The following is a 57671-nucleotide window of genomic DNA, read 5'->3' on the forward strand; positions in this document are numbered from 1 at the left end:
CGGCCAGCGGCGCCAGCAGGCCACGCACGTAGGCACGGGCCCTGCGTCGAGGTTCCGCCCGATGGAACCGTCCCGCGACCTGCGCAAACAGGTCAACCAAACCCGACACCCAGGCAGCCAGGTCATCATCACTCAGCACAAGATCGACACACTACACCGTCACTATCACGAAGTGCCGCTGGAGTACTAGCTAGGAGACGACCTCGCATGCGCCAAGGCGGGCCGACGTTGACCGGACAGCACCCTCAAGTTTCCCTACGATCACGCCGGCCCGCCGGGGCCTCAAATAGCTAGGAGGCGGATGTCGTTGTTCGGCACGCCGCTCCGGCCAGCGGCCCACGCTGTGCCCCAAGGTCGGGGTACCTCGTCGAGACGCCCCCGATCTCGTGTCATGACAGGCAACGCAGCTGATGATCAGATAGCCGAGCCCGACGCTAGGTCAAACACGAAAAGCGGCCAGAATCAGAACCTGCTGCTGCTCTGCACCGAGGAAGATGAACCCGGTGTTCGACGCCGGGCCCTGGTGATAGGGCTCGACGTGCCTTCGCCGCCGCATGCCGGGTTGACATCGTCGTCGCCATAGGCCACCAGGGTGAGTGGTCATGTGCGGAGCTCCACGAACCAACCGAAAGATCAACTCGGCGCGATCAAGGTTCAGCACTACTCGCTCTCCGGAGCGTCGCCCCGGGCCTGCATGTCCCGCAGCGCCTCGTCGGCCGCAGTGATCTCCAGGTAGTACTGCCGGTGCACCTTGTATGTGCGATCGAGCTCGACCTTGTGGTACATCCCGGTCGGCTCGCCGAAGCGGAAGTCGCGCGGGAGACGCTGGACGCTGTCGCGGCCCACGATCAGGACGGCGCGGTCGGTGGCCACGAACGTCCACACCCGCGCGGTGAAAATCCACGAACCGGTCTGCGCGATGAATCCCGTCTGGATCTGCTCGCCGGGCTCCAGGTGCGGCGCGGCCCGCTTGGCGATCAGTTCGACCCGTCGTTCCTGGTAGCCCATGGTTTCCCTCCGAAGCCAGACGTGTCCACAGCGTAGGGCAGGCTGCCGGCGGGGGACATTCGATGGCAGCTTCAGTCCAACCCGCCACGATAGGCGACTCCGGCGGTCTCACCGGCCAGCGGTGGCACACCGCGCCACGGATCGAACGGGACGGACAGGCTCGTGTAGACGGTCCGGCGGTCGGTGGCCTGGACCTCGAAGCAGTATCGACTCACCGGGGCGGTCGCCGTGTGCGGCCACTGGGCGAGGACGGTCCGGTTCGGTTCCCCTCCGGCACCACGATCATCGCGTAGTCGACGGCGTCCGAGCTGCTGGTCCAGCTGAGCGTGACGCCGGTGGCCGCCGCGGGCGGAGGGCGTCCGCGGCGTCGTCGTGAGATCGTCCTGTCAACCGCTGAGCAGCAGTGCCGCTCCGGCCTCAGCGACGCAAATGGCGACCGCACCACCTCGGGACCGCAGGGCGCCGAGACGTCGTCGGAGGCCCGTCGGATTCCGGGGCCGAGGCGGCCGGACGCGAGATCAGTCCTTGTTCGGCAACAACCGAGCAAACGATTTCCCTCCGGAGACAGTTGTGTCGGACCGGACCTGCGCGGACAGGAGCTCGGCGCACGCACCACCCACACGTGTGGTGTCTACGTCGCTGAACGAAACCATGGTTACCATGCTCGGGTGTCGAACCCGATCGACGAGAACACGGCCGAACTGGAGCACGTGCTGGAGCAGATCGAGCACGCCGCCGAGCAGGCCGCCGGATGGCTGGGTGAGCGGGATCGGCTTGTCGTGCAAGCGAAAACGCTCGGTGGCAGCCACCGCCAAATCGCCTCGCGCGCCGACCTGTCCCACGCCCCCATCGGAAAACTGAAGGCCTACTGGCCGCCCAAGCCAGCCGACGACGCACAGCCTTGACCTGGCGGTACCGCGGAGGACCACCATGACCGACGTCACCGGAGACAACGGCGAACTCATCAACCGCCTGCTCACCTGCTGCCACAGCGGCGCCGAATCATGGACCTCCCGCAACTTCTTCGCCCTGGCCACCTACACCGGACTGCTACGCCGCGAACCCCTCCTACCAGATCAGGGCGCCGACAACCTCCGCCAACACCTCATGAATATCGTCACACTCGGGCTGCGCGAAGACCTGCTCGTTCGAACACTACGCGACGAACTCGACCAATTCTGGAGCACGCAAGCCGACGTCGCGACAGCTCGACAGGGAATCGAGGAACTCCGGGCACAGCTCGAACACATCCGAGACAACCCTGTCGACTACCTCGGCCGAGTCGGCGGCTCGATCGACGAAGTGATCTAGAATGCCGAGACCACCCTCGCCGCTGACGGACTGCAACCGATCGACGCTGACGGCGCTGTCGCTCGCTGGATCAACGCCAGCCAGTGGCGAGAAACCACCGCACAGCTGCTGCCGGATGAGGTCCTGCAGCAGTGGCGGGACAGAAGCAAACGCAAACACCCGTGAGGTGTGTCGCGATCGGGACCGCCGCGTTGGCGTCGGCAGTTGAGCGCGCTAGCTCGTCGGCCACCCTCCGAGTTTCACCGTCGAGGCCCACGGATCCGGGGCATCGAGCAGCTCGTCGAGCTGGAACGGCTCACTGCGGCGGTCCACGGCCGATGCCACGGTCTCCGGCCGACACCACACCGCGCCGTCGCCGATCAGCTGCAGGCACACGTCACACACCGCCAGCAGAACCGGCGCGGCCGCCGGCCCTTTTCCTGACGGTCACGGCCGGGCCTGCAGCAGATGATCGAAGTCGTGCGCCTCCTCCACCGCGCGACTGTGACCGAGAGCCACGGCGAGCATCGCGTCGAAATCCGGATCCGGCGCCGGGACGAGCACCGCGGCGGTGACGTCCTCCAAACCCGACAAGGTGCTCGCCTCGCGGCGAGCGCCCAGCTGGCCATGGCATCGTGATTTGGCCCCGGTTGGGCCCGCTAGCGGGCCCAACCGATCGGGCGAATTCCTGCTCGTGGTGTGCGAGTCGGCGGGTCGAGTTGAGGGTCCTGGGTGGACAGTGCCAGCGAGGGGCCGTCCGCGTGGGAGCCGGAATGGTGTCCAGGGTGGAGTTGTTCGCGCTGATCCGGCGAGATTCCCGGGTGGAAGGCCTGTCTGTCCGGGCGTTGGCTGACCGGCACGGGGCGCACCGCCGGACGGTGCGTCAGGCCTTGGGGTCGGCGGTCCCGCCGGCGCGGAAGGCCCCGGCGCGGTCGTCCCCCGTGACCGGGCCGTTGCGCGAGGCGATGGACGAGATGTTGCGGGCAGATCTGGACGCGCCGCGTAAGCAGCGGCATACCGCGCACCGGATCTGGGAACGGCTGGTCGACGAGCACGACGCCAAGATCGCCTATCGCACGGTGTCGAAGTACGTCGCGAAGCGACGTCCGCAGATCGTGCTGGAAGCACGGAATCGGGCGAATGTGATGGATGGATTCGTGCCACAGACGCATCTTCCAGGGCAGGACGCCGAGGTCGATTTCGCTGAAGTCTAGGTCAACGTCGGCGGGGTCGACACCAAGTGTTTCCTCTTCACACTGCGAATGTCGTTCTCCGGCAAGGCAATTCACCGCGTCTACTCCTCACAGGGCCAGGAGGCGTTCTTCGCCGGGCATGTCGCCGCGTTCACCGAGCTGGGCGGTGTCCCGGCCGGGGAGATCCGTTACGACAACCTCTCCTCGGCGGTCCGGCGGGTCTGCTTTGGACGATCGCGGGTGGAGACCGATCGGTGGGTGCTGTTCAAGTCCGCCTATGACCATGTTCCCGTCAGTTCCTCCGGCCTTGACCGGGCGAGTCAGGCCTGCGTGTTCGCCTGACCTGCGGCCCCGCCGCGCTCACCTGTCGCCCCGTGATCTACGATCAGATTTCGAGATTCCTGAACTTTAGCGTGAGTTCGTGCCGGTCTCGGTGAATCTCTGAAGTGGGGGCGGCGGATGTCGGTAGCGGTCGTGCGGGATCTCCGGCCGCAGCTGAGGTTGGAGACGGCGGAGGAGACGGCTGCTTTCGAGCAGGACTTGCTCGCCGAGTTCGTGCTCGCGCGTTCGTCGGCGGGGATCGCCGACAGCACGATCCGGGCGGACCTGGCCGCGGTGGTCGATCTGCGGGAGTGGTCCGGTCACCCGTTGTGGGAGATGACGCCGCAGCGTCTGGACGGCTATTTCGGGCGGCACCTGCGTGAGGCGATGCCGGGGACCAAGGTCCGCAGGGCTGCGGCGTTCGGCGTCTACTTCGAGTTCCTTGAGCTGCGCCACCAGCCCGACATCCACGCTGCCACCGGGTTCGTTGTCGAGTCGCCGCTGGACGAGGTCAACCGGCCTCGCGGTGGCACGCACGCCAGGTTGCGGATCCCACCCGCGCCGCGCGAGGTCGCCCAGCTGTTCGGCGGCTGGCAGGACGAGCTGGCCGACGCCCGCAAGTACGCGCCGCTGGTCCGCAACTACACGGCCTGCCGGCTGATGAGCCTGATCGGCCCGAGGGTGTCGGAGATGTGCCTGCTGCGGATGGGTGACCTCCGTTGGGAGCTGGGCACCTTCGGCAAAGTGTTGTTGCGGGGCAAGGGAAGCGGTGGTCGCGGGCGGAAGGAGCGGCTGGTCCCGCTGATCAACGGCCCGCGGGAATTGCTCGAGTGGTGGGTGCATGGGCCTCGATGGGAGTTCGACGACCGGCTCAATGATCCGCTGGCACCGGTGTTCCCGTCTGAGCGCCGCAACGCCGACGCCACCAGCAGGTTCGTCACCACCGATGCCCTGCGCGACGGACTGGCGGACGCGGTCACGCTGCACCTGCCGGGCCACAGTGGCCGGTTGTCACCGCACTTGCTGCGGCATTTCGCCGCCTCCGATCTCTACCGCAACGGCATGGATGTTGTTGCCCTGCAAGAAATTCTGGGCCATCAGTGGCTCAACACCACCATGATCTACGTCCATGTCGACAAGACCCACATCGAAGACGCCTGGGCCGATGCCGGCCGCCGGGCCGCTGATCGCTTTGGAGGCCGATCACGATGAAGTGGAATCTACGCCTGGCCGCCGCGCAGCGCGACATCTGGAAGGCATCGCAGCTGCAGGCGATGCTCGCCGACGCTGGCCTGGTCATCAGCGCAGGCAAGATGTCGCACCTGTGGTCCGGCCAACCGGTCACGATCCGACTGGAAGACTTGCAGATCATCTGCTCGGTGCTCGGCTGCATGCCCAACGATCTGCTCGTCCTGGAGCAGGACACGACCACCCGGAGGACGACGACCGAAACCGCGCCGCTGCGAGCCGCCGCCGGCGAGGGACCGATTCAACGGCGTCACGCGGGACGGGCGAAACCACCGGTATGAGCACCACCGCGCCGCGGCCCCGGCGGGGTCCCCGCGAATACCGGGGCCCCGCGCGCAGCTGCGAACAATGCTTCACCTGGGGCGTGCTAAGAAGCAGGCTCTGCCGCGGATGCGAACGGTTTGCCGCCAAGTACACGACCGCGCTCTGCCGGACATGCCGACGGATCGTCCCGGTCTGCGACGAGGTGTGTCGGCTCTGCCGCAAACAGGCCGGTCTCGTCGCTGGTCCGGACAACAAGATCGCCGTCGACCTGGCCGTCGCCGCCACCGGTCACCAGTTGTTCTTCGCCAACATGGAACGAGCGCTGCACGTGCGGCGCAGGGCCGCCCTCGGCACACCAGCCAAGGACCGTCGGGCGACGGTTATCGCCGTCCCGGCCCTGGCGACGATTCCTCTGCGGTCCCAAGGACTTCTGTTCGACCCGCTCGGGACTGCCGACGGGTGAGCAGCCTCAGCCCCGCTCGCGACCCGAGGTTTCTCGACCTCGCGCTGCGGCACGCCGACGAACTGGCCGAGCAGCGCGGCTGGCCCTCACGCACCTTGCAGCAAGTCCGCCGCGGCCTGCGGATGCTCGCCGGCAGCCATGACCCCGGCGAGCCGATCAAAACCAGCACCGTCACGGCCCTGAGCCCGGTCGGCGTTCCCGGGCTGCGGGTCCTCGAGGTCCTCACCGCCATCGACGGCGACGTGATGGCCGAGGACCGTCCCGATTCATTGGCCGTCTGGATCGACGAGCAGTTCCATGCACTGCCACCGCAGATGCGCCAAGAGCTGGATGCCTGGATCACACTGCTGAGAGACGGCACACCGCGCAGCCCGGCGCGCCATCGCTCCACCGTTTCCGCCCTGCTGGCCAAGGCTCACCCGTTCCTGCTCGAATGCGCCAACCGCTATACCACCCTGCGGCAGGTCACCCGAGACGATGTTGTCAAGTGGCTCGAGGGCCGCACACATCAAGGCAACGACGCCAGCGCGCTGCGCAACCTGTTCCGCAGCCTCAAATCCCAGCGGCTGGTGTTCACCAACCCGACTTCTCGCATCCGCATCGGTGCGCCGCACCAGAGCACACCGACCTCGCTGAGCCAGGACTCATTGAGCGAGCTCGGTGACGCTGCAAACCACAGCGCGCAACTGCGGGTCGTCCTCGCGCTGATCGGAGTGCACGCCTTACAGCCCAACCAGGTCCGCCGGCTGAGCCTGGAACACCTCGACCTGCCCAACCGGTGGCTGCGCACCGGCGACGTCGACCGCGCCATCGATCCCTTCACCGCGTCGGCGATCCTCGACTGCCTCGCCCACCGGCACGACCGCTGGCCGCACACCAGCAACCCGCACCTGCTGCTGACCCGCCGCACCGCACACGAACAAGGCCCGGTCAGCGAGTACTGGCTCGCCGGCCTGTTCCGCGGCTTGCCGGTCACGCTCCGCCAGCTGCGCGAGGATCGAATCCTCGAAGAAGCCAGAGCCACCGGCGGCGACCCGCTGCACATCGCCAGCATGTTCGGCCTGGGCGCCCAAACGGGGCTCCGCTACGCCAGCGCTGTCCATCCCGGACTCGCCGATCCCGGCAGTTGAGCCAAACCCACCGCCCCATAACGCTGCCAAGCAGCGACTTCCTGCAGCAGCACCGTCAGAATTCGTGAACTCACCGGCTTCCGGTGTCACCAGTTTCTATTGCATGCCAGGTAAACAAGGCGCTCACGAGAAGGGCGGTGTCGAGGGCGAAGGCGGCCGGTTCCGGCGACGCTGGTTCGTCCCGGTCCCGAAGATCGCTGACATCTCCGGGCTGGCCGGCATCAACGACCGGCTCGCCGCGGCGGACCTGGCCGAGGACGCCCGACACATCGACCAGCGGGTCAGCACGATCGGGCAGGACTTCGCGCTTGAGGCGCCGCTGCTGGCGGCGTTGCCGGTAGACGAGTTCGACATCGCGCTGACCACGACACCGCAGGTGGACCGCTACGCGCGGATCACCGTCCGCCAAGCGCTCTACTCGGTGCCCGCCCGGCTGATCGGGCAGACGGTGCGGGCGTAGCTCGACGCGGAGGAACTGGTCGTCCTGCACGGATCCACGGAGGTCGCGCGGCACCCGCGGTTGACCACCAAGGGCGGGCAGCACCTGGTGCTGGATCACTACCTGGAGGTCCTGGCCGGCAAACCCGGCGCGCTGCGCGGGGCGACCGCGCTGGTCCACGCGCGGCAGCGGGGCTGGTTCACCGCCACCCATGACGCGTTCTGGGCCGCCGCCCGCGCCAAGCACGGTGACCAGGCCGGCACGCGGCTGCTGATCGAGGTTCTGCTGCTGCACCGGCGAATGAGCCACGCGCACGTGCTCGCCGGGATCCGCGTCACGCTGGAGGCCGGGTCGGTCTCGCCCGATGTGGTGGCGATCGAGGCCCGCAAACACGCCGCCACGGCCGGCGACACCACGACGATCGAGTCGCCGCGGCCGCAGCGCAGCCGCAGCAAGGTCGTGTCCCTGCCCGAGCGTCGCCGCGATCCCGACCTGCCGACGGACTCCCGCCCCGCACCGTCGGTCGCCGCCTACGACCAGCTGCTCAGCAACACTCCCAGGAAGGGAAACGCGTCATGACCCGCACCACCAGCCGCGGCCGGGACCAGATCACCGAGGAAGCCGCCGACGCCGCCATCGAGCAGGCATGCCGGATCCTGCGGCTGCCGACCATCCGCGACCGCTTCGGCGACCACGCCGCCGCCGCGGCCCGGCAGCAGGCCCCCTACAAGAGCTTCCTCTCGGAGCTGCTGTTCATCGAGTGCGAGGACCGGGAAGTCCGCCGCAAAGCCCGCCTGGTCAAACAGGCCGCCTTCCCCCGCACCAAACGCATCGAGGACTTCGACTTCGCCGCCAACCCGAACGTCCCGCCCGCACTCGTGCACACCCTCGCCAAGGGCGCCTGGATCCGCGCGGGGCGGCCGGTCTGCCTGATCGGGGACTCCGGCACCGGCAAGTCGCATCTGCTGATCGGCCTGGGCACCGCCGCGGCGGAGGCCGGGTTCAAGGTTCGTTACGTCACCGCCGCCGCGCTGGTCAACGAGCTCGTCGAGGCCGCCGACGACAAGCACCTGTCCAAGACCATCGCCCGCTACGGCCGCGTCGACCTGCTCTGCCTTGACGAACTGGGCTATCTCGAGCTGGACCGCCGCGGCGCGGAGCTGCTGTTTCAGGTGTTCACCGAGCGAGAGGAACGCTCGAGCATCGCGATCGCGAGCAACTCGGCGTTCAGCGAGTGGGCGCGCACCTTCACCGACCCGCGGCTCTGCGCCGCGATTGTCGATCGGCTCACCTTCGACGCCAGCATCATCGAGACCGGCACCGAGTCGTTCCGGCTGCGCGCCACCAAACGCCGCCGCACCAACCGGGCCAGCTGAACACGGGTCTGCCCAGGGTTTGCTTGACACCTGTTGTGTGAGGCTTCGGCCTTGCGTGAAAGGATGTCATCGTGCCCAAGCCCTACCCTCGTGAGTTCCGTGACGATGTGATCGCGGTCGCCCGTCGCGGCGAGAGCTCGTTGAAACAGGTCGCCAAAGACTTCGGGATCTCCGAAGGGTGTCTGGCCAACTGGCTGCGTGCCGCCGACATCGAGGACGGCACCCGGCCGGGTGTGACTCGTGAGGAGTCCGCCGAGTTGCGGGAACTGCGTAAGCGGAATCGGCTGCAGGAGCAGGAGAACGAGGTCCTGCGCAAGGCTGCCGCGTATCTGGCGCAGGGCAATCTGCCGGGAAAATAGTGTTCCCGCTCGTCCGTGAACTGGCCGCGGCCGGCGCCCCCGTGCGGGTGCCGGCCGCGGTGACGTGCAGGGTGCTTGGCCTGTCCCGGCAGGCCTACTACCAGTGGCGATCCGCCCCGGTCTCGCAGCGGGACTGGGACGACGCCCATCTGATCAACGCCGCGTTGGAGATCCATGCCGATGATCCGGCGGATGGGTATCGGTTCATCGCCGATGAACTCGCCGCGTGCGGGTTCACCGCCTCGGAGAACCGGGTCTGGCGGATCTGTTCGATGCAGCAGATCTTCTCGGTGCACGCCAAGAAGAAGGGGCTGTCCCGGAAGTCGGGGCCACCGGTGCATGACGACCTGGTGCGCCACGATTTCACCGCCGACGCCCCGAACACCAAGTGGTTGACCGACATCACCGAACATCCCACGAACGAAGGGAAACTCTACCTGTGTGCGATCAAGGACTGCTACTCCGGCAGGATCGTCGGATACGCCATCGACTCGCATATGCGGGCCTCACTCGCGGTCAGGGCGCTGCGTAACGCGATCGCACTGCGCGACCCGTCCGGTACCGTCGTCCATTCCGATCGCGGCGCCCATGGCGGATTCAACTGGTCGTCGCAACACCTTGATCATGAAGGTGTGGGATGGGGCGCGGTAGGAAGCAGTTGCCGGAGGCGCCGGTGGTTGCGCGGCGGCAGTGGGCGGCGGATCGGGCGTTGCGGGCACCGATGCGTTCGCCGGGCCGGCCGGAGCCGTCTCGGGCGGTGCAGCGGGATTTGGCGGCAGATCGCGTCGGGAGCAACGACGGCTGAGTCGGCGGAGGCTGTGGGGGTGTCGTGGCCGGTCGGGGTCCGCTGGTTCCGTCACGCTGACGGCATGCCGCCGATCAGCCTGGACGAGCCCGCGGGCCGGTACCTGTCGTTCGCCGAGCGTGAGGAGATCGCGCTGCTGCGCGCGCAGGACGTCGGCGTGCGTGAGATCGCCCGCCGCATCGGCCGCGACCCGGGAACGATTTCACGCGAACTGCGCCGCAACGCGGCGACCAGGAGCGGGAAGCAGGTCTACCGTGCCCTGGTCGCGCAGTGGAAAGCGCAGCAGGCAGCGAAACGCCCGAAGACCGCGAAGCTTGTTGGCGACGACAGGCTGCGCGAGTACGTGCAGGAGCGGCTGGCCGGTGCCGTCTGCCGACACGATGGCACGGTCGTCGCCGGGCCTGAGACCGCGTGGACGGGGCTGAACAAGCCGCATCGGCAAGACAGACGGTGGGCGACGGCGTGGAGCCCGGAGCAGATCTCTCACCGGCTCCCGGTTGATTTCCCCGATGATGAGTCCATGCGCATCAGCCACGAGGCGATCTACCAGTCGCTGTTCATCCAGGGGCGCGGCGCGCTCAAGCGAGAGCTGGTCGCGTGTCTGCGCACCGGCCGGGCCCTGCGGGAACCGCGAGCCCGATCAGGCAACAAGCCACAGGGGCATGTCAGCGCGGATGTCGTCCTCAGCGAACGCCCCGCCGAAGCCGCCGATCGCGCCGTTCCAGGGCACTGGGAAGGGGATCTGATCATCGGGACGGGCCGGTCCGCGATCGGCACGCTCGTCGAGCGCAGCAGCCGGTCCACGCTCCTGGTGCACCTGCCCAGGCTGGAGGGCTGGGGAGAGAACCCACCGGTGAAGAACGGACCGTCGCTCGGCGGCTATGGCGCCGTCGCGATGAACGCCGCGTTAGCTGCCTCGATCACACAACTACCGCAGCAACTACGGCAGACCCTCACCTGGGACCGCGGGAAGGAACTGTCCGGGCACGCGCAGCTGACCCTCGAGACGGGGACGAGGGTTTTCTTCGCCGACCCGCACTCACCATGGCAGCGACCGACCAACGAGAACACGAATGGCTTGCTGCGCCGGTACTTTCCGAAGGGCACCGAGATGTCCCGATGGTCGGCTGAGGAACTCGAAGCCGTCGCCTTCACGATCAACAACCGGCCCCGCAAGATCCTCGGCTGGCGAACCCCGGCCGAAGTCTTCGCCGAGCAGCTACGCTCACTCCAACAACCCGGTGTTGCATCCACCGATTGAACTCGCCCAGTTCCGGTCGGGGGCCTACCGGCGTCTGCTGGGTGCTCACGGGTTGGCCGGATCGATGGGCCGGGTCGGTGCGTGCGGCGACAACGCGGCGATGGAGTCGTTCTTTTCGTTGCTGCAAAAGAATATTCTTGACACCTGTCGCTGGCGTACCCGCGAGGAACTACAGCTGGCGATCGTGTCCTGGATCGAGACCAAATACCACCGCAAACGCCGGCAACGGGGGCTGGGCAAGCTGAGGCGTCCCGAAATTTCCGGACAGCTTTCTTGTCGCTAATTCATGCTGCGAGCTGTCGGCTCAGGTACTCGTTGTGGACCTCTAATGGGGTCTTGTAGTCGAGACCTGAGTGGAGACGTTGTCGATCATAGAAGCCTTCGATGTATTTGACAACCTCCTGTCGTGCCTGTGCGCGCGTGGTGAACGTCATGCGATTTGTCCACTCGTTCTTCAGGGTGCCGAAGAAGGATTCGGCCATGGCGTTGTCCCAGCAGACTCCGGTGCGTCCGACGGATTGCCGCATGCCTTTGCAGGCGAGCATGGTGGCGAATTCATAGGACGTGTAGTTCGAGCCGCGATCGGAATGGAAGATGCATCCTGGCTGGATGGCGATCGTGCCGGCCGCAGAATCCAGGGCGGTGGTGATCAGCGATGTCTTGTAGTGATCGGCCATGGCCCAGCCGGCCACCATTTTCGAGTAGCAGTCGATGACCGTGGCCAGGTAGACCCAGCCCTCGTTGGTGGCGAGGTAGACATCCCACGCCGGTCGGGTGTCAAGTCGCGGCCGTTGCTGTTGCCGATGTTGGCCAGGCGGCGCTGTCGTCCCAGGGCTGGTTGTTGATCATGCACCACCATAAGCGGCCGAGGAGTTTGTTGGCGAGGTTACGTAGCGCGGCGTTGTGGTGGTCGCCGGCAGCTCGGCGCCGGTCGTAATGAGCGCGTGCTCCGGCGGATTTGGTGAGGGTGGAGAACGCCCACCAGTGGCACGCGTCGCCGAGGCGTTTGTTACGGACCTTGCGGGCTTTGACGTAGTGTGAACGTCCGGACGCGCGGGTGACGGGCGCGGTGCCGGCGAAGGCTCGCAGCCCTGCGGCGGTGGTGAAACGTTGGGAATCGTCACCGACTTCGGCCAGGACCCTGGCGGCGAGCACAGGTCCCAGGCCGGGCGCGGACTGCAGGGTCGGTGCCATGGGGTGTGTGGCGAATTGTTGAGCCAGCTCGGTTTCGAGCACGTCGACCGCGGTGCGCATGGACGTGATGATGGCCACCAGCTGCGCGACAGTCACGCCCAGCGCGGCTTCGACCTGCGCAGGTTGCCGCAGCGCGGGGCACTTGAGTCCGTCGAGGATCTTCTCGACGAGGCCAGGATCGTTGCGCCTGCCGCACCGATGCAGGAGCGCGACAACGCGCCGACAGTTCAACCGTGCGGCAGCCTCCGGAGTCGGCGCAGCGGCCAGGATCGCCGTCGTAGCATGATGTTTGAGATTCGTGAACGTCGTGACGGCGTTCGGGTAGAACTCCAGCAGCACCGAACGCAGCCGGCTCACGGTCTGGTTCAACGCCCAGATCGCCTCTTGATGCTGGCGTGCCAACGCCTTGATCGCCAACGCGTGCTCGCTGATCTCCGGCAGCTGCCGGTGCATCGGTCGGTCGGTGCGCAGAATGTTCGCCAACACGGTCGCGTCGCCGGGATCGGACTTTCCGCCGGCCTGACCGTGCCGCTCGCGGTAGCGGGCGACCGCGCGCGGGTTGATCGGATAGACCGGGAACCCGGCGCCCGCCAAGGCGACCACGAGCAGGTTCTTCTCAGTCTCAAGTGCAACAGGAATCTGGGCCGGCTCACCGCGTTCGGCAAGCATGCCCATGAGCGTCGAACACCTTTCCGCGCCGACGCCGATACGTTGCCGGGCAACAACTTTTCCGTTTTCGTCGACTAACGCCACGTCATGGTGCGCTTCGGCCCAATCGATTCCACAGGTAATGGCCACACGTGCCTCGCCTTCTGCTCGCTACCGGTTGCGGTGAGCTCGAGGCTGATGCGGCGACCTAATGGACAGCGCTCGATGGCGCGGCATCTCACAAGCCGATCATCCGGCCCCGGGGTGGCTGGCAGGGTCACCGTCTACCTTCAGATCTCTGACGTGTCACGTGAATCAACAGCAGTGATCACCTGCAACCAGCTCAGCAACACTCTGCACTGGATCAGTGATATCTCAGGGACCCCTGCCAACCACCCGCACCGTGTCGAGCCGGAACCCGACTCTCCCATTAGGTGATGTCGCCGACCAGTTTCGTGCCGGGCTCGGTGGCGGTGAAGTCCCGCGCGAGGAGGTCGGGGATCCGGTGGGCCTGGTCGGCCTCGGTGGTGGTCGGCCGCCACGGCCGAGGCTGGCAGGCCACCAGGTCCAGCTCGCGCATGAGCTCGCGGACCAGCTCGTCGGACACCTGCTCGCCCGAACGCAGCAGCACGGCGTGGATGCGCCGGTAGCCGTAGGTGCCGTGGTTGGCCTGGAAGATCGCTGTGATCATCGCCGTCAGCCGCTCGCGGCGGCGGGCCGTCGGCGACGGTGCCCGGTCGCGCCACTCGTAGTAGCCCGAGGTCGACACGTTCAGCCAGGCGCACATCTTGCTGATCGGGAAACGGTCCTTCTCGCCGTCGATGAACGCAAACTTGGCGCTCACCGATACTCCTGGGCGAAGAAGGCCGCAGCTTTTCCCAAGAACTCGTTCCGCACTTTGAGTTCCTGGTTTTCCCGCTCGAGTTCCCGCAGTCGGGCGCGCTCGGAAACCGACAACGGTTCCTCCTCCGCTGGGTGCGCCGTGCGATACTGTGCGACCCAGTTGCCGAGCGTGCCCGGGTTGATCCCCAACTCCCGAGCTACCTGCGCGACCGGACGATTTCCGTCGGTCACCATCTTGACAGCTTCATCCCGAAACTCGGGAGAAAACTTCCGACGCCGTTCCGGCATTGATCATCCTCCATTCCAGACTGGACCTTATTAGGTCTGCTGTCCGGAAAGCGGGAGGCGCGCCAGTGGGCGGCGGGCAGCGTGTAAGGCGATGCCGGTTCGGTCAGCCCCTCGGGGTGCTGACCACTGCGCGGATGCTGGTGGACCCACCCGTCGTGTACACGCTCGAGCAACTGGGGCCGGCCGGGCTGGGTGTGGACCAGGTCGGCCACCCGAACCGCGGATCCGGACCCGGACCTACCCCAGCCACAACAGGCTGACTGGCCGGGTGACCACCACATTTCCGCTATCGGCCAATCCCGCGGCCAGCGCATCCAGGGCATTGGCATTACAACTGTACAACCGGATCGGTGTCCTGCGGTCCCACTGCGCGACCCGCAACGGCTCCATCAACGCCTGCACATCACGCAACGAATGCTCCAGTAACACGATCCCGATCCGGCCCGGCTCAGGCGACAACCATTCGGTAGCCGCCCACAACCCCGAACGCGGATCACCGATCACCACACCCACCCCACGAAGCTTGACCGGCATCCCCCCGATATCACCCCGACGCACCCAACCCGCTCCCGGTATACGGATCCGGGCGTGACAGCCCACGGCTGCGGTGCCTGACCCGTTCCGCCTCAGCGGCCCGCCCGGGCGAGACCCCCCGCCCCGACGGCCCGGCCACCACATCCTCGGTGTCTTCAGTTTTGATCTTGGTGGCGAACTGGGTCAGGTAATCATCCCCGTAGTCGACGATCAGCAGACCGTGCGGGTTCTGGACCGGGTCGAACGCGTTGTCCAGCGCCACAACCGCTGCGATCATCTGATTCCTGAATTTGCCCGTGTTGTCCCGCAGGTTGACCTTGAACGGAAGAAAAACCGAATTCACCCGCCGATGGTCGATAGCCGGCTCGTCCGCCTCCGGGTCCAGCGCAGTGTTCGCGAACGCCATGGAGTTCGCCGCGCCTTCCGCGCTCATCAACTGACTCGACTGTCGCATATCCATCGCATACGCCGGGAAATTCGTGTGCGCCTGCCGCCACTCAGCCTGGATTTGATCATTCGGCAGCACCGCCCCCACATACAGCCCCACCACCCGACCATTCCGCAACGACGGCCGATCCTCAACCGCCAACCGATCAGGAGTCTGCAACAAACCTAGCCCCCGCTGCCCAGCCAAAACCATCTCGTGCGGAAGCAGATTCTCGTCCGACATCACCACCACCCGGGCCCGCGGCTGCGGCGGCCGCGCCGGATCCTCCAACACCAGCGATTTCACCAACTCCGTCACATCCTGCTCCAGCGACTCCCACACCCTGGCGAACTCCTCGTTCGACATCGGCGCCAACCGCCCATCACCCGGATCCCGTGCCACATCCCGATAGAACTGCTTACCCCCATCAATCTTCGCCCTGACCGAATCCACCCCCTCCCGCACCAACGAATGCACACCACCATCCTCATCCGCAAACGGCGCATACACCCGCCGCAGCGGATCCTGCCAATCACGCCACGGAAACACCCGATCCATCTTCGGGTTCGGCGCCAAAGGACTCGTCACCACAGTCACCGAACGCGTAATCTGCAACCCCTCCCCCACCTCCACATCCCCCACCCACACCACCTCCGTCCGCACCTGATCCAACACCCGCTCCTCCCGCGACCCCTCCACCGACAACCGACGCCCACCCCCCACCACCAACGCCCGCCCATCCCCAGCAAACCCCGCCAACTGCCGCGACACCCCACCCCCCGCCCGCAACAACCGCTTCCAACGTTGCTGGGTCGTCCGCTCGACCAGTCCACCCGACAACACCGCCACCGTCGTGCCAGCCATATACTGTCCCGACTCGGCCAACACCCTCCGCTGCGCACTCAAAAACCACCCCCGCAACCAGGAATACGTCTCCGCAGACAAGTATTTTCCCATCCCCACCTTGTCAGGCCAAATTCCATACGGTAGCTCAGCACGGCGCTGCTCCAGCAACGCCCTCACCGTCTGCGGACCCGACCCATCGGGCTCCGGCAACCACCCCGCCAACCATTCAGGAATCCTATTGACCGCATCAGAAACCTGCTCGTCTCGCATCACCACAACAGAGGCCTCACCACTCCGCCCCACAGGTTCGACTTGGGCCGCTTCCACCGGCTCCTGGCGACGCTTCATTTCCAAAGTCCACTGCTTGGCAGTACTCAACCTGACCATTTTATCCGAGTACTTTTCCAGATCTGACCCACTTAACGCCCTTTTACCTTCCGCAAGCCGCCGCCGCTGCACACTCCACACCCATCCCCGCAGCAATTTTGACGTCACATTTCCCAACTGCGGACCCGTTTTGTCCCGGTCTAGCTGAAGTTCGCGCGGCAGCTCACTTCGGCGCTCCTCCAGCAACGCCCTTAAATTCTGTTGCCCCGTCCCCTCGGCCGCCGGCAACCACCCCGCCAACCACTCAGGAATCCCGGCGACCGCGTCAGCGATAACGTCCCTCGGCTCGTCCACGCTCGCGGTCCCCGCTCCGGCAGACGTCGAACCGTCAAGCAAGCTTGCCGCTTCCTGAGCGCGCCTCAACTCCAAAGTCCAATGGGCGATCCTAGGCTCCGATGCCATGAAGCCTGACATCCTTCGTAGACCTAGACCTGGCAGATACGGATCATCGCTAGACCGCCTGCCCCACTGCACGCTCAACACCCATGCCCGCAACCACTTCGCCGCAGCAGGTGAAAGCCTCTCTTCCGCTCCCGCCTGCGCCGCCGCGGCTATCCACGCCGGCACCTCACTCGAGTGTGCTATCAGCAGCTCTCGCACCGTCTGCGGGCCTGTTCCGTCCACGTTCGGCAACCACCCCACCAACCACCCCGGAACACCACGAATTGCATTATCCACAACGTCTTTCGATTGCTCCACAGGAGTGACCTGCCCGGCAACCGTCGCCGTCCCGCCTTCAGGAACTTCGACGAGATTCCTCTCACGCATCCACGCCCTAGTCCAGCCTGAAACGGTCGCTTTCTGGACCATGTCGCCTGAGTGCTCCATCAACTGTCCTGTAGTCAGCAGTTCCTCACCATCCGCTATCCGCTGCTCCTGCACTGACAACACCCACGCCCGCAACCACGACGCCATTGGTCCACGAAGTCGTTTACCCGGATTGAGCAGTTCCACTGCGACGTGGGTCGGTAGGTCCTGCCGGCGCTGTTCCAGCAGTTCATGCACCGTCGGCGGACCCGTCCCATCGGCCGCCGGCAACCACCCCACCAACCACCCCGGAATCTGCACGCCCTCCCCGCTACCACTCGCAGACTGCCCTGATACCGCCGGGGTGGCCGCTGCGGGCGCCGGCAGCGCAGGTCCGGCCGCCTCCTGCGGCACAGCTGCCGGTTCGAGGAGGTCGTCCCGTGCTCCGCGGGCACCGCGGCGTCGGGGTGCCTCGACACTGCCGGCCAGCCGGTGCGCCAAGTCGGTGGCTCGTTGTTCGGCTTGCGCGAGGTCGAGCCCGGCCGTGTGGTCCTGGATGCGCTGAGCGGACACAATGGTGCGGAACACGCGATCGCGGGCGATCAGGTCGCGTTGCGCCTCGCTCACCGGCGCGATGAAAGTCTGGGCCTGGTACACATCTGACAGCAGCTGCCCAGCGCGGACCGCCAGTGCGTCCACCACGAGTGCGGGCAGTTTCGACGACCCCAGCACGTCTCGCGCCCGCTGCCACTGCCGCACGATGTCCGCCGGCATCGACTTCGCCACCGCAGAAAACAGCTGCCCGGTGCTCACCCCGTCGACGCCCGCGATCGCCCCATCCTCGGCCAGCACCACCAGGTCGCTCAGCGGAATCGGCTCGGCCGGGAGGACGTCCTGCGCGGTCACTTCGCGGAGGTGACCGCCGTTGTAGACGAACCGCGCGCCGGTCGCGTTCACGCCGGCGAAGTCGTCCGGCGCGAGCACCTTCGACAGGGGGACGCCATGATCCCACGCCTGCTTCAGCAAATAAGCGAAGCTGGGTTCACCCGGCCCAGGCCGGGCGTCGGCGTAGCAGCTGAGCAGGGTCAGTTCCACGTCCCCGGACAGGCCGGCCCGCTGGAAAGCTTCGCTGCCGAAGATCGCGGCCGCACTCGGCGCCCCGCTCAGCACGACGCGGTCACCCAGGCGGTGCGGAGACCCGGCGATCATCGAGAAGTGGAAGCCCTCGCCGACTGTACCGTGCATGATCGCGGTCCAGGAACGGCTCGCGTCGGGCCGGGCGGGAGCGAGGTAGGGACGCAACACGTCGTGCTGACCGCCGGCACCGTCCGGCTCGGTGGTGCTGGAGTAGTAGATCCGGCTCTGCTCGGTGGTGTCGTTCACCGCGTGCGCGGACATCAGTGCCCGGTCGAAGTCAGCGGCCGGGAAGAACTGGCCCCGCGTGCCCAGCTTCGCGTTCGCCCGCTCGTAACTCGCCAGGTGCCGCGGCTGCGGCACGATCGGCGCGACCTGTTCGAACGGGTCGCCGCGCACCTCGAGCACGCCGTCCTGGTGGAATTTCAGCACGCCCTGCGAGCCGTAGAAGGTCCGTGAGTAACCGGCGGGGACGAAGCCCTCGGCGAAGTCGGCCAAGTCGACCGCCGGACCGCCGAGGCCGGCCAGCACGACGCCGCGCTCCCGGCCCTCTTTTCCGGCCACCGCGCCTTCGGTGCCGAGCATCTCACGCAGGTCCCGGCCGTCGCGCAGGTACCGGGCCAGCTCACCTGCGGCCAGGTCCAGTTCCCGGCCGTCCTTGCGCAGGGCCTGATAGCCGGTCTCGCTCCGCTGGGCGAACACCAGGACCGGGCGCTGCGACCAGGGAGCGAGCTCCCACGTCCCGTCCCCGGCCGAGAACGCACTGAGGGGGCCGGAGTCGTTGCTCGCCCACACCTGGATGCGTGCGAGCGCATCAGCGTCTCCGGGGAACCGGAGGAATACGCCGAGCAGCCGCTCGTCGCGGCCGGTGATCACGGTGGTCTCCAGGTCACCGGCCCGCGGCACCGACACCAGCGTCATCGTGCCGTCCGCCGCCCGCACATGAACGTCGTTGAAGAAACTCTGCGCGCGCAAGGCACCGGCGAAGTCGAAACCCAGCCCACCCGAACCGATCCGCACCCGGTCGGCTCCGGCGTCGAGCACGACCGGCCGGCCCGCCGTGAGCTGCAGGCGGAACTCCGGGTCACCCAGCTGCACCGCACCTAGCCCGGCACCACCGAGGTCGGTGCGTGCCCCGTTGACCAGCTCCACCCGGGCGGTGGTCTCCGTGCCCCGCACCGCCACCACGAGCGCATCCCCGTCGCCGGCGAAGTCGGCAGCGGCTCCGGCGAACACGGTCCGAGTATCGGCGCGGTGGTGCCGGACATCCGCCGGCCGCAACGCCGGGCCGGTCGAGAACGGGTGCTCGACGACGAGGACGCCGTCCGCGCGGAAGTTGACGCTGCCGATGTAGTGGTGCGACACCCACGGGCCGGTCAGCTCCGCCAGTTTCGCCAAGAAATCGTCGTTCAGCGAGTCGTCAGGAGCCACCCCCTCGGCGTGGGTGATCACCGCCAGCGGCGGGCGCACCCCGCGGGCGATCAGCTGCTGGAACTGCGTGCTCGCCGCCACCAGCCCCGCCATTTCCGCCGGGGTGAGCATGGTGTACCGGCCGTCGCGCAGGTGGGCGACATACCGGCCGTTTGCGGCGCTCAGCAGCAGGCGCACCGGATTCGGGCCGTCGGCCCATTCCGCGGTCACCTCGGTGATCATGGCCTCACCGGCCCCGTCGACGCGGATCATTCCGAGCAGCCGGTCGGTGTGTTCAGTCGTCTGCATGATGGGCTCGGTCAGGTAGCCAGCCTGTTCATCGTCGACGTACACGGTCAACACGGTCGCCCGGCCCTCCGCGTTCGACGCCAGCAGCCAGCGCACGTCGTCCGTGGTGACTTCGGCCGCCGGCACCGGTTCCGCGACCGGCGTGACCGGCGCCATCGACGTTCCGGGCGAGGCGGGGGAATGTTCACCCGCGAGCGTCAGGACCGGCGCACCCGAATGTCCACCGCCGAGTCCCGGCCACGCCGAAGCACCTTGCCCGGACCGGGGCCGAGCCACGTGCTGCCGGACGCGGTCCACGGCTTCTTCGAGATCGGTCCGGCCCGTCTGGAAGATTTCGCCGGTCGGGCGCAGCTCGATCCACTCGGAACTGGAGCCGACGTGGCGTGCGTTGTCGATCCACACCTGGCCGTGAGTCGCCAGCACCGGCGCGTCGATCTCGGCCGCGACCACCGGCCCCAGCCGGGCCGCACCGCCCGGTACCGCGAGCGCCAGCATCGCCTCGGTATCTTCAGGCTCCAAAAACTTTACGACCCCCAAAACACGGCGGGCGGACAACGCCTTGGCGAACACCGCGAACGGAGCCGGCTCCGCCCTCCATAGCTCGACGGTGTCCCGGCCCCGGGTGATCTCCGCGGCGACGACCTCCGTCTTGTCCGGCGTCGGCAGGCTCTCCACCATCCGCACGGCGTCACGCACGCTGGTGGTCCGCGTCGGGAACAGCCAGCCGCGGGCGGCGGATCCGATGACGGTTTGCGTCCGGAACCGGTCGTCGCTGCCGTCCTCCGACAAGGGCTTCGTCCCGGCGAAGAGCTGCACCGCCAGTTCCTGCGCAGCCGGGCCCAACGGCAGCAGCTCGAGGAAATCAAGCAGCAGACCGAGTGCCTCCTCCTGCGTCGTCGCCGAGGAATCGTGCCCGAGCAACCGCGGATCGGCCATCAGTTCGTCGAGTCGGCGCTGCACCGAAGCGTCCTTCGCAGCCAGCACCATCGCCCCCGAAATCTCGGCGTGCACGAGCCACACCGCCGAGTCGAGACTACCCGCCCAGAACCGGAACTCCAGCCGGTCGTCGTCCTCGCCGTCAATGTGGTGGAAGTTGATCCCGTCGTACTTGCCGAAGCTCAGCGCGTACACCTCGTCGCTCGACTCCATCTGTGAGGGATGCAAGGGGAGCGGGTTGGGACCGACCAGCCTCAGGTCCCGCTGTGCAGCGTCGGTGCCGTAGTGGTTTCCCAGCCGGTAGATCATGCTCTCGAACGCCTTGCCCAGCTGCGCGACCCGCGCGTACACCGACGGCTCCAGCTGCTCGGTGAGGCTGAAGTTCACGTGCCCGCCCATGATGCGGGCATCCGGCCGGTGCCCGCCGGCACTGCGGTGGCCGGTGATGACGGCCAGGACCTTCCTCAGGTCCGCCCAGCTCTGCGCGCCGCCCGGAAGAACGGGCGAAACGATCTCCACCCCGCCCTCGTCGGAGGCTTCCCTGACGACCATCCACGCGTCGAGCCCCGCTTCGTCCAGCCTCGGCCGCAGGGCCGCCTCAGCCTCCTCGAAAGTTTCGCCGAGGGACTGGAATTCGATCTCCAGGCCGAATCGGGCGTCCGGCCGGTCGGTCACACCCCCCGGAACACCACCAAGGTAGGAAATGAGTGGGCTCTGGCCTTCCTGGATCATGTCGAGCGCCGCGTCATGGATCTCGTCCAGCTGCCGCAGCCGCAGCCCGCGCAGGTGAGCGGCCAGCCGCTGGGCGCCCTCCACCCATCCGGTGACCACGGCTGGGTCTCGCGCGGCCGGTGCCGCGAGGAGAGCCTGCACGTTCCTCCGCCACAGCACCGCTCGCTCGCGCAGCTGCGGCCCGAACGAAGGGGGAAACACCGCCAAGTGCCGCTCGATTTGCGCCACCTCGTCGGCGAGTCGTTCGGCCGGCTCGACCGCATCCAGCTGGCCGGAATCGACGTCGGGATCCCGGTCGCCCTCGGCGTCCCGGTCCGAGCCGGAATCGGCGAGCGCGTCCGTCATCTCGGCGTCTTCGTCGGACTGCTCGTCCCACACCCGCGGCCGCCTGCCCAGCAACTCCTCCACCGCCGCGTTGACCGGGAAGGGGGGTGCGAGGTGCACCGGCTCGTCCAGTCCTAGCTTCAGCGGCGCGTCGGCGGGCACGGGCTCGGTGTAATAGGGGAAGCCGCCACCTGGCTTGACGAGCTTGCCGGTCTTCCCAGCGGTAGCCCAGCCGTCCACCAGCTTCTGGAACACCGGCCCGCCGTCGGCGGTGAAGCCGCTGTTCCCGACCTGCGCTGCCGGGCCTTGCGCGGCGACACCCAGCCACAGCAGTGCCTTGGGCCACGCGACGCCGATGCGCGCTGCCTCGTGGCGCGGCCGGGCGGACCCGTCGTGCACTGCCTCGTAAAGCGCTCGGGCCAAGCCGTCGAGGTCGTTGACGTTGCACGCGTAGAGCCGGATCCGGTCCTGGGAGTTCCAGTTCGCCGCGCGCAGTGCCGTCACCAGCGACGGGACGTCGCGCAGCGTGTGGTCGAGCAGGACCAAGCCCAGCACGCCCTTTTCGGCCGGCAGCCAAGTCGCCGCCCGCCCCGCGAGCGAATGCGGGTTCCCGAGGATCGCCCCGACCCGGGCCCGGGTGGCCGGGAAGCCGAGGCCAAGCGGGCGGGTCAGCGCGGTGACGGCTTCCCGCGGCGCCGCACCGGTTTCGGAGCCGACGGGAGCCGAGCCGCTGCGGGCGAGCGCGCCGGGTGCGGGGGTGTGCGAACCGACCGCGGCGGTGCCGGTGGGCGCACCGTCGGCGGTGGTCGGGCGCGCGATTACGGGGTGGAGACCGAGGGCACGGGCGCCGGCTTCGTCGACGCGCAGGCTGACCGTCCCGTCGGGACCCAGGTGCATGGGTGTGGCGGGTTCCCCGTCGAGGGTGTGCAGGGTGATCGTGGGGTTCAGCGTGGCCCTGACCAGGTAGACCGGCCGATCCTGCACCGGGCCCGCGGCGTCGGCGCGGTCCGCTTCGTCTTCCCGCAGCTCCTGGGTCTTCTCGGCGGTGTAGGTGACCAGGTCGCCGACGAGCGTCGCGGGCAAGCCGCCGAGCGGAGTGGCGGTGACCGTGCCCGAGGTCACGGTGGTGGCGCCGGCGTCTTCGTTCTCCTCGTGGACGCTCGTCACCGTTCCGCCCGGGATGGCGCGGACCAGCTCGCGGTCGGTGAGGTCGAAGGTGATGGCGACACTCGCGACCGTCCGGCTGTCCACCGTCACGACGTAGCCGCGGTCGGTGAGCGCGGCGGCGAAGTGGGAGCTGAGCTGGTCGGCGCGGCTACCCACCAGCAGCCCGTGCCCGCGGCGGGCGTTGAGCCGGTCGAGCAGTTCCAGCAGCTGCCGCTGGAGCTTGGGTGCGGGGAAGGACCAGGCCGTGACGACGGCGGCCCCGGGAATCCCGGGTTCACGGCCGTCGCGGCGCCACTGCTCCCTCAGGGAGCCGGGCCGGCTGTCCAAAGTGGTCCCGGCAGTGGGCACGGCCAGGACCGTCGAGCGGAAGACGGCCGCCGGCTCGAGCGCGGGCAGCTGCTCCAGGCCGGTCACGGGGGCCCGGCGCAGCAGCGGGACGTGCCGCCAGTACACGCCGGACCGGGCCCAGGGCCGCAGCTGGAACTCGACCTTCAGCCCGTGCTCGTACCGGCCGGCCGGTCCGGTGTGGGTGTAGACGGTGGTGCGCTTCTCGGTCCGCACCGGGCCGCTGCGTTTCGTCCGGCTGCCTTCGGCCGCCACACTGGGCTCGACCGCGCCGGCGAGGAGGAACTTCGCCCCCGGGACGGCGGGCGTCGGGATGGCGGGCGTGCCCTTGCCCGTGAAGCCGTAGCTCACCGTCGAGACGACGCCGTCGCGCACCAGCCGGTTGGTCGTGACCGTGGAGCGGTGCGTGTGCGTGGCGTCCACGCCGAGCGGACGGGTGGTGGTCCGCTCGGCCTTGACCACGACCAGCTGCTCCAGCTTGCCGGACTTCCCGATCCGGGAACCGAACAGCTCGTCACCGCCGTTGAGCATGTTGCGCATCGTGACGTCGAACCCGCCCAGCGAAAGCCGGTTGCCGAATGCGTGCACCATCGCGTCGTGCAGCACCGCGTAGTCCGCGGTGGCCTCGTGGTCGGAGACCGTCCCCTCCCACGCCCGCAACCGTGACCGCAACCCCTCGACCAGCTCGGCCACCAACCCCGGCCCCGCAGGCTCGTAGCGGCCCCGCTCGAATCCGCGGCCCGGGATCGGCGACGCCGGCGTCGCGGCCGGGACGCCGGCGGGCCGATCTTCGGCGAAGATGTTGTGGGTCACGTCGTGCGGGGACAGTTCACCGATCGACGCCAGCTCGCTCGCCGGCACCCACACCCGCACCGCCCGCGGGACGAACTTCACCCTTCGACCCGCGGTGACCCGGCGCTCGTACTTGCCCCCCATCGGCCCGGTCACGTGTTCCTGCACCGAAGTGTTCAGCAGGTGCCGCGCGTCGAACTCGACCAGGTAACCACGCTCGACCCGCTCGTGCTCGTCGCGAGTGGACACCACGTCGATCTCGTCCGCGACCGGGCCGCGGTGGTAGCCCGCCGAGACCTCGCCGCCACCGGAGAACGCCTCCCCGGCCGACGCGGACACCCCGGCCGACGCCGGAACGCCGGTTTGCTTCCCGCGGTGGTTGGTGAGCACCGTCTGGGTGCTTTCGGCGCCGCCGAACCGGTGCTGCAGCGCCCGGTCCACGATCCGCGGGTTGCCGTAAGCCGTCGCGAGGGCCGCGGTACCGATCAGGTCCCGGCCGCCCAGGCCGAAGTCACTGCCGGAGTTGTAGCTGCCCAGCGTCAGCACGTCCGACGGGCCGGCCGCGAGCCCGAGCCGGGCCTGGCGGCTGGTCCAGCTCGCCCACGTCTCGAGCACCTCCTGCGAGACCGACGCGACCATCTCGCCGTCGAGGCGGGTGGCCAGAGGCAGCGACGGCGAGCCGACCAAGAGCCGCTTCAGCACCGCCGCCGCCTTGCGGACGACGCCTTCGGGCGTCGGCGGCAGCAACAGCTCCGTCGCCGTGGCCAGCAACCCGCGCACCGGTGCGAACGCGTCGAGGTCGAAGCTCGCGGGCAGCGCGCCGGGCCGCATCGCCGGCAGGCCCCGGACCGAATCCGCGTCGAGCCACTCGGTCTCCGCGACCACCGGGGCGGAGTCGGGCAGGGCGCCGAGGCCGGTGCGGGCGGCGACCTTGATGCCGAGGCGGCCGGTCAAGCCGGTCCGGTACTCCGGCTCGGTGGCGGTGGGGCCCTCGTCGCGCCACCGCAGGGGCGGGTCGAGGTGCGCGAGGTCGGTGCCCAGGCGAGCCTGGATGAGGACCGGGTAGCGGTACTGGTGGATGTCGCCGTCACCGGTCCACCCTTGTTCCCGCTGAACGGCGTGCGCGACGAGCCCGCCACGGTTCTTCTTCTCGGTCAGCGCGATGGCGCCCGAGAGGGACACCGGCCCGGCGTCGCCCTCGATCGAGACCCCGAGCTTCTTTTCCCGGCGGCGGTGCTGCTCCACCCGGTTCTCGTCGCGTGCGGTGAGCATCCCGGCGAGGTCCTTCCGGGGCACCGGCCCGACGTAGTGACCGCGGTCGGGATCCAGCTCGCCGGCAAGGAAGAGATCCTTCCCTGCTCCGTCGACGCGGAATCGGATGCCGTCCCCGCCGTCGAGGAGGGCACGGGTGGCGCGGTCGTCGAGGAACTCGATCAGCTGGTCGCGGACCCGCTGCGCCGCGGTGCCGGGGATGATGCCGTCGACCACCAGCCGGCGCGCGATCCGCCCGGACAGGTCCACGAGTGTGTTTTCGGTGAGCTGCCAGGCGCTGCGCACGGCGCCGGGCACCTGCTCGCGCGGCAGCCCGGCCGGCCCGTGGGAGTGGGAACCCGACCGGCTGCCGGAGGCGCTGGAGCCGTCGCTGTCGAAGTCGGTGCGTTCAGCCACGACCAGCCGCGCACCGGCCTTGAAGGTGAACGCCGTTCGCGGGGAGTCGTGCCGGTGCCACAGTTTCCGCGAGTGGCCGTCCTGCTCACCAAGCGCGGACTGGTCGGTTTCGGCCGCCGACACCGCGAAGAAGAACGGGAGCTCGTACGTCTCCGCGTCGCCGCTCGTGCGGTGGGTGGCCTCGGCCACCACTCCGCCCACGTGGTGCTCGGCGTGCTCGGCCTGACGCCCGTAGGACGCCCCGACCGTGAGTTTGGCCCCGGCCAGCCCGAGCAGCTCCTCGCCCACCCCGACCGAGAGCTGCCCGCCCCAGCCTTGGGTGTCCCGGTGCTCGACGCTGTGGTTGCCGCTGGCCCGCAGCCGGTGTTCGACGCTCCGCCGTGACCGGCCCACGAACTCCGCCACCGCGTCCGGGTCCAGCCGCCGGGCCAGCATGATCTCCAGCGGTCGTTTGCGGCCGGGCAGCTCGAAGGAGTGCCGGACGACCCCGCCGGTGAACAGCTCGACCCCGTGCTCGGGACCGATCCGGTCCAGCCACCGATCCAGCTCGGTGGCCGCTTCACCGGCCCGGTCCAGCTTCAGCGCGTCGACGAGCCGGTCGTACAACCCGGCCAAGCCCGTGAACCACACCGAGTCGATCGCCTTGCGAGCTTGGCGGAAGGCTTCGAACATGGCCGTCAGCTGCTGCGGGGTCGCCGTGCGGGGCGCCTGCGGGTAGGCCATCGGCACCATCCGCCCGCTCGCCCCTGACGCCGCGTCGTGGCGCGGCCACTCCAGCCGCATCGGCACCGTCACCTCACGCACCACGGCGCCCCGGCTCCGGTGCCCCACGCGCTCTTCTTGCGGACGCACCAGGACCTGATGCACCACCACGTGGTCCGACCGGGTGACTTCGCCGCGGTCGCGCACCTCGGTGGTGTCGACCACCTCGGTCGTGGCACGCATCCGCCGAGTCGACGCCACCCCCGGGTCCTTCAGACCCACACCGACGGTCACCGGTCCCGCCGGGATGCTCTGGTTGGTCGGGTTCAGCGGGGTCCGCGTCGCTTCCGAGGTCGCTTCGCTCATCCGCCGCGTCCGCTGGTGCTCGTGCCTGATCTCCCCCGCCCCCCGGACCTGGTCCATCGGCGAGCCAATCCGCACCGCCTGCACCTCGACCTCGATGTCCCGGTCGGCGTCGTGGATCGTCTCCAGCGTACGGTCCAGCCGCTGCAGGACGTGGTCGGGGAACGACTCGTCCACCCAGTCCTGCCAGATCTCTTGCCGTTCGCCGACCTGCACCAGCTGGGCCAGCACCGACTTCCGCACCTGTGCGAAGTCCGGTTCGCCGACCACGGCCGGCTGGTCCAGCCGGGCCCGCTCCGCGCGCTCCAGACCGGCCAGCACCGAGGGGTTCACGGCACCGCCGCCGGTCCGCGTTCCCACTTCCTGCGACCAGACCGAAGCATCCGACAACGCCCTCGCGCGGCGCATCGGCAATTCTCCGCCGAGGCGCAGAGGTGACCCCGACCTCAGCCGGCCCGGCGCGGGGGCCAGGTGCACCGCACCGCCGAGACCATAACCAGCCGGCGCGTCCGCCGGGAACAGCTCGTCGAACGCCGCCGGGCGCTCGACCCCGCTTTCCAGCAGTTCGACCCATCCACCGTCTTCCGCCTCGACGAAGAGCGGCCTCACATCGGCGCCGTACCCCATCGAACCCACCCGGCCGGCCCGGCTATCCCGCCCCTGCACCTCCTCGAGCCCGATGAAAAGCAGTTCCGTCGGCCGGAGCACCGGCACGCCGGCGGAGATCCGCAGGTCCCAGGCGAACTCGGCCAGGAAGTCCTGGTTACAGGCCCACAGCCGCAGTTCGTCCGCTCGGTTCCACCCCGCCGTGCGCAGCGCCTCCAGCACCGGCTGGACGTCCCGCACCCCGTGCTCGACCAGCACCACGGCGAACTCGCCGTCCCGGCGCGGGAACCACCGTGCCGCCCCCGCCACGGCCAGCGACCGGTCGCCGACGACCACCCCCGAGCGCACCCCGGTGACGTCGAACCCGCCGGCGGAACCGAGTGGTTCGAACCGGACCTGATCCGGGTCGTTCGCCAGCCGCGACATCCCCCGGGGGCGCCGCATGACCTCGTGTCCCTGGGCCCACCGCCTCGACGAGACACCCCGGTCGGAGGCCACCGGGCCCTCGGCGACCGCGGCAGCCCGATCGATCCGCTCCGGGCGGACGAACCCGCTGGCGCGGCCATCCGATTCCCAAGACTGGACGAAATCATCGAACGCGGCGAAGAAGTCCTCGACACCGAGCGCGGACTCACCGGCATTCGCCGAGGCCCAGCCGAACCTGCGCGCGAACTCTCCGTCGTCACCCAAAACCGGTGAACCATCCGACCGGAAACCGACCCCGGGATCGGCGACGAAGTCACCGGCAAACTCCGCCACCTCCGGCAGCAACACCCCCGAACCGACGCCGGTGGCCCCGGCCAACGACCCGTCCCCGGCCAGCACCAACCCGTCTCCCGCCAGCCCCCGCACCGACCACCCCGCTGCGCCGGGCTCGTCCTCATCCGCCAAGTCGTGCAGCCGGGCCGTCGCCCGCGCCTGTTCGGCGCTCCTCGTACGTTCCGGGTCGATTCCACTCAGCTCGTCCGGCCGAGAAGCCTCATCGAGAGCACCGACTTCGGACAGGAATTCATCGACGCCGAACCCGCCGGAATTCGCCATCGCGGAATCGAACAGCCCTGCGAACCGCTCATCGTCGGCCACGACCGGTGCACCGTCGTCGGCGAAGCCGAACCAGGGCCCGGCGCCGAAGTCCGCGGAACCGGCGAAGTCGTCGGCGAGTTCTGCGAAGTTCGTTTCGTAGTCCTCCAAGAAAGCGGCGAGCGCTGCCTCCCCGGTGTCATGGGTCACCGCTTCGTCCGCGAGCTCCGTCACTCCGTGCCCGGTGTCGACGACCTCGGCTTCCGGCACACCCGGCTCGCTAGTCTCGCTGGTCTCCACCCCGGGCAACGGCGACGCCGAGAGCAGCTCCGGCAGTGTCATCTCGACGTCCGCTGCGTGAGCCTCGGTCGCGGCCTTCGAAGTGACGGCTGCGGCGGCCAGCGCTGCCGCCACTTCCCGGGTGGTTTCGGCGACCCGGAGGTCGATTCCGTGCAGCCAAGGGTGCCGGAACAGCACCGGCTGGTAGTGGACCCGGTCGCGAAGGAAGCCAGCCACCCCGCCCGGCAGATCCCGCACCTCCGGGACGCCGCTCAGCGCCTGCTCCACCAGCTTCTCAAGCTCGTTCCGGCGTGCCTGTCCTTGCGCGGCGTTGACCGCGGCGTAGCCGAGCAGCAACGCTGGCCCGCTGGCTTCCCCTCCCAGCGCCCGGGCGGCGAACCCCTGTACCCGCCACCTCAGCTGCTGACGCATCGCGGGGGACAACAAGTTGCTCTCGGCGCGCAGGACCCCGCTCACAGTGCTGCCGGCGCTGTGACCGCGGAACCCGCCTTGCCAGAACGACGCCGCACGTACTCGCGCTTCCGTCGTCAGCTCGTCGGGGAGCACGAACACCGATATCGACGTATCGATGTCGTTCGTCCACTTGGCCAGCTTGTCGAACGACCAGCCCGTGGCGTCGACTCCATGCCGGCTCAACGAGCCACGCAGCGTCTCGACCACGCCGTCCAGCACCGCGTCTCGATACTTCCACTCACCGCCCGACACCGTGGCCCGGATCCGGACCTCCACCGTCCCCGGCTTCGCCGGGAAGCTTTCCCACTGCCGCGCCAAGCGGCGCACCAGCGTTTGCAGGCCCTGGTTGCCCAGGGCATCCCACGTCACCCGAACCAGGGGTTCGCCGCGCCGCCGGGGCGCCGTCAGGACCCGCACGTCGGACGTCCACGACGGCACCACCAGCCGCGACGGCCCGGCCGGCTCCACCCCTGGGTCCGCGGGCGCCGGACGGCCGTCGCCCACCGCCACCAGCGCGGCCGACAGCTTCCGCGGCCACAGCTCCTCCGCCTCGACGCCGGTCTCCCGCACCTGCGCGACCGCCCGGTCACCCGCCACCGCCGCGACCACCTCGGCCGCCAGCCTGGTCAAGTACCGCAGCCGAGGCTCGGCCAGCACCCGCCCGCCCGGCGCCGTCACCAATCCCACCTCCACCGGGACCCGGTCGGACCCGGCGGCCACTGCCCGGCGCGCCGCGCCTTCGATCATCCACCGGACCCGTTGCTCCGCCGCCGACGTCAGCTCCACCACCCCCGGGACGAACACTGCGTCCAATGCCCCCGCGGCCCGGTAGCTCGCCATCGTCCGGCCAGGCCCCGGCGACAGCCAGAGCTCGAGCCGTTCCGGCTGGGACCGCTGCGGGCGGCGCCACAGGACCGACACCGCCGGGTCGGGATAACCGATCGGCCGGCGCCGCGCCTCGGTTCCCGCCGATCCGGACAGCGCGTCCAGGACCAGGTCACGCAAGCCGGCTTTCACCCGGGCCCGGCTGGCCGGATCGTCCGGCGGCTTCAGGTAGGCGTCGATGCGAAGCTCCGGCGGCTCGATCTCCGCGTCGGCCAGCGACTCCAGCACCGGTCCCAGCTCGCCGGCCCAAGCCCACAATTCGCCCACCTCACCGCGATCCGGCTTGCGACGTCCCCGCCACTGCAATCCCGGTTGCCCCGGCTTCGCCAGTGCCACCCAATCCCGCACCTCCTGCCGCCGCGAATTAGCCGGCAGCCCGGTGGTACCCGAGGCTCGGGTTCCGTCGAGCGCGGTCTTGACCGCCTTGGACTTGCGCGGCTCGACCTCATCTCGGAACCTCCGCTTCCGCGGCCGGTCGGCCACCGCGGTCTTGACCGCCTTGGACTTGCCCGGCTCGACCTCATCTCGAGACGGAAGATTCCGCGGCTCGTCACCCAGCTCCACATCCACCACGGTCCGACCCACCTCGGGCTTGCCCGGCACCACCTCGACCCGGGGCGGGAGAATCCGCAACCCGTCAGCCGGCCTTTCGGCCAGCGCAGCGGCCACCAGCTCGTTCACCAGTGACGGCAACCGGACTCCGCGCGCCCGGTGCACCTCGGTCGAAGCCCCGTTGTGCTTCCGCAGGTGCACCGTGATCGGCTCCACAGTGGCCGTGCCGTCCACCGCCGCCCTCGCCCGCTCGACCGCCCGTGCCACCGCACCGGCCACCAGCTGCCTCAGCTCCCACACCGCCACCTCGACCGGCATGTCCCGCCCCGGCACGAACTCCAGCCCGGCCAGCTCACCAGCCGCCCGGTAGTCCGCCGCCGTCCAGCCCGGACGCGGATCCGGGTGCACAGTCAGCCAATAGCCGGACGCCACCGTCGGGTCATCGGCCAGCGCACCACCAATGCGGTGGGTACCGACCGGAAATCCCTGCCCCAGCTGCGCCGCGGTCACCTCGCCCGCCACGGCAAGCTGCCCGGCGAACGTCTCCCGTGTCGCGTCCCCCACCAGAGCGTCTCCGCCGCCGTAGTCCGTGGAGCCTTTTTCGAAGAGCCGGGTGAGGCGGACGTCGAGCGGCCGCGTGTCGTTGCCGTGACGGCGCAGGAACAGCGGCACCAGGCGCCCGATCGCATCCGCCAACGCGGTCCGCTCCTCGGACGGCAGACCCACCCGGCCGCCGGCGAGGGTGCTCGACCAGACCCGCTGCACCGCACCGCCGGGATAGTCGTCCGGCAGCACACCACCATCGGCTTCGGCGGAGACGTGCACCGGCAAGTCCGAGTTCTGCTGCTTGGCCCCGTAGCGCACCTTGATCGCCGGCCGGAAACCGGCGAGGTCCGGCACCGCACGCCCAGTCCCCACCACCTCCGCAAAGGCGTTGCCCACGCCCCGCTCCACCAATTCGGTGAAGTGCGCTGCCCGCTCGGCACGGGCGTTCTCCGGCTCGGCTCGCATCGCGTCGAGCGCGAAGACGACCGGCGGCATCAGCCATCCCCCGTCGAGCGCGCGCTGCGCCTGCCCCGCCACCCAGGCCACCACCCGATCCGCGTGCGCGAGGGGCAACTCGTTGTGGCGGCCCAGGAAAGCAACGTCCAACGCAGGCACGCCGCGGAAGTGCTCGAGCGGCAGCCCGTCCCCGTCCGGGGCCCTCAGCAGTTCGAGGTGCATCGGAGCGGACTTGGTGAGCGGGAAGATCCGGCTGATCTTCGGTTCCCGTCCCGGCCGGACGCCCGCCTGCCGCAGCACTTCGAGGAGCTGGTCTCGCGCCCGGGTGAGACTTTCGCGGTAATACTCGGGGTTCCTCGCGAACTCGTCGGACTTCACGTGGTAGACGAGACGCAGATCCGCGTCCTGAAGGCCCTCTCCCAGCCGGCGCTCGTGATCGGCCACGATCTCCGCGGCCCGCTGCGAACGAAATTCCGCCAAAGCCGACTCCCACAACACCGGCGCCCGGGTTTCGAACCTGCCCGTCCACAGCGACTCGGCCGGCGTCCCGACATCGTGGCGGGGCTCCGCGGAGACTGCGGCGCGCGCGGGCGCCGCCTTCGGTTTGGCGTCCCGCCACCACAGCGCCGGGGTGCTCTTGTAGAGCAGGTCGGGCCCGGCTGTCCGCGCCACCGCGCGACCGTTGACCGGACGCCCGGTGTCCGGGTCTACCACCCCCTGCAGGCCCAGCGCCCATGCTTTGAGCAACTTCCCGGCCAGGCCACTCAGCTTCTTCCCGGGGACCGGAACCACGTACCCCTCGGGCAACCGGTCCTGTGCCGCGCGCAACGCATCGATCCAGAACTGCGTCCCGTTCCACGCCTCCGGCCGCCACCCGAGCAACACCCGCACCACCGGATGAGCTGCGTCCCGCACACCCACCGCGGCGGCGATCTCCAGCAGAGCCGGTTCCACGGCCCCAGCCGGTTCCGCGGACGCGGCGGACTCCGCCTTCTCCCGCGCCGCGTCCGCCGAAGACTCCGCCACCACACCGTCGTAGCCGCCGGCATCGCCCCGGCTCCCCGACGCCGACCACTCTCGCCGCGGCGCCTCGACCGACCCGGCCAGCTCACGCCCCACCGCCAGGATCCGGCGCTTCGCCTCGTCGCCACCGATACCGGCCGCATGATCCTCCAGGCGCTGCGCCGCCACGATCGTGCGCAACACGTAGTCGCGCCCGATCTTCGCCCGTTGCTCCTCGCTCACCGGGGCGATGAAAGTTTGCTTCTCATAGACCGACGACAGCCAGCCGAGGGAGTCGTTGATCAGCTCTTGCACCGGGGCCAACCGCAGATCCGGCCACGAGCCCAGCACTTCCCGCGCCCGCTGCCACCGCTCCACGACGGCCGGTGGCAACAGTTCCGCCACCGCCGGCAGCAACACCCCCGAGCTGCTTCCGCCGCTCCTCGCGACCGACCCGTCTTCGGCCAGGACCACACCGTCGCCGACCAGATCCCGCGACCACCACCCCGCCACCGCTGCCGCCCGCGTGAACTGCTCTTCCAGCTCTTCCGGCTCGCCGACCGGGTGGTTCAGACCGGCCAAGGCGGCTGCCCGAGCGGCGAGGAACTCGTCGTGGATCTGCTGCACGGGCTCGTCCGGCAGCAAGACCTCCGGATGCAACCCTTCGGAGTTTCGAGGCGCCCCCACCGCCGCGGCCAGGTCCCCCGCCAAGGCGCCGACCCGCGCCTCAGCCATCCCGGCCTCGACACGAGCCGCGTGATCAGCCACCCGCTGCGCCAGCACGATCGTGCGCAACACCCGATCGCGGCCGTCCAAGACCGGATCCGCCCGGCCCGTCCGGATCTGTTCCAAAGACTGCGTCCGATAATGCTGCGACAACAACCCCGCAGTTTTCTCCGCCAACCCCTCGACCACGTGCACCGGCAGTTTCGACGATCCCAGTAGCGCTCGCGCCTGCTCCCACCGCTCCACGACATCCATCGGCAACAAGTCCGCCAGTTCCGGCAACAGCCGCCCCGAACTCACCCCGTCGACGCCTGCGACCGCGCCGTCTTCGGCCAGCACCACCTCAGCACCGGCCAGGCTCTGTGCCTTCGCAGCCGTCAGCGGTGTACTGCTGTCGTCGCGCCCGGGCAGCCTCGCTGCCCGGGTGAACTCTTCGTCCAGCTCTTCCGCAGTGACGCTGGGTTGGCTCAGCCCGGCCTGTCCCACGGCCGGCCCAAAGACAAGCCCAGCACGACTTGCCTCCCAATAGCCGGTGAACGCGGCTTCTCGAGCCGCGAGGAAGTCATCATGGATTCGCTCCAGCTGCGGTTCGGCGAGCACGGCCTCAGAATGCGTGGCCCACCAGCGATCGAAGCTCTCGACGAAGTCGCGCTCGGCGGTGTTGAGCGCGCCGGCAAGCGCTTCGTGGAATGTGACCTGCGCTACGTTCCGCGGCCGCTCCGCCTCACCCGCAATGGAACCGCGCTCGGCCCCATCCGCAAGCGAATGATCCCGTTCCACCAAATCGACTGCCGAATCGCGCCGCTCCACCACACCCGGCACCGACCGGTCAGGCGGCCGATCAAAACCCCCATCCCCAACAACACCAGCACCACCGCTCCGCCCAGCCGGTGGCGCGTTCGGCGACGCCGCGCCGAGGTCGACGACCGGGTGCCCGGAATTCGGCTGCAACGGCGCCACCAAATCCCGCAACCGCTGTTCCGCGATGGCCAACGCCGGAGCGTCCTCCTCGGCCAACGCATCAGCGTACTTGATCACCACTTGCTGCACATCCGGGTTCTGCGACAACTGATAGATCTCATCCTTCGGCGACGAGTAGTACACGACTTCACCGCCGCCACCGCTGCGGCCGGCCCGATTTTCGGCCTGCACATCGATGTCGGCAGAGACCTCCGAATGCGCGGTGACCCGGACGAACAGATCCCCCCGTTCCTTGGCTTCCTTGGTGGTGGTGATGTCAACCCCACGCGCACCCTGCATGTTGCTCACCAACACCTTGCCCGCCGCCCCCGCCGCGTCGATGATCGCCTTGAACGCCTCATCAACATTCTTCCCCTGCTCCAACTGCCACTTCGCATCAATCGCCTCATGCGGCACCCCCAACTCGCCAAGCAGCCTCGACACCGTCGCCACCTGATCATTGCGGGTGGCCAGAATCAACTGCGGCTGCCGCGTCCCCTCCGGCGACTGCATCCCCGCCACATCCCGAGCTATCTGCCTCAACTTCGCGGACTCATCCGCGGCGACCACATCATCCGACTTCTTCAACCGCGACTCGTAATAACGCGGCATGTCCTCCACAACAGCGGACATGCCCTTGGCAGCAAACTGATCGCCGTGCCCGTTCGCCGTACCCGACGCACCGGCCTTCTGCGCATACTCCTTTTTGGACAGCAGCTCATTCGCGGTAACACTCTTACTACTCGCCGAATCACTGCGGATCTGCAGGCCGTGCTTGAACTCCACCGCCTGCGCGAGACCACCGTTCCATCTACTCTCCGAACTCGTCTCCGGATTGAACATCACATTGTGCGTGGTCTGATCAATAATGTAGATCTTGCCCTCGTGCTGGACATAATGGACGTTCTCGCGGTACTCCCACTGCGCCGCGGCCGCCATGTTCACCCGCGTCACCTCCTCCCCGGTCAACACCCGTCCCAGCAACAACTCCACCTTCTCCCGCCCCGGCCCGGTCAACCGCGCCGGACCTTCCCGACGCCCGAAATCCGCCTCCTCCAACCACCCGCTGCCCATCCCGTCCCGCACCAGATCATGCGCCCACCCGACCTCCGCACGAACCTCCGGCGACGCCTCCCCCGCCACCCCCTCACTCAAGATGTACGACGAATTCGAATACACCAACGCCTCGTCGATCTCGTCGATGCTGACCGTCAGCACCGTCGGATCGCCGGCGTTCTTCTGCCCCGGCAACGTCTCATGCCGCAAATACGTGAACCCCACATCCTCCGCCGTCCCCACATACACCGTCGGCCGCCCCTCCCGCGGCCCCGGCGGCGGATCATCCGGATTCAACCGATGCACCTCAATCCCCAACACCGACATCAATTCCTGATAATGCGGAAACTCCCGATCCGCCAAAATTCCCCGCGTCGTCGTGACCTGAACCCCATCCACGCCCGGACGAGCCGCATTCACCGCCGCATGCGCAAAGAACAACCACGACTTCCCCTCCCCCGCAGCCATGTTCACGACCTGACCCTTACCGAACGCATGCACCGCCGACACCTGCGTCCACCGCAGGGCAATACCCTTCTTCCGCCGGATCAGCTCGAACACCGCCGCGAACACATCCGCTTCCGTACCCCGTGAGTACAGCTGCGCCAGTTCCGCGTCGCCGAGCGCAGTCAGCTTTTGATGCTCCGGCACCTCCGGGCCGGAACGGCCCGCGATGTCCCACAACGTCCGCGCCGCGTCGTGCGCCTGGTTCGCACTCGCCAACCAGCCCTCGTACGCAACCGCGCCAATGCCGTGCTCGACCCAGCCCCCGCCGTCCGGCACGAACACCCGCGGCTGCGACAGCCACTTCCCGGCCTCGTCCTTCAGCTGCCGGTAGGCCACGACCTTTTCCTCGCCGCCGTGACGGTCGATCACCATTTCACTCTCCGGCGGCAGCTCGGCCAGCACCGAGCCGTCCGGACGGTGCAACGCCTCGGCCGCGTCCGTCTTGCGTGCTCGGACCTCCCCGGACTGCGTCCGCGGCGGCGACCAGCCACCAGCAAGACCACGCTCAAGACTCACCCCATCGCCCAGCACCACGTGCCGCGCGTCCCCGGCCGCGTCGAACACGGCCAGCGCGCCCTCCGGCACCGGGACCTTCTCCCCGCCGCGCTCGAGCGCTCCCGGTGCTTCCGAGCGGTACCAGCCGTCGGCTCCGCGCGTCCACGCAGTCCCCAGCCCCGGCAGGCGCTTCGGCCGCGCGGTCCCCGGCGGACCGGCCACCACGGCCGGACGCCCCACCTCCGCCGAAGCCGGAGCCGGCTCCGCGGGCGTGTCGCGGATCGTCCGGTCGATCGCCGCCAAATCCGCCTCACCCAGCCGCCCGGTCGGCGACTCCACCCCGACGAACTGCAGCACCCGGGTCACGGCCAGACCGGTGTCTCCCAGCGGCCACGCCAGCTGCCCGCCTCCCCCACGCTCCTCGACGACCTCGACCGGTACCGGCCGGGAGCTGTCCCGCTCCCAGCCCGGCCGCGGCGGCCCGTTCGGCGTCGCGGCGTCGACCACGACGTGCAGCTGATCACCACCAGCGAGCCGGTAGCGCCCGTTGACCCGCTCGTCCAGCCTCTGCTGCAGTTCCCGGGCCCACAACTGGAGCCGCTCCGCGTCGCCTCGGCCGGCCGTCGACACCAAATCCACCGGCACCGACAGCTCGCGCACCCACCGGCCGGGCGTGACCTCGGCGCGCCGCACGTCGAAGCGGGTCTGCGTGAGACCGTCCTGGCCGAGCCGCTCGCCCTGGTGCCGGGTGGCCGGCACCGAGTCACGCACCGAGCTCCACTCCGCCGCCGGCACCGGGTACGACCCGTCGACCACGGAGTCGCGCCGCTCCGCCTCCGGCCTGCCGGCCGAACGGCTTTCGGGCTGCGTCCGCATCTCCGCGCCGCTCAACGCCACGTGACCCGCGATCGCCGCCGCTTGCGCATCGGCGTCGGCCCGGTTCCGCGCATCGCTGCCGTCGTCCGGCTTGCCGTGCGGTCGCACGGTCTTGTCCGGGAGCCAGCTTTCCGCCGGGTGGGGCGGCTCGACGCGGGCCCGGCCACCGGCGGGACTGTCGGTCGCCAGGCGGACCGGGCTGTCCGCAACCGGCTTCCCGGCCGCTCCCGGCGACCCGGGAGCCGGCGCCGACGGACCGGTCGCGGGTCGCGTCCGGTCGGCGTCGCCGACGCGGGGCTGTTCGGAGTGCGCCGCCGGCCGTTCGCCGGTGACCGGGCGCGTGGAGTCGCCACCCGGCCGCGCCGGGTCGCCCGCCGGACGTCGGGTGTCGGTGGCGCCCGGCCCGGTGACGTCGGTCGACGTCGGGCGCTCCGGGCGCGGTGCGGGCTCCGGGCGCGGGCCGTCGCCGCTGCCCGGACGAGTGTTCTCGTGGCCACCCGCCGGCGTCGGGTCGGACGGGGCCGACCGGGCCCCTTCGACGGGGGCGGCGTCACTCGAGTTCGCCGCGGTGGGCGCGTTCGGCCGGTCCGGGTGCGGCACCGGCTGCCCGGTGCCGGAACCGGTCCGGGCACCTCCGGCGGCGGGGTTCGCGGCCGGGTCCGCCGGGGTGTCACCGGCGACGTGCGCGGGCGCGCCGGTGGCCGGCCGGTCCACCGGCTCCCGGCCGAGCTGCGCATCGGCCCCTTGGCCGAGCCGGGTGTCCCCGGCTGGCGGCGTCGGCCGGGTGGCCGGCTGCGGCCCGGGAGCGCCGGTGACCGGACGTTCCGCCGGTACCTGCTGCGCGGGCGTGCTCGTCGCCGGACGACCATCACCAGCAACCGGAGCACCCGGACGTTCCACCGACACCTGCTGCGCGGGCGGGCGACCATCGCCGGCCGTCGGCACGGTCCCTGGCCGCTCCGGCGGCGAACCGGCGGTTGCCGCCGGAGCCGGGCGTCCCGGCTCGGCCCCCGGCTGCCCGGTCACGGAATCCGGCTGTCCCGGACCAGTCGTCCCCGGCCGGGTGGACGCGCCGGCCGGGTGGGTGGTGGCCGGTGGCTGGGCCGTCCCGACCGTGTTCGGGCGGGCATCCGCGCCCGGGCCACCCGCCGACGCCGCGGGCTGGCTCGCCGCCGAAGATTCGCCGCCCGGAACCGCTGGCCGGCCCGGCTGAGCCGGCGAGCCCACGCCTGGCACCGACGGCCCGCCCGCCGTGCTCGGCGCGGAGCGGGCTTCGCCGCCGGAAACCCCGCCGACCGGCTGACCGGCCGCATCCGACGGCGACTGCCCGGCGACCTGGCCCGTCGCGCCCGGACCACCGGCCGTCTCCACCCCCGGACGCTCCGCACCGCCCACGGCCGGCTGCCCCGGCACATCTGTAGCACTGGCCGCCGGCCGGAAAGTCTCTGCCGCCGGCCCGCCCTCGATGCTCGTCGCGGGGCGGTCCTCACCGGCCAAGCCCGCCTGAAACGGTGTCTCCGCGGGTGTGAACAGCTGTCCCAGCTGATTACCGCCGGCGGTGACCGGCTGCTGCCCATTCGGCGTGCGGGCCGACGGGCTCTTTTCTCCGGCCACCGGACGTTGCCCCTCGATTCCGCCGCCCGACTGTTCCCGCCCCGGTCCGCCGCCCGTTTCGGCTCCCGACGACGGCACCACCAACCGCGGCGGCCCGCCACCAGCCTCCGGCCCCCCACTCGGAAAACTCACATCCACCCCACCCCCATCAACCCCACCACCACCCTCCCCGCCAGAACGATCCGGCAAACGCGGCCGCCCAAACCCCGACAACGCCCCCAACACCCCACCCCAAAAAGCATCCGGATTATGCAACACCGCATTCACCACCGGATTCGACACCGCAACCGACGCCACCTGCCCCACCGCAAAACTCACATGACCCAACGCCAACAGCCCACCCGGCACCCGCTTCCCCAACTGCGCCGCCGCCGACTTCGCCCCATACACCACCACCCGCGCACCCGCCGTCACCACCCCCGACGCCGCACCCCCAATAGCACCACCAATAGCCGTCTGACCAATCGACTTACCATCAATATGATCACGCTGATGATTCTTATGCTGCCCCAACTGAATAAAATAATCCGCTGACGCCATAATCCCCGCACCCGCCGCCGCCGACACCCCCACATCCACCGCACCCCGACCCACCCACGGCAGCACCCGCGCCAACGCAGCCTTCAAACTCTGCTGCACCGCCTGCCAGCTACCCTTCTCAATCGCCAACGTAGCCAACTTACTCAACAACTGCTGCATAATCATCCGCATCGTCAACTGCGCCGCCGCCTCCACCGCAGGCGCCATCCACGCAAAAATCAACGACGCAATCAACGCAATAACCTGCGCCAACGCCAACCCGCCAGCCACAATAATCAAAATTTGCGCCTTCTCCACATCGGCCGCAGAATTACGCAACATCGCCGACAAATCATCCGCCGACGTCCCCAACTCATCCAACGACGACACCAACGTCTCCCGCAACCACTTCTCCATCACCCCCGCATACTCACCATCCATCGCATCACCCACATCACCCCCCCTCGCCCGCACCTGCTCCGCCACACCCGACAACACCGGCACCACATCAGCCCACGCCTGCGACAACGCACGCATACTCCGCACATTGCCCTCAGGCCACGCCATCCCCAACGTCACCTTCAAAAACTTCTGCAAATGAGCAGGCGGATGCACCGGCCCATCACCCGACTCGAACACCACCCACCCCCTTCCAGAAGAAAAACCAAAAAACGGTCACGATCAGTTTTTTCGCTACTGCCCAGATTCGGCTGGCGCGCTCCGCCGCATCACAGTTCCCATCTCTCGGCCTGGTAACGGCCGAGATCGTCCGGCAGAGCCGTCGCCTCGATGCTCAACCGGCCGAGCAGCCGGAGCGGGCCCACGGCCCGGACCTTCGGCGTGAGCTCCCCGAGCAGGTCCTCTGTCGCAGCGAGAAGTTCCGGGGACACCCGTGCACCGGGACTGCCCAGGTACAACGTCCAGCCGTGCGGGTCGTGCGGGAGTCCCGCCGTCACCCGGTCGAGGCGGCCGGTGCGCACCACCACGCCCGAGGGCACCACGTCCGCGCCGAGGCGATAGGCAGCGTGGTCGCGGCGCTGCCACCGGGGGGGTGGTGCCGCCACCGCCACTTCCTGGCCATCGCCCGGACTCTGCCGCACCAGGGACATGAACGGCCCGAACCGATCGTCGCCCCATCCGCCGGCGGGTGCGGCCGCCACGATCACGTCGCGTCCCAGCGCGGCTGCGAACTCGCGCAGCCAGGTGTCCGCGCGAGCCGGGGACAGCAGTACGACCAGATGCAGAGCGTGGCCGGATAAAAGCAAGTGCGCGACCGCCGCGGCCACCTCGGTCGCGGGTGGTACCCGGCCGTCGGCCCCGACGACGACGCGAGCCGCAGCCTGATCGACCCGCACCGCGAACACCAGCGCGTGCGAGGCCGCCGAGCGCTCGCCCGCGCCGCAGATCACTACGCCCGCCGATATCGGATTGAGCGCCACTCCTCCGGCCGTGACCGGCTCGGTGGGCAGTTCGGTCTCCCACGACGGCACCGGATGCCGGTCCCCGCCGAAGGACGGCGGTTTTCCGGGCTGGAAGCGTTGCCAGCCCCGGGCCGCGTAGAGCGCCGCTCCGGCGTCCGCGGCGAACTCTCCGTTCGGGAGGAAGACCTCGACCAGCGCTTCGGCCGGCGCCTGCGGGAACCGGCCATCCGCGGCCAAGCCCAGCAGGCCGATCCGCACCGCCTGGACGGTGCGGTCCGTCGCGACGTGCCGGTGCAGCAGGGACGGCAGCGCCGTCGACAGCGCCGGCGCCGCGGCCGCCGCGGCCGAGATCTGCACGAAGACGTGCCCGGGGAGCAGCACTGCCCGAGCGGCCGGTGCAGCCTCGCCGGGCAGGTGGATCAGCAGGTCCGAACCCCGCCGTCGGACGGCGAAATCCTCGGCTCGCGACTGGGAGGAGAGTGCCATGCCGTCTCCTGCCATCCGACGTACACGACCGTCCGCATCACCGCCGGCGCAGGCTCGCACCGCCGAGGAGGTGGCGGTGGTCGCACCAGCGCCACCGCGGAACTCGCCGCCGCAGCGCACCGGCCCGAACCGGGCGCGGGCGAAGAGCCCGCGCAGGCGGGACACCACCGGGGTACCGGCGTCCGCAGGCACGGGTGCACCGGTCCGGATGCGCACTGTCACGGTGCCTGCACCCCGCTCGGCGCACGCATTGTCCAGAGAGGACAGCTGGGCTCCGACGCAGGAGTGACCACGATGAGGTGCGTCACGCGTCGAATCTCCTTCATCGTCTTGTCTACCTGTCACTCGTTCGGGGCTATCCGACCATCGACGACTCAAGAAAACCTTCATCCCGGGCCGCGCCGCCGGGATACGGAGACCTTCGGGCACGATCACTGACGAATACCCCCTTCCCGCTCGAACCGGTGAACGTCGCCGACGCCAGCGCGTCCCGCTGGCCCGGCTCAGCGGCCCAGTCCGCCGCGAACGCGCGGCAGCGGCACCTATTTCACGGTTTTGTGCCCGAACTTCCAGCTTCGGAATAGCACGGCTCGTGTTACAAAAGCACGAGTTCACGGCGGCATTTCCGTCGGCCCGGAAGAGAGCTCAAGGAGTAACAATGGCAAAGTCATCCGGCGACACCAGGAATGTCGTGCCCCGGCTCGCCGCGGCCGCGGTCGCAGCCATGGTCGTCAACGCACTCGTCGCCCTAATCGCGAAAGCGATCGACACACACGGCACGGATATGGGTCTGATGCCCGCCGCATACCTGTCCCTCACGCTCATCGGCGTGGTGGTGGGCGCACTGGGCTGGCTGCTGATCCTTCGCTTCCGCCCCAGCGCCTTGCGCATCGTCGTGCCGGTAGCCCTGGTCATCACCTGGATCCCCGACCTGTTGCTCCTGGGCCAAGGGGCTACCGCGGGCAACGTCGTCGGCCTGATGCTGATGCACGTCGTGGTCACGGCCGCGGTCGTCTCGGCGCTCTACCGGACGTTGCCGGCTCGCCGGGAAGCCGCGGTCTGAACGAAGGTGCGGGATCCGGCCCGGCCGAAGCAGTTCACGGCCGGGCCGGATGGCGCCAGTGGGCGGCTCAGCTGTTCCCGGCGAACCGCCGCAGTTCGGTCAGCAGATCGGGCCCCGGGACTCGGTGTTCGGTCGCCACCGCGCGGACGGTATCGGTCAGCCGCGTGCTGCAAGCCGCCACCCTGGGCAAGAGGGCGAGCACGCGGCAGCCGGCGAGCACGTCGAGATCGGCCTTGCCCATCCGGTTCGCCACCAGCACGGCCGGAGCGTCGAACCGCCGGGCCGACACCCGCAGCAGCCGGATGACTTCGTCGTCCACCTGCTCGGTCGCGTACACGCACACATCGACCTGCGGCAACGGCTTGACCGAGTCCGGCACGACGAGCAGATCCGGAGCGCCCTGGAGGCAGACACCAAGGCCGACCCGGGTAAGTGGTTCCACCGCGTTCGGCAGGGCCCGGATCATCCGACGGCGGCCCGGCACCTCCCGCTCGCTACTTTCTGGCGACCTGAAATCCCGGGTCCGCCGGTCGACAGCCGACCACTGCTCCAGCAGGAGGTCACTCCAGACCAGCTGCATCCACAGCCGATCGGGATCGGCGGCGGCCTGGTGCCTGCGAATGTACCGGCGAACATCGGTGATCTCGGATTCCAGGCTCCGCAGTTGCCCGACATCTTCCGGAGCTGCCAGCATCGTCACCGCCCCCTCCTGGTTCTCCCCGGCCGAAACCCATGCGCGTCGGTGGTTATTCGTCGATCCAGCAGTGCCGGCGTGCCAGTTCGACGACGATGCGCCGCACCTCGACGATCTGGCTCCCGGTCAGTAAGGGCGCACCGGCCAGCAGGGCCTCGGTGAGTTCGTACCCAAGTTCCTGAGGGGTGAGCACGTCGCACGCCATGTCGTCGTCGAACACCGCAGCGGGCGCCGGGGCCGGAGCGGCGACGGCAGCGGCGGGAGCGGCGGGAGCGGCGGGCTGCACACGCGCGGCCGGCACTTCCGCCAACTGCTCGGCCAAGCTCACCCGCGACGCCTTCAGGCCCCGCTGCCCCTCTTCGGCGGCGAACTGGACCCGCACCCCCGGCACGATCAAGCGTTTGTCGCACTCAAGGTCGTTCACGTGAATGAAAAGGTCTTCATTTCCCTCGTCCGGCTCGACGAAGCCGTAACCGCGGACATCATCGAACCGAACCACTTTGCCCGTGAGCACGGGAGACATTGTCACCTCACTCGTCGAAAACTACCGCCCAGATCATGGCAAATAGCCACCAAAGCATCGTAACAACGTTGTCATACCGGTAGCCAGGCCTCGGCACCAAGGGGCAGCCAACGGTGTCCAAAACTCCTTGCGGCTCCGTTTGGCCGCATCGAGAGGCGACAATGCCGGCGGCGCCGATTCCCTTCGGGTAATCGATCACTTTGCTTCCGGCGCGTTATGCCCGGGCTCCCAGGGAATCACCCGCAGCCCCGAGCCGTCCTGGCCGCTGTTCGCGTAGAGCTCGGCGACCCGCTCGTCGGTCATCGCCAGCGAGTCGCGCATGAAGTCCCCGTTCAGCCGCACCGCCGCCGGTCCGCCGGGGTTGAACAGCACGTCGAGCTCACTGCCGACCAGCTCGATCAGCTCACCGAGATCGATCCGCCGCCAATGCGGTGACGCGATCCGCCGCCGGTGCGGCTCGCCGGTCGCCACGACGACACACCGGATGTCGTCCGGCGACTGGGTGACCAGCGGACTGCCGTCACCGTTCATCGCGATGTCGAACAACGAATCGCGCAGCAGCAGCTGGATGTGCTCGACCTCGGCCCGGCCCTGCAGAACCAGCCGCAACACCACGTCGAGCGGATCCGCCGGCCCGGACGCGGTCCGCTGCGCCGATCCGTTCCATCGGGTCAAGTGGGCCACCGACGCTCTGGACCAGGTCCGGCGTCAGACCTGGAACACCGCTCGCCGTCAACCTCGCCCGCACCTGCTCCGCCACACCCGACAACACCGGCACCACATCAGCCCACGCCTGCGACAACGCACGCATACTCCGCACATTGCCCTCAGGCCACGCCATCCCCAACGTCACCTTCAAAAACTTCTGCAAATGAGCAGGCGGATGCACCGGCCATCACCCGACTCGAACACCACCCACCCCCTTCCAGAAGAAAAACCAAAAACGGTTACGGCCGGGCGTCAGCTGCCCTGGCCGTCTTCCTGCTGCTGCATCGACTCGGCCAGCTGCTGGTCGAACAAAGCAGCGTTGTCCTCGTCAAGCGTCGTGAATTGGGAAATCGCGGCTTTGATGCCTTCGGCCGCGTCGTGCATGCTCGTGGGCACCTGGCCCAGCGTGTCCCGGGTTCCGCTCGCGCTCTCCACGTAACCCTCGGCGAACTTCTTGCCTGTCTTGTCCTCGCCCCAGCACCCTTCGTACCGTTCCATGGCACCGTTGAGGCTGGTAAGCGCGCCTGCGAGGTCGTCACCCGCGACCCCGAGCTTAATCAGCATGGTCTGCATCGCGCCCTGGTCCAGCCGGAACTTCTCGGTCATCAGGACCGCCCCCCGTCCCGGCGCTCCAAGCCCACGCTGCCGAGCATCGGCCCGATCAGGGACTCCAGCACCTGCTGCGGATCAGCCTTGCCCGCGGCCACTTCGCCGTAGTCGATGCCCGAACCGCCGGTGCCCATCACTTCCGACATCTTCGCCATGCACTCGGCCTTGCCCCGCCGCAAGGTCTCCAGCACGACGTTCGCCAGCTGCGCCGGCGCGAGTGACCGGTACTTCGACTCGTTGAACACGAGCTCGATCAGCTCGCCCCGGCCGTCGAACGTCATCGAAAGCGACTGGTCCTTGGCGCGGATCGTGGTCCGCCCCTCGCGCCACATTTCGCTCAGCTTGCCGATTTTCTGCCGTTCGCGCTCCAAGGCCGCCAGCGCCTCTTCGACGCCGCCGTCCCCGTCGAACACACCTTCCGGAAACATCGCTCGTGCTCCTCTCTTTTCCCCAGGCTTCCAAAGTCCAGGGGCCAGTCCCAAGTCAATCTCGTGGCAGGGGCGATTCGGCGAAACACGCTGCCCTTGTGCACCGCTCCTATCCGGTATCGGCCCGGCGGGAAACCTCGGCGACCCGAGCGGGCATCCAGCGACGCCGCCGGGCGCCGCGCAGGAGGCCGGACACCAGCACCGCCAGCAGCGCGATCACCGGGACCGAGATCGCCGCGGCCAGCGCGACGACCGGGCCGCTGCCTTCGGCCGACCGGGCCGGCGGTAGCGGAGCGGGCTCGGCGGTGACCACCGGCAGCCGGGCCCCGGACTCCTCCGGCAGGACGGTCGACACCGCGGCCATCGCGTTCACGGTGCCCCAGCCCAGGCCCGGGTCCGGCAGCTCCGCCGCCGGGTGGTCGGCGGTCAGCTCCAACCGCCGCTTGACCTGACCGGCGTTCAACTCGGGGTGGTAGGCGCGCACCAGGGCGGCGACCCCCGCCACGAACGGCGCCGCGTAGCTGGTGCCACTGCCCAGCCAGTGGCCGGCACCCCGCGGGCCGACACTCGTCACGCCCACCCCGGGCGCGACGACGGAGAGGAACTTGCCGGTCTGGGAGAAGTCCGCCTTCTTCCCGGTGCTGTCGACGGCCCCGACGGCGATCACCGACGGGTACGACGCCGGGTAGGTCACCGGATCGCCCTGCTGGGCGCTGTTCGCCGCCGAAGCCACGACGACCACGTCCCGGTCGGCCGCGTACTGGACCGCGTCGGCCAGGTCCTGGTCCGGAGCGTCGGTGCTGGCCGAAATGTTGACCACGCGCGCGCCGCCGTCGACCGCGGCCCGGATGCCGTCGGCCATTTCGACCGCGGTGAGGGTCGGCGGTGACCCGTCCTGCGTGACGATGGCACACCGGATCGGCAGGATCTTCGCGTCGGGCGCGATCCCGGCGAACCCGGTGCCCGGGCGGGGGCCCGCGGCGATGATCCCGGCGACGAACGTGCCGTGCCCGAAGCAGTCGTCGTCCGCGGGCTTCCCACCGGGAGCGGCGACGTCGAGGCCGCGCCGGACCCGGCCGCCCGACAGCTGCGGCGTCTTGGCGTCGACGCCGGTGTCGACCACGCCGACCGTGATCCCGGCCCCCTTGGTGAGCGGCCAGACGCGCTCGGGAGCGAGCCACTGCTGCGCCCACGGCACACCGGGCTCGGAGCTGGGTGGCGCGGGCAAACAACCTTTCTGGTCGGCCGGCAACGGAGCCGGGGCCGACTGGGCCGCCGCGACGGCCGGGGGAAGGACGGCCCAGAGCAGTCCGGCGACCAGCAGCACGGCCGGTCCCGCCGAACGCCGCGGGAACCGCAGGCCGGTCTTTCCGCTCATCGCCCGATCTCCCTTCCGACGGCTGGTCACGAGGCCAGCGTGATGGTGTTGCCCGCTTGAGCGCGGGACGCGGCTTCCGCCCGCCACTCGAGCAAGGAGGTCGTGATCCGCTCCAGCACCTCCGGTTCGTCGACCACCCGCAGCGCGCTCCGGTGCCGTCGCTCGAGCGCCTGGTCGAGTTTGGCCAGTGCGGCGAGGTCCTGGTCGTCGAGTTCTCCCGTGGCCGACACCTGCTCGCCGGGAGCGAGCTCGCGGAACAGCGCCGCCGTCCTCGGCGCGGCCAGGGCGCCGTCTTCCGGGTCCTCGACCGGTTCCGCGGTGCGCACGGCCAGTGCCTTGAACCGGGCACCGGCGAAGAAGACGACTTCGTTGACCGGATGCCCGATCCGCAGCTCCGACGTCCGCCGAGCCGAAGCGGGCCAGATGAGGATGTCGAGGCCGGCGTCGGGCACGGTCACGTCCAGATCCGTGCTCCCGACCAGGAAGCCCGGTTCGGTCAGCACCGCGCCGGGTTCCGCCGCGCCTTCCGGCGACTGTCCGGCGCGGCCCTGTCGCAGCACCGCGCGCCGATGGGTGGGCAGCCGGCGCAGCCCCGAGACCAGGCAAGGCACCTGTCCCTCGAGCTCGCCGCCGGATCCGGCGCGCACCGCGGCACCCAGTTCGGCGGAACCTCCGGCACCGCGGCCCAGGTAGAGGCAGACCGCCACGAAGTCGGCCTTTGCGCCAGGTTCCTCGTGCCGCATGGACGGCCAGGTCGCCAGCGCCGCGTTCACCGTGGCGAGCGCTTCGCCGTACGCCTCACCGGCGGCCGTGGTGAAGCGGGCCTGCTCGGCGGCGGTGCTCGCCCGGTCCTTTACCACCAGTTCCTTGCCTGTGAGGACCGCGGGCCGGGCCGGCGGTGCGGCGGCCTCGGACGACGCGGCGGGTGCGGGCACGTCCGGCACCGGCTCGGCACCGGCCGGCGGCTTGGGTCGTGCGCCGGCCGGCCGGCGGGCTCCCGTGCCGAATTCGGCGGTCGCGCTCTCCACGGACGCCGAGGCTGCGGCCTCGTGCGGCGGCCGAGGCGCGGACGGAACGGCTTCCGCGGGCGCGGCCGGTGCGTTCGCAGCGGCCGGTCCGGGCGCGCCGGAGACCGTGGGAATCGGCGGCCCGGTCACCAGGGCGGAGGGCGGCATGATCGGTCCCTGGGCTGGCGCCGGACCACGAGTGACCGCCGGGCCTTGCACCGAAGCCAGGCCGGGGGTGTGGGCCGAGCCCGGACCACGGGTGACCGCGGGGGCCTGAGCCGAAGCCGGCCCGGAAGCCATAGCCACGTCCCGCTCCGAGCCCGGACCACGAGTGACCGCGGGCCCCTGAGCCGAAGCCGGTGCTGGCCGGCGGCGACCGGCCGGCGGCGCGGATGCGCCGGGTCGCCCCGGCGCCGACGGTGCCCTGGCTGCCGCCGGGCGGCCCGGGAGCTCGCCGAGCAACTCACGCGCCCGGTCGTCCAGGGTGCCGGCCAGCCTCAGGCGGGCGGTGGTGCGAAGCCGCGGGTCGAGTTCTCCGAGCAGTGCCTCCGCCGCGGTGAGCACCTCGGGTGCGATCGGCTCGCCGGGCGTGCCCAGGTGCAACGTCCAGTTTCCGGGGTCGAACGGCGACCGGGCCGCGGCGGGATCGGCCGCCCCGGTGCGCAGCGCCAAGCCGGACGGCACGACGTCGGCCGAGACGTCCCCGAACCGGTAGCCGGTGCGGTCCCGACGGTGCCAGCCGCGGAGCGGCGAAATCGCCTCGAGCACCTCTTGCCCGCCGTCGGCGCGCTGGCGCAGCGTCGAGGCGAACGGCGCGAAGCAGTCGGTCCCCCGGCCCGCGGCGGAAGCCGCCACCACGACGACGTCCCGCGCGAGCACTTTCGCGAATTCGCGCAGCCAGGAGTGAGTCCGGGCCGGCGAAGGCAGCACCATGAGCTGCACCGGGACGTCGAGTGACCGGACGGCCGCAGCGGCTGCCGCGGGTTCCGGCACCCGGCCGCCCGCGCCCACCACGATCCTCATCACCTGCGGATCCACCGGAACCGCGAACGCGGGGCCGCCGGCCGCCCGCTGGGCGTGGCCGTCCCGGACGAGTACGCCGGCAGGCACGGGCTCGAGCACCACGTCACCCTCGGCGACCGGTTCCGCTGGGACCGAGCTTTCCCAGCGCGGGAGCGGGTGCCGGCGCCCGGCGGGCGCCGGCACCGCACCGGGGCAGAAGCGCAGCCAGCCACCGCCGCTGGCGTAGAGTGCCGCTCCCGGCTGTGCGGTGAAATCGCCCTCCGGCGCGAAGACCGCCATGTGCAGCACATCGGCGAGCGCCTGCGGGACCAGCGGGTCGGCCGCCAGCCCCGGCAAGCCGATGCGCACGGAACGCACGTCTCCGCCCACCGCCACCTCCCGGTGCAGCACCGAGGGCAGCAGCGTGACAAGCGACTCGTCCTGCGCCGCGGCCGCTGACACCAGCACGAACACGTCACCGGGAAGCGGCGCCGGCCAACCGACCGCGCCGCCGGGCAGCTCGGTCTCGTCGGCCCGGCGGATGAGCAGGTGCGGCCCCCGGCGGTCGGTGACGAAGCCGTCGGTCGGCTGGGGAACGGAGCTGTTCATCTTGCCTCCTGCCCCGGCGGTGCGTCCTCCTCCTGGCGGAGGCGGCAACCGCGCGCGGGCAACGTCGTCGTCTCAGGCACCGGTATCGAGGTCCGCGCCCGTGAGCAGGGTCAGGTCGGCCGCACTCGCCGAGGGCAGTTCCGCGAGCCGCGAAGCCTGCCGGTCGGTCATCCGTTCGAACACCCGCCGGGCGGTCCGGCCGTTGCCGAACGTGCCGTCCTTCGGGATCGCTTCGAAGTACTCCTCCAACGCCTTGGCCAGGTCGTCCTCCAGCTGGTAGTCGTGCTTCGAGCACTGCGACCGGACGATCGTGACGAGCTCCTCGGCGGTGTAGTTCGCGAATTCGATCGTGCGGCTGAACCGGGACTCCATTCCGGGGTTGGCGGAAAGAAACTGCTGCATCTCGGTGCTGTAGCCGGCGGCGATGACGACGACGTCCTCCCGGTGGTCTTCCATCAGCTTCACCAGCGTGTCGATCGCCTCCCGGCCGAAGTCGGGCCCGCTGCCGCCTTGTCCGGAACTCAACGTGTACGCCTCATCGACGAACAGGACACCGCCGAGCGCGGTGGTGAACGCCTCGGTCGTCTTGATCGCGGTGCCACCGATGATCTGCGCGACCAGGTCGGCCCGGGCCACCTCCACCAGGTGCCCTTCCCGCAGCACACCGAGCTGGGCGAGCACCTGTCCGTACAGCCGCGCGACGGTGGTCTTGCCGGTGCCGGGCGCGCCGGCGAACACCAGGTGCCGGGCCATCGGCGGCGCCGACAACCCGGCGTCGCGCCGTCGCTGCGCCATCTTGTTGAGGTTGATCAGAGAAGTCACTTCGCGCTTCACCCCGGCCAGGCCCACCAGGCTCTGCAGTTCGACGAGCGGGTCACCGTCCGTCTTCGAGCGCTCGGCGGCCGCCGGCGGCGCGGGTTCCGCGACCTCCGCGGAGGCGGACGTGCCGAACGCGTCCGGGGTCGAGTTCCCCGACGTGATCAGGTCGAGCACCTCGATCGACGAGCCGGGACGGACCTGGCGCACGCCACTGCCGTAGTTGTCGCGCACGGTGCAGGACGACACCCGCACCGCTTCCGCGGTGTCGAGCACGATCCCGTCCGACCGGCCGCGGGAGAACTCGGATTCGGTCACTGTGCCGGACGCGCCGTCGGCGAACCGGCAGCCCGCACCCGCGCTGCTCTGCACGCGGCAGCGCAGGATCGACAGCGTCGCACCGGAACCCGCGTGGACCCCGTCACCGCCGACGCTGTCGATCGCGCTGTCGGCCAGCGAAAGAGCGGCTTCCGAGACCACCACCCCGGCGTCCGCGGTGTTCCGCACGCTGAACCCGCTCGCCGAAAGGCGCGAACCGCCGGTGACCCGCAACCCGACGGTGCCACCGTCGATTTCGACATGTTCCATCGTGCCGCGCCCGCCGTCCTCGACCACGATGCCGACGCCGTCCGAGCCACGCACGCGCAGCCTGCGGAAAAAGGGGTCGGCCGCGTCGGACAGCCGCAACCCGGCAGCCGAACAGCCGGAAACGGAGAGCTGATCGAACTCCGGCGCGGAACGTTCGGCCACGTTCACCCCGACGCCCGAGACGTCGGCGACTTCGCAGTTGTTGAAGAAGCCACCCGAACGCGCGGCGAAGTGCACTCCCCGCGACCCGGCCGCGCGAACCCGGCACCCGAACAGCGACGGCTTACAACCCTCGGCGACGAACACCCCCTCGGCCCCTACGTGCTCCGCGACGCAGTCTTCGAGCGTGACCTCGCCACTGCTGGCGAGGTAGAAGCCGATACCGTCCACTTCGGACGCCGTGAGCCGCTTCGCGACCATAGTCGCCTGCTCTTCGACCGCGACCGCGGGCTTGCCCGTTCCGGTGATCGTGGTGTCCTCTACCGTCAGGCGGCCGCGGCCGTTGAGGCAGATGCCGTTGCCGGCCGCCTTGTCGACCGTGCAGGCCCGCATCAGCAGCGCACCGTCGTCGGCGACCACGACCGCCGAGGTCCCCAGTTCGCCGAACCGGCAGGACTCGAGGACTCCGCCGTGCGGCGAGGTCACCACGACGCCGGCCCCGGTGTCGTTGCCCACCTCGCAGCCGCGCATCAGGATCGTGCCCTCGCCCGAAGCGAAAACCGTGGACCAGCCCACGCCCTGCAGCGTGCACTCGGTGAGGCTCAGCTGGCCCTGGCCCACGAACACCGCCGGGTTGTCGGTGTCGGTGGACACGGCCGTGATCCCGGACAGCGCGGCGGAGGCGGCGGTCGAGGTCACCGCGACCCCGGTCTTGGCGAAGATCGTCACCGTCCCGGCGCCGTCTTCCGCGGTGATGGTCACCGGCTTGGAAACCGTCAGGTTCTCGACGTAACGCCCCGGAGCCACGACAATCAGGGCGCCCTCCGGTGCTCCGGCCACCGCGTCCCCGATTCGCCGGTACCCGTGCCCCGGCGTCTGGGTGACCATGATGACGTTCTGGCTCACGCTGCGGCTCTCCTTCGTCGGTCACGCGCACCGACGGTCGGTCGGAGCTCCCAGGTGACCACCCGGGACTCAAGGAAATCTCTATCCACTCCGGTAGACGTCCGGATGGCCGCGGCGGCCGCCCGGGGCGGGCGAATGGGAGACCTTCGGGCACGATCGCCGACGAAGGTCCCTTCTCCGCCCCGGTTCCCCACCGGGGCGCGCCGATGATGGCGGGATGGAGGACATCCTCGACTCCGTCCGCACGGCGGGAACACCGCTGGTCTTGCTCACCGGGTTTTCCGGCACCGGTCGCACGACCGCGCTCGCGCGCCTCGCCGAGCACTACGAAGCCGAGGGACGGCACGTGTCGGCACTGCGGTTCACCGCCGCCGGGGACGTCGTCCCGGCCAGGTTCGCCCTCGATCAGCACGGCCGGTGGGACGTCGCCACCGCTCGGCTGCGGGGACCGGTCCGCGGCGAACCGGCCTGGGCCACCATCGGTCCCGTCGCCGGGGCCGCCGACGAGCCGGCGATCGCGCTGCGCGCGGCCCACGCCGCGGCCGCGGCGCTGCGACGCGCCGGCGACGACACGGTCCTGCTGCTCGACGACCTGCACCGGATCGACCGGGACTCCCTGGCGGTGCTGGAGGTGTTGATCCGGCTGTCCGACGGCGGGCAGCTGACCTGCATCGGCACGGTGCGCGTCCCCCTCGGCGGCGCCGCCGCCCGGTACGGTCCGGACGTGCTCGCCCGGCTCCGCAAGGAGGACCTGGTCACCACGCTGCGGCTGCGGCCGCTGACCCGGCTCGAGCTGGCGGAACAGGTGAAGGCGGTGCTGGCGGCCGCTCCCGAGCCGGCGCTCGTCGACCACCTGTACGCGGTGAGCCGCGGTGTCCGGGCCGCCGCGACCGAAGCGACGGACGCGCTGCGCCACCGGGGCGCCATCCGGATCGTGGACCGGCGCGCGTTCCTGGCCCCCGGCGCGACCGCCGCGGCGCCGGTCCGGCCCGGCGATTGCGTCGAGGCAGTCCGCGAACTCGGCCCGGCGGTCTGGGAAGCGGCCAAAGCGCTGGCGGTGCTGTTCCCCCTCGGCCCGGCCGCCGCCGGGCCGGCCGCCGCCGTGATCGGTGCCGCGGAACAGGATGTGCTGGATCGCTGGGAGACCTTGCGCGCGGCCGGCTTCGTCCACCGTGGACGTGGCGGCGCGAGTCGGCGCTTCACCGTTCCGCACCTGGCCACCGCACTGGCGGCGGCCTGCGGCGCCTACGAGCGGCGGACGCTGGCGGCGGCCGCGGCCCGGCTCCTGTGGGCGGACGCCGAGGTGTGCCCCGACCCGGATCAGCGGGCCGCGTTCGTGGCCGATGCCGGCCGGCTCGTCGATCCCGGGCGAAGCACCGGAGAACTGATCGCCCGCGCCGCCCAGGTCCGGGAGACCGACCCCGGCTCGGCCTGCCGCTGGCTCGAGGCCGCGGCCGGGCTCGCCGGTGACCGGGCGCTGCGGGCCGAGGTGCTCGTCCTGCTCGCCACCAGCTACCACCGCCTCGGAGACCACGAGCGCAGCATGGACACCGCGCGGCAGGTTCTGACCGAGTTCGAGGACCAGCTGAGCCCGGACGCCGTTCTCGAAGCCCAGTTCCTGCTCATCCACGGTCTTGGCGGCCTCGGCGAGGTCGCGTCGCTGCGCGACCTCGCGGCCGGGAACCGGCGGCTGCCCGGCGGCGCCGGCTCCCGGCCGGTGCTCCGGGCGCTCGCTTGCGGACGGCTGGACCGCTGGTCCGACGCCGTGCGGTGGGCGGACGCCGACGACCGGGACGCCCGCGCTCCGCGGTCGCGCGAAGGCCTGGCGCGGCTGGTAAAAACGGTCGGCTCGCTGTGGCAGGGCCGGCCGGAGCCGTTCGAGGAAAGTCTCCGCGATCGTGCGCGGTGGCCGCTGCGCACGGTCGAGCGGTACCGCGTCGCGCAGGTCGACGAGCACGTGACCGGTCTGCTCGTCAACGGCGAGCTCCGCCGCGCCGAAGAGCTGCTGGCGGCCGAAGAACTCCGCTGGGAAACGACCGGACCCGCCAACCGGACCATGGCCGCGATCCTGCGCGGCGACCTCGGGTTCGCCACCGAGCTGGCCTGCCGGACGGTGGCGACGCGGGCCGTCGCCGGTTCCGCCGCCGCGACGACCGGGATGTTTTTTGCGACGGTGGCCGCGCTGGTCGGCCAAGGCCGCCTCACGACCGCGCGCGAACTGCTGGCCACCGCCCGGGGAGCCGCTCCGGCGCTCGCCCACTTGCTGGACTTCACCGAGGCGTGGGTGGACCGCGCCCTGGGTGACGACCGGCGCGCCGTCGATCGGCTCGTCACCGCGCTGACCGCCGCGGCGGAGCGCGGGCTAGTGGTCGGCTGCGACGTCGCCTACGCGGAGCTGACGGACCTCGCCCTGGACCGGTGCGACCGGGAAGCGGCCGAGGGCTACCTGGCCGCCGCGGAGCGGCTGGCCCGGACTTTCCCGTCGGGCCGGGCCGCGCTGCTCGCGCGGTGCCTCCGCGCGATCGTCTCGCTGGACCCGGTCGCGGCAGCTGAGGGGCTGCGGCTGGCCCGGGAGCGCGACCAGCCGTTCGAGCTGTCCCTCACCATCGTCCGCCTGGTCCGGCGGGGCATTGCCGATCCCGCTCTGCTCAGCGAGGCCTACGCGCTGATGGGCGAACTGGGGACGCTGTTGCACCGCGCGAAGGCACGGACGCTGATGCGGGCCCACGGCGTCGTCGTCCCCGGCCGCCGGAACACGGTCGAAGAGAACGAGCGCCTGCTGGCGACGCTCGCGGCCGAGGGGCTGAGCAACAAGCAGATCGCCGCGGCGCTCAGCACAAGCGAGAAGAGCGTCGAGGGACGGCTGAGCCGGTTGTTCTCCCGGACCGGGTACCGCTCCCGCATCGAGCTGTCCGCGGCGATCGTGAACGGGGAACTGACCTTCTGACCGCCCCACTCAGGGCTCGGCGGCCACCGCGCGGATCGCGTCCGCTAGCACCCACATCGACGCGGGCGAGCCGGGGTTCAGCAGCACGTCGACCCCCTCCGGGGGCAACGCCGCCGCCAGGTCCTCCACGGTGACGTCCAGCCAGCGATCGGCGTCGCCCGCTCCGGCGCGGTGCCCGTGGGAAGTCGCCACCTGGACCGACGGCACGCCGTCCGGGGCCGCCCGGACCACCGCAGTCCCATCCTCCGCCGTCGCGATCGCCAGAACGGTGTCCCGCAGCACAGCGGCCAGCTGGTCCCCGACGTCCTCGCCGCCAGCTAGCGCGCGGAGGACCACGTCCACGGGGTCGAGCGGGGACTCCGGCGTGCTCGGCCGGTAGTGCGGGTTGGAGTGGACCCGGCTCGGCCGGCCCGGCTCGTCGACCAGCCACGCGCCCAGGACCACGTGCGCCGGGACTTCGTCCTGCTCGTCGCTCGCGATGAGCGCCGGATCCAGCAGCAGCAACAGCTCGGTTCCGGTGGCTTCCGCGGGCGTGCCTCCGGCGGGATCTCCACTCACTTTTCCCCACTCTCCCGCGCCGGCGCGGCGGTGACGCCGGGCAGGCGGCCGAACCGGTCCGCCTGGGCCGCCGGTACCGAGTCGGACGCCCGGACGTCCTTGTCGGCGAAGGCCCGCAGCGAAGCCCGGACGAGGTCATCGCGGCCGGTGGCCGGTCCGTCCTGGCCGGTCTCGGTGGCCGCCAGCTCACGCAGCAGGATCCGGCCGCGCCGTCCCTCCCCCGGCTCGACGGCTTCGAGCACTTTGAAAGCGGTTCCGGGTGGGAAGACCACCCGGTCGGGGACGCCGGCGTCCGCCGGTTCGATGGACGCCGTCAGCCGCCCGGTGAGCGACCAGACGACCACGTCGGACGTACCGCTGCCGGCCGGCCCGAGCGCCGTGCGCGCCTGGAAGAAGCCCCACTCCCGCAGCACCGATCCGGTCTCGAGCAGGTTCCCCGGCACCGGCCCCGGGTCGAACACCGTCGCGGCGGCCTTGCGGTGCAGCGGCAGCTTTTGCAGACCGCTCGCCACGCAGCGCGCGAAGTCGACGTGCGGTCCCGTGGCCCCGGCGCGCAGGCCGTCGTCCACGTCGGGGTCGTCGCCGGCCAGGTAGAGCCCGGCGGCCACCGCGGCGGCGAGACCGCTGTCCGACACCGCGCGCTGCGGGGAGAACCGGCGCATGACGGCATCGATCCGCTCCGACAGGGCGTCGAAGGCCGCTTCCCGGCCGGTGCGGACCATGCCCAGTTCGGCGGTGAATCCGGTGGGCAGGGGCCAAGCCCGCAGCCCCGGGTCCGGCGTCGGCTGCCGGTCCGGCGAACGGTGGCCGCCGTCGGCCACCGCCGCGGTTCGCCGGTCCGGCTCGACCGGCTCAGGCGGCTCTGTCCGCCGATCCGGCTCGGTCGACTCAACCGACTTGATCCGCGCGAGCGGCTCGACCCGCTCGGCCCGCTCGGCCGGCTTTGCCGGCCCGGCCAGCTCGGCCGGCTCGGCCCGCTCAACCGGCTCAATCCGCCCGGCCGGCTTTGCCGACGCGGCACGCTTTGCCGGCCCCGCCGGCCCGCTCGGCTTTGCCGGCCCGCTCGGCTTTGCCGACTCGGTCGGCCGGGCCGGCCGGTCCAGCTCGATCCGCTCAGTGCGCTCGGTCCGCGCAGCCAACTCGGCCCGCTCAACCGGCTCAACCCGACCGGCCCGGCCAGTCGGCCGATTCAGCTCGATCCGCTCAGTGCGCTCGGTCTGCGCACCCGACTCGGCCGGCTGCGCCGGCGGCTCGGTCCGCTCAGCAGACTCGGTCCGTCCGATCGACTCAGGCCGCCGGTACCCCGGCGTCCTGCCCGGATGCCGGATCTTCGTGGTGGCCGACGCCGGATCATCGTCTTCGGTGGGCACGTCCAGGCCGTCCAGCCGGGTGGTGGCGCCGGATTTCTCCTCGGCCGGCGGCGGCTGCAGGCGCAGGAGCCGGGACAGCCGAGGCAGCGGCATCAGGGACATCGTGAGATCCGCCCCGAAGGCAGGCTCCGGCGGTTTGGCCGGCGATTCCGCCGGCGCGGTGACCGGCACCGGCTTGATCGCGGAGCGGACCTTCTCGTCGAGCCGGTCCAGCACCCGCGTCACCAGCTCGTCGTCCGCCGGATCGTGGAACAGCAGCAGCGCCGCGGGGTCGGCCGGCGTGGCCCGGATCTCGGGTGCGTGCGCGGGCACCTCCGGCGGGCGCACCCACAGCCCGGCCTGGACGACTTCGACGATCGCACCGGAATCATGGAGATAGCTCCCAGGCTCCTTCTCCAGCAGGCTGCTGGAGGGTTGCCGGGAGCGCCGGACCCGTGGCGCGAGAACGGTGGTTCCGGCCATCGAAGCCCGGCGGGGACGGAAGTCGAGCTGCTCGGCGAAGGTGCGCACACCGTGGGAACCGTCCGGCCGCAGGAGGAACATGTCCGGCTTGTCCGGGCTGCCAACGGGAAAGCCGCCGTAGCACCGGACTTCCTCGCCGAGCTCGTCGGCGAGCGCCTGCCCCGGCGCGACCCGTCCGGCGTCCAGGAACTCGCCGAAGCAGAAGAATCTGACCTGTGCCCGGGTGGCGGCCGGGAGACCGGCCCACCACTGCGCCACATCCGCGAGCGGCAGCGGTGGCACGCCGTGCGCACCCAGCACGACCGTCAGTTCCCGGGGCGAAACGCGCAGCCAGCGCGTCAGCTTGGCCCGGGCCGCTTTGAGCCAGGACTCGGGACCGTCGGACCGGATCCACAGCCCGGCGGGCAGCGG

At 70.1% G+C, this 57671-nt stretch carries 33 protein-coding genes and 5 pseudogenes (1 of these 38 running past the window's edge); 18 read left to right on the forward strand and 20 right to left on the reverse strand.

Annotated elements, in window-relative coordinates:
• On the forward strand, positions 1-190 hold a 190-nt coding region (locus AB0N03_RS36320), incomplete at its 5' end, for a hypothetical protein (RefSeq protein ID WP_364381691.1).
• A 470-nt stretch (positions 191-660) separates the two neighbouring features.
• On the opposite strand, the gene AB0N03_RS36325 is transcribed toward AB0N03_RS36320, so the two are convergent.
• Positions 661-1008 (reverse strand): hypothetical protein, encoded by a 348-nt coding sequence (locus AB0N03_RS36325; RefSeq protein WP_364381694.1) that lies wholly within the window; start codon positions 1006-1008, stop codon positions 661-663.
• Positions 1009-1676: 668 nt separating this feature from the next.
• On the opposite strand from AB0N03_RS36325, the gene AB0N03_RS36330 reads away from it, so the two are divergent.
• Positions 1677-1913, forward strand: a complete 237-nt coding sequence (locus AB0N03_RS36330) for a hypothetical protein (protein WP_364381697.1) — start codon at positions 1677-1679, stop codon at positions 1911-1913.
• 25 nt (positions 1914-1938) lie between these two features.
• Positions 1939-2319 (forward strand): hypothetical protein, encoded by a 381-nt coding sequence (locus tag AB0N03_RS36335; protein WP_364381700.1) that lies wholly within the window; start codon positions 1939-1941, stop codon positions 2317-2319.
• Positions 2320-2532: 213 nt separating this feature from the next.
• Here the strand turns inward: AB0N03_RS36335 and AB0N03_RS36340 are convergent, their stop codons facing one another.
• Both AB0N03_RS36340 and AB0N03_RS36345 read right to left on the reverse strand, forming a co-directional pair.
• Positions 2533-2694, reverse strand: coding sequence for a hypothetical protein (locus tag AB0N03_RS36340; RefSeq protein ID WP_364381703.1), 162 nt, complete (start codon positions 2692-2694; stop codon positions 2533-2535).
• Positions 2695-2745: 51 nt separating this feature from the next.
• A complete protein-coding gene (locus tag AB0N03_RS36345) occupies positions 2746-2883 on the reverse strand; it encodes a hypothetical protein (protein WP_364381706.1) in 138 nt (45 codons plus the stop codon).
• 200 nt (positions 2884-3083) lie between these two features.
• Between AB0N03_RS36345 and AB0N03_RS36350 the strand changes: the two genes are divergently transcribed.
• The 12 genes and pseudogenes from AB0N03_RS36350 to AB0N03_RS36405 form a co-directional block, all read left to right on the forward strand.
• On the forward strand, positions 3084-3512 hold the full coding sequence (locus AB0N03_RS36350) for a hypothetical protein (RefSeq protein WP_364381709.1): 429 nt from the start codon (positions 3084-3086) through the stop codon (positions 3510-3512).
• 48 nt (positions 3513-3560) lie between these two features.
• Positions 3561-3833 (forward strand): hypothetical protein, encoded by a 273-nt coding sequence (locus AB0N03_RS36355; protein ID WP_364381712.1) that lies wholly within the window; start codon positions 3561-3563, stop codon positions 3831-3833.
• A 117-nt stretch (positions 3834-3950) separates the two neighbouring features.
• Positions 3951-5024: a tyrosine-type recombinase/integrase gene (locus tag AB0N03_RS36360; RefSeq protein ID WP_364381715.1), complete on the forward strand. Its 1074-nt coding sequence runs from the start codon at positions 3951-3953 to the stop codon at positions 5022-5024.
• Positions 5021-5341, forward strand: a complete 321-nt coding sequence (locus AB0N03_RS36365; RefSeq protein WP_364381718.1) for a helix-turn-helix transcriptional regulator — start codon at positions 5021-5023, stop codon at positions 5339-5341. Before AB0N03_RS36360 ends, AB0N03_RS36365 begins: the two co-directional genes overlap by 4 nt.
• Positions 5338-5787 (forward strand): hypothetical protein, encoded by a 450-nt coding sequence (locus AB0N03_RS36370; RefSeq protein WP_364381721.1) that lies wholly within the window; start codon positions 5338-5340, stop codon positions 5785-5787. The genes AB0N03_RS36365 and AB0N03_RS36370 overlap by 4 nt, the downstream gene beginning before the upstream one ends.
• Complete coding sequence (locus AB0N03_RS36375) at positions 5784-6917, forward strand: hypothetical protein (RefSeq protein ID WP_364381724.1); 1134 nt, start codon at positions 5784-5786, stop codon at positions 6915-6917. Before AB0N03_RS36370 ends, AB0N03_RS36375 begins: the two co-directional genes overlap by 4 nt.
• A 103-nt stretch (positions 6918-7020) precedes the next feature.
• Complete coding sequence (locus tag AB0N03_RS36380) at positions 7021-7377, forward strand: hypothetical protein (protein ID WP_364381726.1); 357 nt, start codon at positions 7021-7023, stop codon at positions 7375-7377.
• A gap of 60 nt (positions 7378-7437) precedes the next feature.
• Positions 7438-7935 carry a hypothetical protein gene (locus AB0N03_RS36385; RefSeq protein WP_364381728.1) on the forward strand — a complete coding sequence of 166 codons (498 nt, stop codon included), beginning with the start codon at positions 7438-7440 and terminating at the stop codon, positions 7933-7935.
• Positions 7932-8732, forward strand: a complete 801-nt coding sequence (istB, locus tag AB0N03_RS36390) for an IS21-like element helper ATPase IstB (RefSeq protein WP_364381731.1) — start codon at positions 7932-7934, stop codon at positions 8730-8732. Before AB0N03_RS36385 ends, istB begins: the two co-directional genes overlap by 4 nt.
• A 71-nt stretch (positions 8733-8803) precedes the next feature.
• Positions 8804-9678 (forward strand): annotated as a pseudogene (locus AB0N03_RS36395) (IS3 family transposase); the annotation flags it as partial.
• A gap of 134 nt (positions 9679-9812) precedes the next feature.
• A pseudogene (locus AB0N03_RS36400) lies at positions 9813-11157 on the forward strand (IS30 family transposase).
• 4 nt (positions 11158-11161) lie between these two features.
• Positions 11162-11440, forward strand: a pseudogene (locus tag AB0N03_RS36405) (integrase core domain-containing protein); the annotation flags it as partial.
• 1 nt (position 11441) lies between these two features.
• Here AB0N03_RS36405 and AB0N03_RS36410 read toward each other — a convergent pair.
• From AB0N03_RS36410 to AB0N03_RS36440, 7 genes and pseudogenes are all read right to left on the reverse strand, one after another.
• Positions 11442-11909 (reverse strand): annotated as a pseudogene (locus AB0N03_RS36410) (IS3 family transposase); the annotation flags it as partial.
• 25 nt (positions 11910-11934) lie between these two features.
• A complete protein-coding gene (locus AB0N03_RS36415; protein WP_364381734.1) occupies positions 11935-13149 on the reverse strand; it encodes an IS110 family transposase in 1215 nt (404 codons plus the stop codon).
• 280 nt (positions 13150-13429) lie between these two features.
• On the reverse strand, positions 13430-13843 hold the full coding sequence (locus AB0N03_RS36420) for an IS3 family transposase (RefSeq protein WP_364381737.1): 414 nt from the start codon (positions 13841-13843) through the stop codon (positions 13430-13432).
• Entirely contained in the window at positions 13840-14130 is a 291-nt protein-coding gene (locus tag AB0N03_RS36425) for a transposase (RefSeq protein WP_364381740.1), read from the reverse strand. Before AB0N03_RS36425 ends, AB0N03_RS36420 begins: the two co-directional genes overlap by 4 nt.
• A gap of 237 nt (positions 14131-14367) precedes the next feature.
• A complete protein-coding gene (locus tag AB0N03_RS36430) occupies positions 14368-14643 on the reverse strand; it encodes a hypothetical protein (protein WP_364381742.1) in 276 nt (91 codons plus the stop codon).
• A gap of 31 nt (positions 14644-14674) precedes the next feature.
• On the reverse strand, positions 14675-40168 hold the full coding sequence (locus AB0N03_RS36435; protein WP_364381745.1) for a hypothetical protein: 25494 nt from the start codon (positions 40166-40168) through the stop codon (positions 14675-14677).
• An 86-nt stretch (positions 40169-40254) separates the two neighbouring features.
• Positions 40255-41433, reverse strand: coding sequence for a hypothetical protein (locus AB0N03_RS36440; RefSeq protein ID WP_364381747.1), 1179 nt, complete (start codon positions 41431-41433; stop codon positions 40255-40257).
• A gap of 658 nt (positions 41434-42091) precedes the next feature.
• Here AB0N03_RS36440 and AB0N03_RS36445 point away from each other — a divergent pair.
• Positions 42092-42496: a DUF6069 family protein gene (locus AB0N03_RS36445; protein WP_364381750.1), complete on the forward strand. Its 405-nt coding sequence runs from the start codon at positions 42092-42094 to the stop codon at positions 42494-42496.
• Between the two features lie 67 nt (positions 42497-42563).
• Here AB0N03_RS36445 and AB0N03_RS36450 read toward each other — a convergent pair whose 3' ends face one another.
• The 3 genes from AB0N03_RS36450 to AB0N03_RS36460 all read right to left on the reverse strand — a co-directional run bounded on the left by AB0N03_RS36450 (position 42564) and on the right by AB0N03_RS36460 (position 44328).
• Positions 42564-43196: a hypothetical protein gene (locus tag AB0N03_RS36450; protein ID WP_364381753.1), complete on the reverse strand. Its 633-nt coding sequence runs from the start codon at positions 43194-43196 to the stop codon at positions 42564-42566.
• 46 nt (positions 43197-43242) lie between these two features.
• The gene (locus AB0N03_RS36455) at positions 43243-43713 is read right to left on the reverse strand and encodes a cold shock domain-containing protein (protein ID WP_364381756.1); all 471 of its coding nucleotides are present in this window, start codon (positions 43711-43713) and stop codon (positions 43243-43245) included.
• Between the two features lie 195 nt (positions 43714-43908).
• Positions 43909-44328 carry a type VII secretion system-associated protein gene (locus tag AB0N03_RS36460; protein WP_364381759.1) on the reverse strand — a complete coding sequence of 140 codons (420 nt, stop codon included), beginning with the start codon at positions 44326-44328 and terminating at the stop codon, positions 43909-43911.
• A 19-nt stretch (positions 44329-44347) separates the two neighbouring features.
• On the opposite strand from AB0N03_RS36460, the pseudogene AB0N03_RS36465 reads away from it, so the two are divergent.
• Positions 44348-44443, forward strand: a pseudogene (locus tag AB0N03_RS36465) (transposase); the annotation flags it as partial.
• A gap of 230 nt (positions 44444-44673) precedes the next feature.
• Here AB0N03_RS36465 and AB0N03_RS36470 read toward each other — a convergent pair.
• From AB0N03_RS36470 to AB0N03_RS36490, 5 genes are all read right to left on the reverse strand, one after another.
• The gene (locus tag AB0N03_RS36470) at positions 44674-45027 is read right to left on the reverse strand and encodes a hypothetical protein (RefSeq protein ID WP_364381881.1); all 354 of its coding nucleotides are present in this window, start codon (positions 45025-45027) and stop codon (positions 44674-44676) included.
• Positions 45027-45458, reverse strand: a complete 432-nt coding sequence (locus AB0N03_RS36475; protein ID WP_364381762.1) for a YbaB/EbfC family DNA-binding protein — start codon at positions 45456-45458, stop codon at positions 45027-45029. Before AB0N03_RS36475 ends, AB0N03_RS36470 begins: the two co-directional genes overlap by 1 nt.
• Positions 45459-45567: 109 nt before the next feature.
• A complete protein-coding gene (gene mycP, locus AB0N03_RS36480; protein WP_364381765.1) occupies positions 45568-46836 on the reverse strand; it encodes a type VII secretion-associated serine protease mycosin in 1269 nt (422 codons plus the stop codon).
• 26 nt (positions 46837-46862) lie between these two features.
• A complete protein-coding gene (locus tag AB0N03_RS36485; RefSeq protein ID WP_364381767.1) occupies positions 46863-49454 on the reverse strand; it encodes a hypothetical protein in 2592 nt (863 codons plus the stop codon).
• Positions 49455-49526: 72 nt separating this feature from the next.
• On the reverse strand, positions 49527-51923 hold the full coding sequence (locus AB0N03_RS36490; protein WP_364381770.1) for a right-handed parallel beta-helix repeat-containing protein: 2397 nt from the start codon (positions 51921-51923) through the stop codon (positions 49527-49529).
• A gap of 217 nt (positions 51924-52140) precedes the next feature.
• On the opposite strand from AB0N03_RS36490, the gene AB0N03_RS36495 reads away from it, so the two are divergent.
• Positions 52141-54870 (forward strand): AAA family ATPase, encoded by a 2730-nt coding sequence (locus tag AB0N03_RS36495; protein WP_364381773.1) that lies wholly within the window; start codon positions 52141-52143, stop codon positions 54868-54870.
• A gap of 9 nt (positions 54871-54879) precedes the next feature.
• Here AB0N03_RS36495 and AB0N03_RS36500 read toward each other — a convergent pair whose 3' ends face one another.
• A complete protein-coding gene (locus AB0N03_RS36500) occupies positions 54880-55428 on the reverse strand; it encodes a type VII secretion system-associated protein (protein WP_364381776.1) in 549 nt (182 codons plus the stop codon).
• Positions 55425-57671, reverse strand: partial view of a hypothetical protein gene (locus AB0N03_RS36505; RefSeq protein ID WP_364381778.1) — the 3' portion only. 516 nt of this gene lie beyond the right edge of the window; 2247 of the gene's 2763 nt are visible here — the last part of the coding sequence; its start codon lies beyond the right edge, outside the window; the stop codon is at positions 55425-55427. The genes AB0N03_RS36500 and AB0N03_RS36505 overlap by 4 nt, the downstream gene beginning before the upstream one ends.

The organism is Amycolatopsis sp. NPDC051061, assembly GCF_040682935.1.
Taxonomy (GTDB): Bacteria; Actinomycetota; Actinomycetes; order Mycobacteriales; family Pseudonocardiaceae; genus Amycolatopsis.

Bases quoted from the DNA above. Each gene is read 5' to 3' on its own strand.
- AB0N03_RS36325 (WP_364381694.1), bottom strand. From the start codon at position 1,008: ATGGGCTACCAGGAACGACGGGTCGAACTGATCGCCAAGCGGGCCGCG.
- AB0N03_RS36335 (WP_364381700.1), top strand. From the start codon at position 1,939: ATGACCGACGTCACCGGAGACAACGGCGAACTCATCAACCGCCTGCTC.
- AB0N03_RS36355 (WP_364381712.1), top strand. From the start codon at position 3,561: ATGTCGTTCTCCGGCAAGGCAATTCACCGCGTCTACTCCTCACAGGGC.
- AB0N03_RS36360 (WP_364381715.1), top strand. From the start codon at position 3,951: ATGTCGGTAGCGGTCGTGCGGGATCTCCGGCCGCAGCTGAGGTTGGAG.
- AB0N03_RS36365 (WP_364381718.1), top strand. From the start codon at position 5,021: ATGAAGTGGAATCTACGCCTGGCCGCCGCGCAGCGCGACATCTGGAAG.
- AB0N03_RS36370 (WP_364381721.1), top strand. From the start codon at position 5,338: ATGAGCACCACCGCGCCGCGGCCCCGGCGGGGTCCCCGCGAATACCGG.
- AB0N03_RS36380 (WP_364381726.1), top strand. From the start codon at position 7,021: ATGCCAGGTAAACAAGGCGCTCACGAGAAGGGCGGTGTCGAGGGCGAA.
- istB (WP_364381731.1), top strand. From the start codon at position 7,932: ATGACCCGCACCACCAGCCGCGGCCGGGACCAGATCACCGAGGAAGCC.
- AB0N03_RS36425 (WP_364381740.1), bottom strand. From the start codon at position 14,130: ATGCCGGAACGGCGTCGGAAGTTTTCTCCCGAGTTTCGGGATGAAGCT.
- AB0N03_RS36440 (WP_364381747.1), bottom strand. From the start codon at position 41,433: ATGGCACTCTCCTCCCAGTCGCGAGCCGAGGATTTCGCCGTCCGACGG.
- AB0N03_RS36445 (WP_364381750.1), top strand. From the start codon at position 42,092: ATGGCAAAGTCATCCGGCGACACCAGGAATGTCGTGCCCCGGCTCGCC.
- AB0N03_RS36455 (WP_364381756.1), bottom strand. From the start codon at position 43,713: ATGTCTCCCGTGCTCACGGGCAAAGTGGTTCGGTTCGATGATGTCCGC.
- AB0N03_RS36470 (WP_364381881.1), bottom strand. From the start codon at position 45,027: ATGACCGAGAAGTTCCGGCTGGACCAGGGCGCGATGCAGACCATGCTG.
- AB0N03_RS36475 (WP_364381762.1), bottom strand. From the start codon at position 45,458: ATGTTTCCGGAAGGTGTGTTCGACGGGGACGGCGGCGTCGAAGAGGCG.
- mycP (WP_364381765.1), bottom strand. From the start codon at position 46,836: ATGAGCGGAAAGACCGGCCTGCGGTTCCCGCGGCGTTCGGCGGGACCG.
- AB0N03_RS36485 (WP_364381767.1), bottom strand. From the start codon at position 49,454: ATGAACAGCTCCGTTCCCCAGCCGACCGACGGCTTCGTCACCGACCGC.
- AB0N03_RS36495 (WP_364381773.1), top strand. From the start codon at position 52,141: ATGGAGGACATCCTCGACTCCGTCCGCACGGCGGGAACACCGCTGGTC.